58 protein-coding genes (2 of these 58 running past the window's edge) are annotated in these 57,671 nt (G+C 53.4%); 47 read left to right on the top strand and 11 right to left on the bottom strand.

All coding sequences use genetic code 11. The features are described from left to right. The 12 genes from murI to NITSA_RS08260 all read left to right on the top strand — a co-directional run. Window positions 1-523, top strand: partial view of a glutamate racemase gene (murI, locus tag NITSA_RS08315; protein WP_013554580.1) — the 3' portion only. 314 nt of this gene lie to the left of the window's left edge; only the last 523 of its 837 coding nucleotides appear in the window; the start codon falls outside the window, past its left edge; the stop codon is at window positions 521-523. Next, a complete protein-coding gene (tlyA, locus tag NITSA_RS08310) occupies window positions 520-1,239 on the top strand; it encodes a 23S rRNA (cytidine-2'-O)-methyltransferase TlyA (protein ID WP_013554579.1) in 720 nt (239 codons plus the stop codon). Before murI ends, tlyA begins: the two co-directional genes overlap by 4 nt. Window positions 1,240-1,398: 159 nt before the next feature. Next, a complete protein-coding gene (locus tag NITSA_RS08305; protein WP_013554578.1) occupies window positions 1,399-2,082 on the top strand; it encodes a TIGR00703 family protein in 684 nt (227 codons plus the stop codon). After that, on the top strand, window positions 2,082-2,810 hold the full coding sequence (locus NITSA_RS08300) for a hypothetical protein (protein ID WP_013554577.1): 729 nt from the start codon (window positions 2,082-2,084) through the stop codon (window positions 2,808-2,810). The genes NITSA_RS08305 and NITSA_RS08300 overlap by 1 nt, the downstream gene beginning before the upstream one ends. 245 nt (window positions 2,811-3,055) lie before the next feature. After that, window positions 3,056-4,417 (top strand): dicarboxylate/amino acid:cation symporter, encoded by a 1,362-nt coding sequence (locus tag NITSA_RS08295; protein ID WP_013554576.1) that lies wholly within the window; start codon window positions 3,056-3,058, stop codon window positions 4,415-4,417. Between the two features lie 420 nt (window positions 4,418-4,837). Beyond that, window positions 4,838-5,476, top strand: coding sequence for an abortive infection system antitoxin AbiGi family protein (locus NITSA_RS08290; protein ID WP_013554575.1), 639 nt, complete (start codon window positions 4,838-4,840; stop codon window positions 5,474-5,476). 149 nt (window positions 5,477-5,625) lie between these two features. After that, window positions 5,626-7,719, top strand: a complete 2,094-nt coding sequence (locus NITSA_RS08285) for a KAP family P-loop NTPase fold protein (protein ID WP_223162227.1) — start codon at window positions 5,626-5,628, stop codon at window positions 7,717-7,719. A 232-nt stretch (window positions 7,720-7,951) separates the two neighbouring features. Continuing rightward, window positions 7,952-9,262, top strand: a complete 1,311-nt coding sequence (locus tag NITSA_RS08280) for a DUF2130 domain-containing protein (RefSeq protein ID WP_013554573.1) — start codon at window positions 7,952-7,954, stop codon at window positions 9,260-9,262. Between the two features lie 514 nt (window positions 9,263-9,776). Then, a complete protein-coding gene (locus NITSA_RS08275; RefSeq protein WP_013554572.1) occupies window positions 9,777-11,405 on the top strand; it encodes an EAL domain-containing response regulator in 1,629 nt (542 codons plus the stop codon). Next, on the top strand, window positions 11,398-13,278 hold the full coding sequence (locus NITSA_RS10940) for a sensor histidine kinase (protein WP_013554571.1): 1,881 nt from the start codon (window positions 11,398-11,400) through the stop codon (window positions 13,276-13,278). The genes NITSA_RS08275 and NITSA_RS10940 overlap by 8 nt, the downstream gene beginning before the upstream one ends. Window positions 13,279-13,336: 58 nt before the next feature. Next, on the top strand, window positions 13,337-14,092 hold the full coding sequence (locus NITSA_RS08265) for a helix-turn-helix domain-containing protein (protein WP_013554570.1): 756 nt from the start codon (window positions 13,337-13,339) through the stop codon (window positions 14,090-14,092). 61 nt (window positions 14,093-14,153) lie between these two features. Further along, window positions 14,154-14,777 (top strand): LysE family translocator, encoded by a 624-nt coding sequence (locus tag NITSA_RS08260; protein ID WP_013554569.1) that lies wholly within the window; start codon window positions 14,154-14,156, stop codon window positions 14,775-14,777. 105 nt (window positions 14,778-14,882) lie between these two features. Here NITSA_RS08260 and NITSA_RS08255 read toward each other — a convergent pair whose 3' ends face one another. Together NITSA_RS08255 and NITSA_RS08250 are read right to left on the bottom strand one after the other, a co-directional pair. Beyond that, window positions 14,883-15,332: a YaiI/YqxD family protein gene (locus NITSA_RS08255; protein WP_013554568.1), complete on the bottom strand. Its 450-nt coding sequence runs from the start codon at window positions 15,330-15,332 to the stop codon at window positions 14,883-14,885. Continuing rightward, window positions 15,329-16,714, bottom strand: a complete 1,386-nt coding sequence (locus NITSA_RS08250; RefSeq protein ID WP_013554567.1) for a DUF4139 domain-containing protein — start codon at window positions 16,712-16,714, stop codon at window positions 15,329-15,331. Before NITSA_RS08250 ends, NITSA_RS08255 begins: the two co-directional genes overlap by 4 nt. A 66-nt stretch (window positions 16,715-16,780) precedes the next feature. Here NITSA_RS08250 and NITSA_RS08245 point away from each other — a divergent pair, with 66 nt between their 5' ends. Then, window positions 16,781-17,599 carry a bifunctional riboflavin kinase/FAD synthetase gene (locus tag NITSA_RS08245; protein ID WP_013554566.1) on the top strand — a complete coding sequence of 273 codons (819 nt, stop codon included), beginning with the start codon at window positions 16,781-16,783 and terminating at the stop codon, window positions 17,597-17,599. Here the strand turns inward: NITSA_RS08245 and NITSA_RS08240 are convergent. Next, window positions 17,596-19,059: a chloride channel protein gene (locus tag NITSA_RS08240; RefSeq protein ID WP_013554565.1), complete on the bottom strand. Its 1,464-nt coding sequence runs from the start codon at window positions 19,057-19,059 to the stop codon at window positions 17,596-17,598. The genes NITSA_RS08245 and NITSA_RS08240 overlap by 4 nt on opposite strands. A gap of 119 nt (window positions 19,060-19,178) precedes the next feature. Between NITSA_RS08240 and NITSA_RS08235 the strand changes: the two genes are divergently transcribed. The 4 genes from NITSA_RS08235 (at window position 19,179) to NITSA_RS11145 (ending at window position 23,755) form a co-directional block, all read left to right on the top strand. Next, the gene (locus NITSA_RS08235; RefSeq protein WP_013554564.1) at window positions 19,179-20,366 is read left to right on the top strand and encodes an aspartate aminotransferase family protein; all 1,188 of its coding nucleotides are present in this window, start codon (window positions 19,179-19,181) and stop codon (window positions 20,364-20,366) included. Beyond that, a complete protein-coding gene (locus NITSA_RS08230) occupies window positions 20,323-21,531 on the top strand; it encodes a TolC family protein (RefSeq protein WP_083799868.1) in 1,209 nt (402 codons plus the stop codon). Before NITSA_RS08235 ends, NITSA_RS08230 begins: the two co-directional genes overlap by 44 nt. 66 nt (window positions 21,532-21,597) lie before the next feature. Continuing rightward, on the top strand, window positions 21,598-22,728 hold the full coding sequence (locus NITSA_RS08225) for an SAM-dependent methyltransferase (RefSeq protein WP_013554562.1): 1,131 nt from the start codon (window positions 21,598-21,600) through the stop codon (window positions 22,726-22,728). Between the two features lie 106 nt (window positions 22,729-22,834). Then, entirely contained in the window at window positions 22,835-23,755 is a 921-nt protein-coding gene (locus tag NITSA_RS11145) for an IS256 family transposase, variant Zn-binding type (protein ID WP_083799710.1), read from the top strand. Between the two features lie 87 nt (window positions 23,756-23,842). On the opposite strand, the gene NITSA_RS08215 is transcribed toward NITSA_RS11145, so the two are convergent. Continuing rightward, on the bottom strand, window positions 23,843-24,352 hold the full coding sequence (locus NITSA_RS08215) for a hypothetical protein (protein ID WP_013554561.1): 510 nt from the start codon (window positions 24,350-24,352) through the stop codon (window positions 23,843-23,845). Between the two features lie 153 nt (window positions 24,353-24,505). Here NITSA_RS08215 and thiS point away from each other — a divergent pair, with 153 nt between their 5' ends. The 5 genes from thiS to NITSA_RS08190 all read left to right on the top strand — a co-directional run bounded on the left by thiS (window position 24,506) and on the right by NITSA_RS08190 (window position 29,486). Further along, a complete protein-coding gene (gene thiS, locus NITSA_RS08210) occupies window positions 24,506-24,706 on the top strand; it encodes a sulfur carrier protein ThiS (RefSeq protein WP_013554560.1) in 201 nt (66 codons plus the stop codon). Window position 24,707: 1 nt separating this feature from the next. After that, entirely contained in the window at window positions 24,708-25,349 is a 642-nt protein-coding gene (locus NITSA_RS08205; RefSeq protein ID WP_013554559.1) for a phosphoribosyltransferase, read from the top strand. Beyond that, window positions 25,346-25,738 (top strand): Holliday junction resolvase RuvX, encoded by a 393-nt coding sequence (ruvX, locus tag NITSA_RS08200; RefSeq protein ID WP_013554558.1) that lies wholly within the window; start codon window positions 25,346-25,348, stop codon window positions 25,736-25,738. The genes NITSA_RS08205 and ruvX overlap by 4 nt, the downstream gene beginning before the upstream one ends. A gap of 135 nt (window positions 25,739-25,873) precedes the next feature. Next, window positions 25,874-28,201: a transporter substrate-binding domain-containing protein gene (locus tag NITSA_RS08195; RefSeq protein ID WP_169308540.1), complete on the top strand. Its 2,328-nt coding sequence runs from the start codon at window positions 25,874-25,876 to the stop codon at window positions 28,199-28,201. After that, a complete protein-coding gene (locus NITSA_RS08190; RefSeq protein WP_013554556.1) occupies window positions 28,194-29,486 on the top strand; it encodes a GGDEF domain-containing response regulator in 1,293 nt (430 codons plus the stop codon). Before NITSA_RS08195 ends, NITSA_RS08190 begins: the two co-directional genes overlap by 8 nt. Here the strand turns inward: NITSA_RS08190 and NITSA_RS08185 are convergent. The 5 genes from NITSA_RS08185 to NITSA_RS08165 form a co-directional block, all read right to left on the bottom strand. Then, window positions 29,471-30,055 (bottom strand): PqiC family protein, encoded by a 585-nt coding sequence (locus NITSA_RS08185; RefSeq protein WP_013554555.1) that lies wholly within the window; start codon window positions 30,053-30,055, stop codon window positions 29,471-29,473. The two genes, NITSA_RS08190 and NITSA_RS08185, sit on opposite strands and share 16 nt — an antisense overlap. Beyond that, window positions 30,056-31,681: a PqiB family protein gene (locus NITSA_RS08180; protein ID WP_013554554.1), complete on the bottom strand. Its 1,626-nt coding sequence runs from the start codon at window positions 31,679-31,681 to the stop codon at window positions 30,056-30,058. Beyond that, window positions 31,674-32,372 carry a paraquat-inducible protein A gene (locus tag NITSA_RS08175; protein WP_013554553.1) on the bottom strand — a complete coding sequence of 233 codons (699 nt, stop codon included), beginning with the start codon at window positions 32,370-32,372 and terminating at the stop codon, window positions 31,674-31,676. Before NITSA_RS08175 ends, NITSA_RS08180 begins: the two co-directional genes overlap by 8 nt. Next, entirely contained in the window at window positions 32,369-33,010 is a 642-nt protein-coding gene (locus NITSA_RS08170; protein WP_013554552.1) for a paraquat-inducible protein A, read from the bottom strand. Before NITSA_RS08170 ends, NITSA_RS08175 begins: the two co-directional genes overlap by 4 nt. A gap of 63 nt (window positions 33,011-33,073) precedes the next feature. Beyond that, entirely contained in the window at window positions 33,074-34,732 is a 1,659-nt protein-coding gene (locus NITSA_RS08165) for a nitrite/sulfite reductase (protein WP_013554551.1), read from the bottom strand. A 151-nt stretch (window positions 34,733-34,883) separates the two neighbouring features. Between NITSA_RS08165 and NITSA_RS08160 the strand changes: the two genes are divergently transcribed. From NITSA_RS08160 to NITSA_RS08140, 5 genes are all read left to right on the top strand, one after another. Continuing rightward, complete coding sequence (locus NITSA_RS08160; RefSeq protein ID WP_013554550.1) at window positions 34,884-35,207, top strand: c-type cytochrome; 324 nt, start codon at window positions 34,884-34,886, stop codon at window positions 35,205-35,207. Next, window positions 35,204-36,343 (top strand): cytochrome D1 domain-containing protein, encoded by a 1,140-nt coding sequence (locus NITSA_RS08155; protein ID WP_013554549.1) that lies wholly within the window; start codon window positions 35,204-35,206, stop codon window positions 36,341-36,343. Before NITSA_RS08160 ends, NITSA_RS08155 begins: the two co-directional genes overlap by 4 nt. Continuing rightward, complete coding sequence (locus NITSA_RS08150; protein ID WP_013554548.1) at window positions 36,344-37,474, top strand: radical SAM/SPASM domain-containing protein; 1,131 nt, start codon at window positions 36,344-36,346, stop codon at window positions 37,472-37,474. A 116-nt stretch (window positions 37,475-37,590) separates the two neighbouring features. Next, window positions 37,591-38,325: a uroporphyrinogen-III C-methyltransferase gene (gene cobA / locus NITSA_RS08145; protein WP_013554547.1), complete on the top strand. Its 735-nt coding sequence runs from the start codon at window positions 37,591-37,593 to the stop codon at window positions 38,323-38,325. 117 nt (window positions 38,326-38,442) lie between these two features. Continuing rightward, window positions 38,443-39,144 carry a Crp/Fnr family transcriptional regulator gene (locus tag NITSA_RS08140; RefSeq protein WP_013554546.1) on the top strand — a complete coding sequence of 234 codons (702 nt, stop codon included), beginning with the start codon at window positions 38,443-38,445 and terminating at the stop codon, window positions 39,142-39,144. Window positions 39,145-39,278: 134 nt separating this feature from the next. On the opposite strand, the gene ahbA is transcribed toward NITSA_RS08140, so the two are convergent. After that, window positions 39,279-40,301 (bottom strand): siroheme decarboxylase subunit alpha, encoded by a 1,023-nt coding sequence (ahbA, locus tag NITSA_RS08135; protein ID WP_245526294.1) that lies wholly within the window; start codon window positions 40,299-40,301, stop codon window positions 39,279-39,281. 154 nt (window positions 40,302-40,455) lie between these two features. Between ahbA and napA the strand changes: the two genes are divergently transcribed. From napA to NITSA_RS08040, 19 genes are all read left to right on the top strand, one after another. Beyond that, on the top strand, window positions 40,456-43,290 hold the full coding sequence (gene napA, locus NITSA_RS08130) for a nitrate reductase catalytic subunit NapA (protein ID WP_013554544.1): 2,835 nt from the start codon (window positions 40,456-40,458) through the stop codon (window positions 43,288-43,290). 15 nt (window positions 43,291-43,305) lie between these two features. Beyond that, on the top strand, window positions 43,306-44,157 hold the full coding sequence (napG, locus tag NITSA_RS08125) for a ferredoxin-type protein NapG (protein WP_013554543.1): 852 nt from the start codon (window positions 43,306-43,308) through the stop codon (window positions 44,155-44,157). Window position 44,158: 1 nt separating this feature from the next. Then, on the top strand, window positions 44,159-44,998 hold the full coding sequence (gene napH, locus NITSA_RS08120; protein WP_013554542.1) for a quinol dehydrogenase ferredoxin subunit NapH: 840 nt from the start codon (window positions 44,159-44,161) through the stop codon (window positions 44,996-44,998). Between the two features lie 15 nt (window positions 44,999-45,013). After that, window positions 45,014-45,676 (top strand): nitrate reductase cytochrome c-type subunit, encoded by a 663-nt coding sequence (locus tag NITSA_RS08115; protein ID WP_013554541.1) that lies wholly within the window; start codon window positions 45,014-45,016, stop codon window positions 45,674-45,676. Between the two features lie 2 nt (window positions 45,677-45,678). Further along, window positions 45,679-46,179 carry a 4Fe-4S binding protein gene (locus tag NITSA_RS08110; protein WP_013554540.1) on the top strand — a complete coding sequence of 167 codons (501 nt, stop codon included), beginning with the start codon at window positions 45,679-45,681 and terminating at the stop codon, window positions 46,177-46,179. Between the two features lie 87 nt (window positions 46,180-46,266). Further along, window positions 46,267-46,644: a hypothetical protein gene (locus NITSA_RS08105; RefSeq protein ID WP_013554539.1), complete on the top strand. Its 378-nt coding sequence runs from the start codon at window positions 46,267-46,269 to the stop codon at window positions 46,642-46,644. Further along, entirely contained in the window at window positions 46,644-47,609 is a 966-nt protein-coding gene (locus NITSA_RS08100) for a WD40 repeat domain-containing protein (RefSeq protein WP_013554538.1), read from the top strand. The genes NITSA_RS08105 and NITSA_RS08100 overlap by 1 nt, the downstream gene beginning before the upstream one ends. Before the next feature lie 17 nt (window positions 47,610-47,626). Then, window positions 47,627-47,983, top strand: coding sequence for a chaperone NapD (locus NITSA_RS08095; protein WP_013554537.1), 357 nt, complete (start codon window positions 47,627-47,629; stop codon window positions 47,981-47,983). Then, on the top strand, window positions 47,983-48,561 hold the full coding sequence (locus NITSA_RS08090) for a precorrin-2 dehydrogenase/sirohydrochlorin ferrochelatase family protein (protein ID WP_013554536.1): 579 nt from the start codon (window positions 47,983-47,985) through the stop codon (window positions 48,559-48,561). Before NITSA_RS08095 ends, NITSA_RS08090 begins: the two co-directional genes overlap by 1 nt. Before the next feature lie 158 nt (window positions 48,562-48,719). Then, complete coding sequence (locus NITSA_RS08085) at window positions 48,720-49,061, top strand: hypothetical protein (protein ID WP_013554535.1); 342 nt, start codon at window positions 48,720-48,722, stop codon at window positions 49,059-49,061. Between the two features lie 7 nt (window positions 49,062-49,068). Continuing rightward, entirely contained in the window at window positions 49,069-50,310 is a 1,242-nt protein-coding gene (locus tag NITSA_RS08080; RefSeq protein ID WP_013554534.1) for a hypothetical protein, read from the top strand. Between the two features lie 15 nt (window positions 50,311-50,325). Further along, the gene (locus tag NITSA_RS08075; RefSeq protein ID WP_013554533.1) at window positions 50,326-50,637 is read left to right on the top strand and encodes a metal-sulfur cluster assembly factor; all 312 of its coding nucleotides are present in this window, start codon (window positions 50,326-50,328) and stop codon (window positions 50,635-50,637) included. A gap of 70 nt (window positions 50,638-50,707) precedes the next feature. Then, window positions 50,708-53,245, top strand: coding sequence for a hypothetical protein (locus NITSA_RS08070; protein ID WP_013554532.1), 2,538 nt, complete (start codon window positions 50,708-50,710; stop codon window positions 53,243-53,245). A 12-nt stretch (window positions 53,246-53,257) separates the two neighbouring features. Next, window positions 53,258-53,515, top strand: a complete 258-nt coding sequence (locus tag NITSA_RS08065; RefSeq protein WP_013554531.1) for a hypothetical protein — start codon at window positions 53,258-53,260, stop codon at window positions 53,513-53,515. A 221-nt stretch (window positions 53,516-53,736) separates the two neighbouring features. Continuing rightward, on the top strand, window positions 53,737-55,191 hold the full coding sequence (locus NITSA_RS08060) for an aldehyde dehydrogenase family protein (protein WP_013554530.1): 1,455 nt from the start codon (window positions 53,737-53,739) through the stop codon (window positions 55,189-55,191). Between the two features lie 15 nt (window positions 55,192-55,206). After that, complete coding sequence (locus tag NITSA_RS08055; protein WP_013554529.1) at window positions 55,207-55,689, top strand: DUF420 domain-containing protein; 483 nt, start codon at window positions 55,207-55,209, stop codon at window positions 55,687-55,689. Window positions 55,690-55,754: 65 nt separating this feature from the next. Then, entirely contained in the window at window positions 55,755-56,183 is a 429-nt protein-coding gene (gene tnpA / locus NITSA_RS08050; protein ID WP_013553795.1) for an IS200/IS605 family transposase, read from the top strand. A 121-nt stretch (window positions 56,184-56,304) separates the two neighbouring features. After that, on the top strand, window positions 56,305-56,757 hold the full coding sequence (locus NITSA_RS08045) for a YidB family protein (RefSeq protein ID WP_013554528.1): 453 nt from the start codon (window positions 56,305-56,307) through the stop codon (window positions 56,755-56,757). Continuing rightward, a complete protein-coding gene (locus NITSA_RS08040) occupies window positions 56,757-57,230 on the top strand; it encodes a 2-thiouracil desulfurase family protein (protein ID WP_013554527.1) in 474 nt (157 codons plus the stop codon). The genes NITSA_RS08045 and NITSA_RS08040 overlap by 1 nt, the downstream gene beginning before the upstream one ends. Window positions 57,231-57,388: 158 nt before the next feature. On the opposite strand, the gene NITSA_RS08035 is transcribed toward NITSA_RS08040, so the two are convergent. Next, window positions 57,389-57,595, bottom strand: a complete 207-nt coding sequence (locus NITSA_RS08035) for a hypothetical protein (RefSeq protein ID WP_013554526.1) — start codon at window positions 57,593-57,595, stop codon at window positions 57,389-57,391. A 59-nt stretch (window positions 57,596-57,654) separates the two neighbouring features. Between NITSA_RS08035 and bcp the strand changes: the two genes are divergently transcribed. Continuing rightward, on the top strand, window positions 57,655-57,671 hold the beginning of the coding sequence (gene bcp, locus NITSA_RS08030) for a thioredoxin-dependent thiol peroxidase (RefSeq protein ID WP_013554525.1). The gene runs 457 nt beyond the window's last position; the window shows 17 of its 474 coding nt (coding positions 1-17); its start codon is at window positions 57,655-57,657; its stop codon lies off the right edge, out of view.

The raw sequence follows: 57,671 nt of genomic DNA, 5'->3' as shown, positions 1-57,671 counted from the left end.
GACCGAGCCGGGGATCAAGCCGGCGGTTCGGGCGAGCCGCAGCGCCAAAGTAGGGATTCTGGCGACGCCGGCGACTCTGGCGGGAGAGAAATATCAGGCTTTGGCAGAGCGCCTCTGCACAGAGCATGAAGTGCAGCTCTTTGAGCAGGCTTGCCCGGGCCTGGTGGAGCGGATCGAACGGGGAGAGGTAGAGAGCCCGGAGTGCCGCCGGATGCTCGAAGGGTGGCTGGCCCCTATGCGAGAGGCGGGGGTCGATACGATCGTGCTGGGCTGCACCCACTATCCGCTGGCCGCTTCCGCGATCCGGGAAGTGATGGGCACGCCGGTGACTCTCATCGAAACCGGAGAGGCGATCGCACGGCGACTGCTGAGCCTGCTGGGCGAATGCGAAAGTAAAAGTAATGGAGAGCCGGTATTGAAACTCTACGCCACTGGCCCGATCGATACCGAAGCGGTGGAGCATATTCTCGGTCGCTCCTATCCCGTGAACCGGCTGGACCCCGAGAGGCTGGAGGAGCGATGAAACGTCTCGACACGGCCCTGGTGGAGCGGGGGCTTTTTGAGAGCCGCAACAAAGCCGCCGAGGCAATCCGCAAAGGGCGGGTGTTCCTCGATGGGCACGTGCAAAAAAAGCCCGCTTTCAAAGTGGGTGAGGAGACCGAGATCACCCTCCAGGGCGGCCCGGTCTATGTCTCCCGCTCCGCTCAGAAGCTGGCGGGTTATCTGCAGGAACATCCGTTGGAGACAGAAGGGAAGCGCTGCCTTGACATCGGCAGCTCCACCGGAGGCTTCACCCAGGTGCTGTTGGAAAAGGGTGCGGCGGGAGTGGATGCCGTGGATGTGGGAAGGGATCAGCTCCACCCTTCTCTTCGGGCCGATCCCCGGGTCCGCTCCTATGAGCAGACTGACATCCGTGATTTCGATCCCGGGATTCGCTATCCCCTCATCGTTTCGGATGTGAGTTTCATCAGCCTTCACCATATCCTCCCCTCCGTCGCCCGCCTGGCCGCTCCCGGAGCCGAGGTGATTTTGCTCTTCAAACCCCAGTTCGAAGTGGGCAGAGAAGCCAAACGGGACCGTAAAGGGGTGGTGACCGATTCCCGGGCGATCGAGAGAGCGATGGAGCGGTTCGAAGCCGTGACGGAGGCGATGGGTTGGCAGCTCTTGCGCAAAACTCCCAGTTCCCTGGCGGGCAAAGAGGGGAATGTGGAGTGGGTCTATCATTTCCGGATCCCTTGAGGGACTTCTATATGCCTTTTCTCTACTCCATTCAGGAACGTATTTTCCACTTTTAGCCGAACTTCTTGCATTTGATGGACAATTCTCCCCGGATGTGACCCAGGTAGCAAGGGGTCTTCTCTCTTCTCGGTTATGATTTGCAAAAAATCAGGAGTGATTATGACCTTTGAAATCAATGAACCGATGGTGTTGGGTACCCTGGTCTTCGAGACCCTGGGGGCCCCGGAGCGTGAACGGGAGTTCAAGATCAAGAGCCTCAAAAAGTGGGGCTTCGATCTGGTGAGCGGTATCCACAACGGCAAAACCATTTACGCAACCCGGCCCGAAGGCGCGGCCGAAGGAGAGAGCTTCGAGTATGAAGGCAGCGATGTCTCCATCACCGAAGTCCTCAAAGAGTATCCCAAAAACGCCAAAGCCTATGCCCGGATCGAGATGGAGGAGGGGACGGCTCACCTCGTCCTGGACCTGGAGGCTGAGGAGAGTCAGGAGATCCTGCGGGTTCCGGCGGGGGAGATATTGCTGGCCTTTTTGAAAAAACACCGCTTGCCCCACGTGGCCAATGCCCTCCGGACACTGGGCAGTGCCGCCGAGCTGGTGCGTCACGACGGTGAGAGCGGCAAACCGATGAGCTTTGCGGAGCTTCCTCCCGTGCCCCGGCGCTTTTTGCGGGAAGCCAAGAAGATCGAAAAGGATATGGGATTCGGCAGGATAGCTCTGGCCTGGTTCGGTGAGAACAAGGAGGGCAAACCCCGCTACCGTATGAGCTGGATGGTGCCGACGATCGCACTGTTTGACGAGCACATCGCCGAACGCATCGACAAAGCCCTGGCGGAGTTGAAGTGATGCTGATCGCCTGGACGACGCTGATCGCCGATTCTAAAAAGGGCTTTCCCAAAGAGGAGGGACAGGCCTACCTGCCCGGATCGTCGGTGCGTGAAGCGATCGAGAATGCCTGGGTCTTCTACTGGGTCAAAAAGGATAAAAGTCTTCAGAATAAGGCACGGAAGCATCTGGAAAATCTCCAGAACGACGAAGCCTTTTTGCAGGCATCTGAGGCGGTGCGTTCGATGGTCTTTGCCCTCCATCGGCTGGAGGACCTGGTGATCCCCGAAAAGATCTCTCTTCCCGCCGAAGGATTGCGGCGGCGGCATATCGAAGTCTTTGACCTGGAGGAGCAAAAAGTCAGTCGGGAATTCGAAGCCTTGAGTTTTCGAGGAACGATCCCGGATCTGCAGATCAGCACACCCCAATGGGAGAAGATTCGCACGGCTTTGACCTCCTATGCCCGGGCGCTGGCCGAATATGAGCACAAACATCTCGTCGATACCTATCTGGAGGAGAGCTGCGCCGCGATCCAGAACAGCATCGCCAACGAGTGGGAGAGCGCCCTACGCCTGGGAGCCTGGAGCAACGCTCCCCACGGCGGTGGACTCTTTTTCTTCTGGCGGTTTCCCGAGCTACGCCGACAGCTGATCCGGAAACACAAACAGGATCTGCTACCCAAGGAACTCTACATCATCTCCGGCGACCGGGAGTTGCTGGGCTGGTGCGAGTACCGCAGCGAGGGGTAGGATCGCCTCTTCTTTCTTCCTACTTGGCAACACTGATTTTCCCCAAAGCCTTTCGAAATCCTTCTCTTTGCCATACCTCGGCAAGCTACTCTTTATCATTTATAAAAACATATTGTATACAAATATGTAGATTTAATAAGTGATTTTGAAGCGTCGCTCCTCTATCATAGATACGGATCGCGGTTGGAGGAGAGCGGGATTTCGAGGGACTCCGTTCGTCGTGTGTCAGCAAAAGGAGTTATAAAATGGCGGAAAAGAAAAAGATGTCTTTGACGGTCAAAGTCCTGATCGGAATGGCCCTGGGGATTATCGTGGGACTGGCGCTCAATATGCTTGGGCTAAATGCCCATGGGTCCTGGATTAACCTTTATATAACCGATGGGCTGTTTCTCATTATCGGTAAGCTTTTTGTTGCGGCCTTGAAGATGTTGGTCGTTCCCTTGGTGATCTTCTCATTGATCACGGGAGTGGTCGGTATCGGTGACATCCGCGAGCTGGGGAAGGTGGGTGCGAAATCCTTCGTCCTCTACATGCTCACGACCGCCATAGCTATCGCCGTGGCCATCACCATCGCCGCATCTTTGGGCATTGGCTCGGGCGTGCATATGAGCAGCGACGCGGTTTTCACTGCCAAAGAGGCACCGCCATTGAGCCAGGTGCTCATCAATATTGTTCCGACCAATATGATCGATGCTATGGCCAAAGGTAATATGCTCCAGATCATCTTTTTTTCAATTCTTATCGGAATTTCGATCCTTATGGTGGGGAAAAAGGCCAAAGCGATCGTGGAGCTGACCGAGATTGGCAATGAGATTATGATGAAGATGGTAACCATCATTATGGCTCTGGCCCCTTATGCAGTCTTTGCACTCCTGGCACGGGCTATGGCAAATCTGGGACTGGGGCTCCTGGCGGACTTGGCGGGCTATGTGCTGGTCCTCATCGGGACCCTGATGTTCCACCTTTTCATCACGCTGATGCTCTTACTCAAACTCCTTTCGGGCAAGAGCCCCGCAATGTTCCTCAAAAAATTCCGCGAAGTGCAGGTCTTCGCCTTCTCTACCTCCAGCTCCAACGCGACGATTCCCGTTACATTGCGGGCGACGGTGGAGCGTCTCGGTGTACACAACTCCATCGCATCCTTCACCATCCCTTTCGGTGCGACGATCAACATGGACGGGACCGCCATTATGCAGGGGGTGGCGACGGTCTTTATCGCCAATGCCTACGGCGTCGACCTGGGGACGGCCGGCTACTTGACGGTCATTCTGATGTCGGTGTTGGCCTCCATCGGTACAGCCGGCGTCCCCGGGGTGGGGTTGATTATGCTTTCAATGGTCTTTACCCAGGTAGGGCTCCCGGTAGAGGGAATCGGCCTGATCCTCGGCGTGGATCGGTTGCTGGATATGATCCGTACCGCGGTCAATGTATCGGGTGACGGCGTGGTGACTACCATCGTGGCTAAGAGTGAAAAGAAACTGGATGAGCGTATCTATGACGATCCCGAAGCTGGAACGGTCTATGATGAAGAGTTGGAGATCGATGAAAAAGTAGAAGAGGAGCTTGCCAAGGTGATCGAGGAGGTCAAAGAGGAAGAGGAACTCTGAGGCTTCTCGTCTTTCTTTTGTTTACTTCTGTTCTTTCTATGCATTCCCACGCTGAGCGTGGGAATGCATACTCCGAAACCCATTATATTCATTCATACAAATAGGATAGACCATCCTTTGATATCTGCACTTTTTGTCTAGCTATTGGAATATGGCCTGTTATCCGAACAAAAAGTGCGTATAACGGTTGTGGAGCCAATAGCACGATATGGGAGGTAAGAGATTTTTGATGGAAAACTCGGTAGGATTGAAAAAATATGTCGTTTTGGCATATTTGGGGATTTTGAGGATATGGTATAAAATGTTCATACAATGAATCGTATCCTCGGATGCTTCACTTACTGAGGCAGTGGGGCGTGGGTTGAACACCCGCTGTTAGTCGCCCGGCGCAGCGTGCCCCTGTTATAAAAAGGATAAAAGATGGGATATACTGATTCTAGACCAGATTTTTCTAACTATTTGGCTCATTTTACTTCAAACAGAAAAACTTGTAGTCAGAGTCAAGATAATCCTACATTGAAATTTCAAAAAATGGATGCAATGGAAAGACTAATTTCTATTTTGAATAGTAAAAAAATTATAGCTTCTACTATGCCATGGATAAAAGCAAATGCTGTTTGTTTTACTGAATGTCCATGGTCAAGTCTATTGCAGCATACAAAAAACTATTCTGCTTATGGGATAGGCTTTACAAAACCACATATTTATGTTGCTGGTGGAGGTCCTGCTCTATATTTAAAAGAAGATTTGTTAAATGCTCAAAATTGGGATGATAAAGTTAAGCCATTCATGACACCTTTTATACCACCTTATGGTACAAGTAATCATAAAAAAAACAGTAAATTTCCAAAATTTGTCGACTATACACATAAGAGAGAATGGAGAGTTCCACATGATTTTACTTTTAACGTAGATGATATACAATTTATAGTAGTTGCTAAAAACTCTGATATTGAACAAATTGACAGAATAATAAAGTGGAAAATTCCCAAAGAAAAATTTCTCTCTATCGAAATGTATAAAAAAATTGAAAGCCTATGGCCGACACACATTTCATAATAAATCACTGGAGAGAAATATTTGACTATATGGCTCAAATATTTCTCAACTCAAACGTTGAGTAGCACATGCTAAAATGGATAAGAAAACTCCAGCATCGTCCGAAAGGTGGTTCTCAGACCAAAAGCAAGTGGAAACAGGGCGATGCTGTGGATGGAACTGAACGTGACGTCCAGTGTGTCACTGGAGACAATCCGATTCATCGGCGGAAAGATGATGTTCTCGGACGTGCAGACATGGCTCACTCGTTCGCTGAACATGTCCTGTCGCTGGATGTGACCGAAGGTGCCGTCGTTGGCGTTCTCGGTCCTTGGGGCTCTGGTAAGACTTCATTTGTCAACCTTGCTCGAGAGTGCCTGGAATGCAATTCGGTCGCGGTCCTCGACTTCAATCCTTGGATGTATAGCGGAGCAGACCAACTTGTTGAGTCGTTCTTTGTTGAGCTTTCCGCACAGCTAAGGCTTCGCCCTGAGCTTTTTGAAGTTGGCAAGGAGTTGGAGGACTACGGTGAAATCTTTTCTGGCATGAGCTGGCTACCTCTCGTTGGTCCGTGGATTGAACGAGGTCGTGCAGCCACAAAGATCTTCGCTAAAATCCTCCAACGCAGGAAAAAAGAAGGTATATATGGTCGCCGTGCGAAGGTCGTGAAAGCTCTTGGCGCTCTTGACAAACCCCTTACCGTAGTGCTCGATGACATAGATCGTCTTACCACTCCAGAGATCCGTGATATCTTCAAACTTGTTCGGTTGACCGCGAATTTTCCAAACGTAATCTATATCCTAGTGTTTGATCGTATTCGAGTGGAAGAAGCTCTCGCTGAGCACAGAATCCCTGGCCGTGACTATCTTGAGAAGATACTCCAGGTGGGCTTTGATCTTCCGGCGGTGCCGGCTCACGTTCTTAACAAGCAGATCTTGACCGCGATTGACAATGCGCTTTCCACGGTCGTTAACACAGGGCCCTTTGATCAGAACGCTTGGGCCGACATTTTCATGGAGATCATCAGGCCGCTCCTTCAGAACATGCGGGATGTCCGTCGTTATGCGGCTGCTATTCGCGGTACGGTACAGGAACTCGGAGGATCAGTCGCCCTTGCCGATGTGCTCGCATTGGAGGCCATTCGAGTTTTTCTCCCCGACGTGTTCAGAGAGTTGCATGGAGCCGTGGAAGGACTTACTACCCCCTCTGGCCTCTATTATCGCGGTGACGAAGATGCACCACATCTAAAGGAACAGGTCAAGCGATTGATGCAAGCTGCCGAGAGCCGTGCGGATGTCGTCCAGGCACTCATCCAGCGTCTATTTCCAGCGGGGGAACGGCATATTGGCGGCTCAAACTATGGCGAGGATTGGAAGAACGGTTGGCTTCGCGAGCGGCGCGTTGCACATGAAGAAGTTCTTCGCGTGTACCTTGAGCGGGTTATCGGTGAAGGGCTTCAGGCGTTGACCGACGCCGAACAGGCGTTTCCCCGCATGGCTAACCGCGAAGCTTTCGACTCTTACCTCCGTTCACTTGACGCGGAAAGACTGCAAGATGTCATCTCATCTCTAGAGGTATACGAGGAGCAGTTCGCTCCTGAACACGTAGTTCCGGGGAGCGTAGTGCTGCTTAATCTCTTGCCAGAGCTGCCTGAGCGCGACCAAGGAATGTTCAATCTTGATAGCCGAATGGTCGTAGGGCGAGTTGTGTACCGTCTCGTACGCACACTTAAGGAAGACAACGCGATAGAAGAAGCAATTCGACAGATACTTCCTAAACTCACCACCCTGTCTGCGAAGGAGCAACTGATCACTATGGTGGGATACCGCGATGGAGCCGGTCACAAACTCGTATCGGAAGTGGTAGTACGTGAACTTGAAGATTCTTGGCGTGCCGAGGTCCGCGCGACGACCGCAGACCGACTAGCCAAGGAAAAAGAACTTCTTAGAATACTGCTTCTCACAAAGCGAGAAGCAGGCCCAGCGGAACCGGCACTTGATATTCCCGACTCCCCCAGCGTGACTCTTGCGCTTCTGCGATCAGCGCGTAGCGACGTACGAAGCCTGGCGCTTGGAAGCCGGGCGGTTCGTCAATCCCCCCGACTAGCCTGGGACGCGCTTATTGAGTTGTATGGCAGTGAGGATATCCTCAGGGAGAGGATCAACAAACTGAAAGCTACGCAGTCAGAGGACGTCAATGGGGTTCTGGAATTGGCTGACAAGTATCTTGGTGGCTGGCGATCGAGTGAGTTTGGGGACGCATAACATGGCACAGTGGTAGCACTGAAAATTTACTCGTGATTCTTTTCATCAGCTATGAAGGTTTGTTGGCATGTTGCCTGAGAACAGCATGTAACTGACGGTGTGTAGCACCGCTGCTGCTAATGACTGTTCATCATCCATCCAATATATAAAAAGGCTCTAGACTAGCAGCATTCTCCCCACATTTCCGTTAAAATACCCCCAAACCAACTAAACGCAAGAGACAGGAGTCGCCATGTCCACATCGACTACCATCCAATGCCCCAACTGCGGAACCCTTATCGATATCGACGCCATCTTCTACAAGCAGGTGGAGGAGAAGTTCAAGGAGCAGCAGCTCGAAGAGCGCCGGAAGCTTCAGAAGGAGCTGGAGGACAGGCGCAAGGAGTACAAAGCCCATTTCGATGCCCTCAAAGCCAAAGAGGAGCAGCTTCGCGAAGAGAAAGAGCGCTTCGACGAGGAGTTGCGCCGGGCGACGAGGGAGCAGCTGCGCAAAGAGCGCTCCAAGCTGACCGAAGAGCTCAAGGGCGAGCTGGCCAAAGAGCAGGCCGAGGCGATGGCCCTGATGCAAAAGGAGCTGGAGGAGAAATCGAAGCAGATCCGGGAGCTCTCGGCGGCGAAGATCGAGATCGAGCGGCTCAAGCGCGAAAGGGAGGAGCTGGCCCTCAAGGCCAAGGCTGAGGCCGAAGCGGAGCTCAACAAGCGCTTGGCCGAAGAGAAGGCCAAGGCTCAGAAGTATCTGGAGGAGATGGCCCAGAAGAAGCTCAAAGAGATCGAAGAGGCCCAGGCCCTCAAGCTCAAGGAGAAAGATGAGCAGCTCAAGCAGCTCCAGCGCTCTTTGGAGGATGCCAAGCGCAAGGCGGAGCAGGGGAGTATGCAGGTGCAGGGCGAAGCCTTGGAGTTGGCCATCGAAGGCTGGCTCAGAAGCCAGTTTCCTTTCGACAGCATCGAGGAGGTCAAGAAGGGAGCCTTCGGCGCCGACTGTATCCAGACGGTGCACACCCGCGATGCGCAAAACTGCGGGGTGATCTGCTACGAGTCGAAAAACACCAAAGCCTGGAGCGATGCCTGGATCGGCAAGCTCAAGCAGGATATGCTCAAGGTCGGGGCCGATATCGGGGTACTGGTGAGCTCGGTCTATCCTCCGGGGATGGAGCGGATGGGCTGGGTGGACGGTATCTGGGTCTGCTCCCTGGAAGAGTTCAGGGGTTCGGCAGCGCTGCTGCGTGAGAGCTTGATCCGCGTGCATCAGGCGATGCAGCGGGAGGAGAACAAGGCTGATAAGATGACCCTGCTCTACAACTACCTCACCGGCAACGAATTCCAGATGCAGCTGCGCGCCATTGTGGACGGGTTTATGCAGATGCAAAATGAGCTGGACAAGGAGAAACGCTCTCTCATGGCCGCCTGGAAACGTCGCCAGAAGCTCATCGACAGCGTCCTGGCCAATACGACGGAGATGTACGGAGCCCTACAGGGTATCGCCGGGGGGAATGCTCTGCCGAAGATCGATGTGCTGGAGTTACCGGAGGAGCCGGAGGAATGATCTGAATGTGGTGTTTAACCTGTGGTCCGAATAATGTAAAATTTCCTAAAAGTTTTTTATATTAAAAAAGCCCTTTTTGAACTCCATATTACTGAAGGCTTGGAAGATTTTTATCAACCTGACAACCCGGTTGAAGTCTGAAACTACAAAATGAATTGATGAATGTGTAGGCGTCTTTTACTGCCAACAATCTAGGTCTATTGGGATCTCTAAACTCTTCCGGATTTATTTCATCAGATTGTGTAATTGCTGGCGTTGATGACTGAGGCTCCTATTGAGAGCAGTTCGATAATGCGGTGACAAGTCGAGTCGGCGCCCTGTTTGATGAAGATTATTTCGATACCGGAGGATTGCTTATCATAGAAAGAATTGGCGTAGTAGTGCAAGCCTGCTCCGGCAAAAAACTTAGTAATAAGTGCAATTCTGCTAATATCAAGAAGGATGGAAATGGAACATAAATATAGCTGACGATCGGATGCGATCTTTGGGCAACAGAGAGAAAGAATAGGAGAAGATGAAAACAGATTTGGAAAAACTCAAGCAAGTGACCGTGCTGTATTGCGAAGATGAGCCGGAACTGCGTGAAGTGACTTCTTCCCTGCTTGATCGTGTTGTCCTGCGTGTTTTGAGTGCCAAAGACGGAGCGGAAGGATTAAGGCTCTTTCAGGAGTACCGTGACGAGATCGATATGGTAATTACCGACATCAATATGCCGAACCTGAACGGTCTGGAGATGACTAAAGCCATCAAAGAGATGGTACCTTATATGCCGGTAATTGTTACGACAGCCTACTCAAGTACCGATCATCTTTTTGAAGCCATTGATATCCATGTCGACAAATATGTCCTCAAACCCCTGGATGCCAAGAAACTGCTTGAAGCCATGGAACAGTCGATGCTTTATCATGAATTACGCAGTTTATGTCGTGATCCGCTTACAAATCTCAAGACACGCAACGCGCTGATTCGGGATCTCGAAAAAAGTGGGGACAACCGCCTCGTTTTGGTCGGAATCGAAGAGTTTAGTCATATTCAGGATTTGTATGGAGAGGAAATTAGCACCAAAACACTTGTAGCATTGACACAGAAATTTCACAAATTTTTTGATGATCGGTATGAGATCTACCGGGTCGGTTTTGACCGGTTTGTTCTTTGGGATCGGCATCCTGAGCGAGCGGTTGAAACGGTTTATCCTGCATTGGAAGCTTTTGAAAAGGAGTGTAACAAACAGGGTGTATCGGTTGCCGGGATTCCGATCCACCTGATCCTGGTCTTTGCCTTGGCACACTCGAATGACGGGCATACGCTCTATTACACCCAGTATGCCTTGCGCAAAGCTATGAAGTCGCATTTGAAATTTATTGTCTATAATCCCGAAGACGACAAAGACAGCATCCAACATAAAAAAAATATATATTGGACTCTTGAATTGCAACGGGCAGAAGAGAGTGGAAAATTTGTACCGTTTTATCAGCCGATTGTTGATACCAAAACCCAAGAGATTGACAAATATGAAGCTCTTATTCGTTATGTGGATGAAACCGGTAAACATGAGCTTCCTGCCGCCTTCCTGGATATTGCCAAAAAAAGCCATCTCTATTCTATTATAACGCGGGTGGTATTGCGACACGTCATCGAAACCGTACGTACCAAGAAGGTTCGCGTCTCGGTCAATATCTCTTATATCGATTTGGTCAATCAAGATAGCTTAAACGATATCGAGACCCTGTTGGAAGAAAATCCGGATGAGGCAAAGCTGATTGATTTTGAAATACTTGAGAGTGAAAAGATCGATAATTACGACTTGATGGGAAACTTTATTGAGGCAGTACGCCGTTACGGATGTCGGGTCGGAATCGATGATTTCGGTGCCGGATACTCCAATTTCAGTATACTCGAAGGATTACATGTCGATTTTGTCAAGATCGACGGTTTGTTGATTCAGGGGATTCACCGCTCACACCGGCAGGAGTTGATCGTGGAAGCGATTTATGAGTTTTGTAAGAAATTGGGAATCAAAACCGTAGCGGAAATGGTCAGTTGTGAAGAGGAGTATGCCGTTATCAAGCGTATTGGGATCGATCGGGTGCAGGGATGGTATCTTTCGGAAGAGATAAGCAGGGACGATATACCGGATGCTTAAACGCAAAACCTTTCGCAGTGACATTCGTCAAAAAATGATCGCACTCTCTTTGATCCCGATGATCATCATCGGACTTCTGGGGTCTCTCTTGATCTATCGGGCTGAAGTGTCATTACAACGGAGTGAACATACCCGTCTGTTGAATGTGGTTGAGCGCTTGAGCGGTGAATATTATCGTCGGGTACACTTGCTATTTAATGTCATACAGCACAAGATTGTAGAGGAGGATGAAGCCTCTATAAAAAATGCATTTGACTACGCTCCTGAACTGGTGTCAATTATAGAAATAGATAATCAAGGGAAGATACGTCGTATCTATGCCCGAGACCAATTGATTTCGCAACCACACGCCCTCGATCCTCATCTCAAAAGGCTGCTTGAACAGGTTCGTTCAAACCCCGATGCCCAAAATGAGACGGTATATTACTCCAAGACACAAGAGTCTGTCCTCCTTGCTTATGCTTTCCGGTTTCGGGATCACTTCTACATCATTCAGGTCGATCCAAAACATTTCTTTGAGCAGTTAAAATATCTTCTCCAAAAAAAAGAGCTACGCTCTATCGCTATTATTGATGACAAAGGGGACTATATTTATAGTACCCGTGATGAGAATCTCTCACGTAACACTGTCTCTTTTTATAAAGACGGGGCATATGCGGCTGCGGTTAAAAACTCTGATCCGTATACGGTGACGGAATTTCCGGAGCACTACCGGGAGGGGGATTCCTTTTGGAAAGGGTGGTTTGACGAAGATAATTTTCTCTCTTATGCCCATTTGCCTGACTTCAATTGGATGGTTGTAGTGCGGGACCACAGGGATCAGTTGGATAAATATCTGCAGAAAATATTGTTGGTCGGATCGTTTTTGATGGTGTTGATTTTGCTTGTGACGATCATCAGTGCGCGGATGATGAGTAATCGTATCGTCAAGCCGGTGGAACAGATTATTCAGAGGATCAATCTGTTTGCGATGGGATCAAAAGATTTCCCTGCAATGGACAGGGAGAAAACCTATCCCATTTTCGAGAATCTTATCGAGAGTTTTGAAACGATGCGCCGTAAAATCCGTGCGCGGGAGCAGAAACTCAAAGCACAGATCCAATCCAATGATCTCATGCAGAAACGGCTTGTCCAGCAGGAGAAAATGGCAGCGATGGGGGAAATGATCGGCAACATCGCTCATCAGTGGCGTCAGCCGCTTTCGGTGATCTCAACCCTGGCTACCGGGATGAAAACCGAAAAGGAATTGGGCATTCTCAATGATAAGGGCTTGATCAACTCCTGTACCCAGATCAATAACAATGTACAGTATCTTTCGGAAACCATTGAAGATTTTCGACAGTTTATCCGAGGAGATCATGAGAAAGAGACCTTTGATGCCGAAGAATTGATTGAGAGCCTCAAAAGTCTGCTCAATGTCCAATTGAAACGGCATGAGATTACCCTGGAGACCTTTATCGAGCCGGGATTGAAAATCCTTGGGTATCGCAACGACCTTTTGCAAGTTTTGATCAATCTGGTCAACAATGCCAAGGATGCTTTTTTGGAAAAAGGGGAAGAGGATCGTTATATCGCTGTTCGAATGGAGCGTACAGAAAAAGGAGCCGTCTTGATCCGGGTCCTGGATAACGGCGGCGGCATCGATGACGCAATTTTGCATCGGATCTTCGAGCCCTATTTTACGACCAAGGATAAATCCCAGGGAACCGGCCTGGGATTACATATGACCTATCGGCTGATTGTGGAAGGGATGGGCGGAACGATTCAGGCCAGAACCGTTACGTTTACCTATCACGATCGTCAGGTCAAGGGGGCGGAGTTTACGATCATCCTCCCGGAAGATGAGACGAGTGAAGCGCCTAAGAGTGCTTGAAAGAAGAATCACTTCAATCGCGGTTATTTGACGCTATAGGTTCCAAAGAGGAGAGAAGATGCCTTCCGCCGGCGATATTTTGATGGTCCACAGCAGATTCCAACGACGAAGCTTCGCTGCGCATACGCATGAGGGCTATTCGCTCTCGTTGGTGCTAAAGGGGGTGCACCGCTTTGCGATCGAGGGGCAGAGGATGGAGGCCGGCCCCGGGATGGTGCGGGTGGTGCATCCGTTTGAAATACACGAGACGCTGCCGAGCAGTTGGGAACATCTCAACTTTTCCGTCCCCACGAAGAGGATCGAATCACCGGCAAGAGCGATGAGGATGGAGGTGCCGGTTTTGTTGCGTCAGGTGATCGACGATGCGGTACTCTCGGAAAAGATGCTTTCGCTGTGGACAAAAAGGGCGGATGCGGACCGGCGGCACGCCGAGGAGACGCTGCTGATCCATCTGCTGGAAAAGCATCGGGAGGATACGCCGCCTGCTTCGGTGTCGATCCCCGCCGATCGATCCCTGGAGGAAGCCCGGATCTTCATCCACGCCCACGCTTGCGACCCTGATATTTCGCTGGAAGCTATGGCGGCTCGGGCTTCGATGAGCAAATACCATTTCCTCCGGCAATTCAAGCGCCGTTACGGCCGGACACCCCATCATTATCTCCAGAATATCCGCATCGATTGTGTACGTCGCAAATTGGCTCTGGGCGGTTCTCTGGCGCAGATTGCGCTGGAGTGCGGCTTTTATGATCAGTCCCATATGCTCAAAACTTACCGGAAATTCTACGGCCACACACCCGGCAGTATCGAAAAATAGCAATATTTTCCTAGAACTCAAAGACTGCACAGGGGTACAATCCCGGCAAAAAAGGTTTGCCGTGAGCCTCGACAACTATTTCAATTATCTGCTCATCGCTGTGCTGACGATCATCAGCCCCGGTGCGGCGATCCTCCTGGCGATCAACAATGCGATGCGGATGAATCTGCGGGCTGTGCTCTTCTCGACCCTCGGGAATATCCTCGGTCTTTTCTTGCTGGCGACCGTGGCGATGTTCGGCGTGGGGGTGCTCTTTCAGACTTCGCCGCTCTTTTACAAGTGGCTCAAGTGGCTTGGCGGTGCCTACCTCGTCTATCTCGGTATCGGCCAAATGCGCAATCACCATACCCATCTCGTGATGAACCGGGAAACCCTTCATAGGGCCTGCAGCCCCTGGGCCGTCTTTCGCAAGGGCTTCCTCGTTGCCGCGACCAACCCCAAGCCGATCCTTTTTTTCAGCGCCGTCTATCCGCTTTTTATGGAGCCGGGGCGTGATTCCCTGTTGTCATTCGGGATTATGACGGTGACTTTTCTGGCGATATCCTTTACTTCTCTGATGACCTACGGATACCTCTCGACCCGGGCCAAAGCCTGGTTTTTCGATGAAGAGAAGTTGAAAGGGTTTTATCGGATCTCGGGGGCATTGTTTGTGGCGATGGGGGTCGGATTGGCCCTGTGGGGGTGAGATGTCCAGTCAGGAGCGTAACAATTCAGAAGACAATCAGATGAGATTGATTAATTTGAACTTGCCGCATTCAGGGACTTGGTGTGAAAGTAGATTTCTATTTTCTTAAATCACCAGACTTTGCAAAAAAGCATTGAACGCATTGGCAAAGGCGTGGGCGTCTTTGACGGTAAAGGGTTTGGGACCTTTGGTGATCTCTCCGCTTTCACGGATCGATTCCATCAGATTGCGCAGGGCCAGGCGCTCTTTGATGTTTTCGGGGGTATAGCGCTCTCCCCGGTGGTCGATGGCGTGGGCACCGGCGCTGAGGGCGCGGTCGGCGAGGGGGATGTCGGCGGTGATGACCAGATCTCCGGGGGAGAGGAGCTCGACGATGAGGTCGTCGGCCCGGTCGGCGCCCTGTTCGACGAGGATCATTTCGATATGGGGAGAATTGCCGATGTGAATCCGTTTGTTGGCGATCACTTTGGTAGGGATACTCCGCCGCTCGATGCCCCGCAGAAGGATCGGTTTGAGGAGATTGGGCAGGGCGTCGCCGTCGAGGTAGAGGGTCATCGGATCACTTCGAATTCCGAAGTGAATTTGTAACTCTCTTTGGGCTTGAGACGGACGGTGAACTCCCGCACGAAGGCGGTGAGCTTCCTGACGGAGCAGGGGCCGCTGCAACTGCTCTTGAGCCGGATGGTGCCGCCGTAGGTGGGGATTTGCTCCTCGATCTTGAGGACCCTGGGGACGTCGCCCCGGTTGTGGAGGGTGTATTGGCTTACGACGTTTCGGTAATTATCCCGGGCAATGTATTTGAGGGTCTTTTTGGTGCCGGTGACATCGAAGAGGGTGCCGATGCTGAGATTGACCCGCTCGTCGGCGGGGGTGTTGCCCAGGCGGCTCTCCCCGATGAAACGGAAGGTGCCCGAAGCGTCAGGGCTGTACATCCGCACGATCCCCCTGGGCAGAGGCAGGCCCAGGCCGTTGGAGGCGCTGTTGCGGAAGGTCAGGGTATTGAGAAAGCTCAGCCGCAGTTCTCCGCTGCGCTGGAAGCTGTGGACTTTGGCCCGGGCAAATTGGCGGTAGGTGATCCCCGCTTTTTCCAGGAAACGGATCTGCTTTTTTTCTTTGGCACGGATCGTTTCGCGAAAGGGGATCGTGTAAAGATGGTAACCGGCGAAGGACTCCTCTTTGACATTGGGTGCCGCCATCGCCATCGTTTTATAGATCGCGCGGGGCATCGGGCGCTTCTCCTCGGTATGCACCTCTCCGGCGAGGCAGTAGATTTTGGCGTGGGGATAGCTCACTCCGGTTCGGTTGTCCACGGTGATCCACCCTACCAGGTCGAAGGTGTGTTTTTTGGGATGGAGGTTGAGCACATAGTCGCTGCGCCAGCTCAGGCCGCGGCTGAGGTATTTGAGATCCACGTCGAGGGGTCCGGCTTTGGGGGTTTGGATATGCCAGACGAGGCTGGGGCGGGTGATCATCGTCGGTGGGATCGTCGGGAAGACGACCTGGGAGGGGTCTTTGAGAGTGACGATGCGCCCCTTGCTCTCGGTCCGGATCATCACCGAGGGGGCGGCGGAAAGGAGGAGGCCCTCTTTGAGGTCTCTCGATTTTGGATCGGGGCGGTAGAGGACCTTTTGGCCGATACTCTTTTGGAGCATCGAAGTGAGGGAGATTAGGTCATAGACGTAATTTTGGGAGTAGAGGGTCACGGGAATGCCGCTGAATTCGGGGATCACGCTGCTGGGAATGACGGTATTGGGGACATTCTGATAGACCAGCCGCTGATCGCCCGCCGGGACGCTGACTTGGCGCTTTTCGTGGATGAAGGCCCGGTCGTTGGTGTAGATGGTCAGTGAAAGATTGCTGTCGGAGGGGGGAATGACCGTCGAGGCGGCCATTAGCGTACCGAGTGTCAGGGTGAATATGGGAATGAATGCTTTCATCAAATCCTCCTTCTTGCCAAATTGTATCGTATAATAGAGCCACTTTTTTCAAAAGAGGAGATGTCTTTGAGCCGGATCGAGAACAGCATCGAAGCGATCACTCTGGGATCATTCGACGGGATGCATGTGGCCCATCAGGCCCTCATCGAAGCAGCGGAGGCGGTGGCGGTGATCGAGCGCCAGAGCGGGACCCTGACCCCGGGATACAAGCGGAGCTGGTACACCGACAAGCCGATGGATTTCTATCTCTTCGATCGGATCCGTTCCCTCAGTCCCAAAGCCTTCGTTGCAATGCTCCGGGAGCACTATCCCAGGCTCCGTAAGATCGTCGTCGGTTATGATTTTCATTTCGGAGTGGGGCGCGGGGGGAACGCCGAGACTCTCAAAGAGCTTTTTGACGGAGAAGTGCGCATCGTTCCCGAGATCAAGGTAGAAGGGGTGCCGGTCCACGCCCGGACGATCCGTGAACTGTTGCGAAACGGGGATCTGGCCCTGGCCAACCGGCTCTTGGGGCGGTGCTATCTCATCGACGGGGAACCTGTGCGGGGGCAGGGGCGAGGAAGCCGGGAATTCGTCCCGACCATCAATCTCCAGGTCGAGGGGTACGAGCTGCCCGCCGAAGGGGTCTATGCCGGCTATACCCATCTGGGAGAAGCGTGCTATCCCAGCGTTATCTTCCTGGGGTACCGGGACAGTACCGACGGGAGCTTCGCCGTGGAGACCCATCTGCTCGACAAGATAATCGGCCCGGTCGAAGAGCCCAGAGTCGCTTTGGAGTTTGAAGCGCTCCTGCGTCCCAACCGCCGTTTCGACAACCCGGCTGAGCTCAAAGAGCAGATCTATCTCGATATCGAAAAGGCGATGGCGCGGCTGGGGCTGGATTAAGAGCTCTCTTCTTCACTCTTTTCACGGGCATCTGCGCGTTCTTTCCGCCGATCATCACGTCTCTTTCTTCTCTCCTGTCGCGTTCTGTCATGCCGGGCACGTTTGATCTGAATGTTTCGGTAGATGTTGTTGAAGCGTTTGTATTGACGTTCGTTGAGCTTCACCTTGGAGTGCTCGATATCTTCTCCGTATTCGATCTCCAGGAGATCCGACTTGCTCATTTGGATCTTTTGGGAGGGGAAGACGCTGCGGTGCCCCGAGACCAGGAAGCTGATGACGATACTCACTGCCGCATAGTGGGCCACATCCATCCCGAAAAGTTCCATCGCCATTACGGTGGCCGAGATAGGGGCATTGGTGGCGCCGGCGAGGACGCTCACGAAGCCCAGGGCGGCGAAGAGGGCCAGCTGATGTGCACTGCCAAAGAGCCCGCCGAACCAGTGGCCGCTGGTGGCGCCGATGTAGAAGATGGGGGTGATGATCCCGCCGCTTCCCCCCGAGCCGAGGGTGACCGCGGTGTAGAAGATTTTGACCAAAAAGGCGTACCAGGGCAGAGAATCGGTCCCGAGACTGCTGTCGACCTTCATCGCTTCGGAGATAGTATCGAGCCCCAGGCCGAAGTAGTGGGTGCCGAAGACAAAAGAGAGGAGGATCAGCAAAACCCCGGCGCCGAAGGCTTTGAAATAGGGGTTCATCGGGATCTTTTCGACGGCATCTTCGGTCCGCTTGAGGGTGGCGATGATGAGCCAGGCTACCAGGCCGAAAAAGACCCCTCCGAGCATTACTTTGGCGATGAGCACCAGGTCGATGTAGTAGTGCTGGAAGTAGCTGATCTCGTAATAGGTGTAGTGGGCGCCCAGGTATTGGGCGGTGAAAAAGGCGCTGAAGCCGGCGACGAAGGAGGGGAGCAGCACTTCATACATCACTGCACCGACGACCAGCACTTCGATGCCGAAGATCGCCCCGGCAATGGGGGTGCCGAAGACGGTGGCGAAGCCGGCGCTGATGCCGCAGATGACCAGCTTTTTGCGGTCCTGCCTCGAAAAGTGCAGGAGATCGGAGATGGCCGAGGCGGTTCCCGCACCGATCTGCGCTCCGGGGCCCTCTTTTCCCGCCGATCCGCCGGTAACGAGGGTGATGACGGTAGTGAGGAGTTTGACGGGGATGACGGCGACGTCGATCTTGCCGTTACGCTTGTGGACCGCTTCGATCACCTTTTCCGTCCCGTGACCCTGGGCTTCGGGGGCGAATTTGCGGGTGAGCCAAACGCTCAGCACCAGGCCCAGGGGCAGGAGGTAATAGTAGTGAAAAGGCAGAAAGCTCCGGGCCGCTTCGCCATAGGCGAGGATGTTCAAAAAGAGGGTAACAATGGCCCCGATGACGATGCCGATGAGCCCAGAGAGTACGGTCCACTTGGTGACACTCAATAAAATCGATGGATGTTCGGTCGGAAATTTCACGATCGCTCGCCTTTATTGCGGACTTTCATCAATTATATCACTCCCATTTTTAACAGGATTTAACAAGAAGGAAAACTGCTATAATATTTCCAATTTTTCATCAATATCAAGGATCAGGCGTGAGTGAATTGGAACAAGTCGATCGGGATTATGTGCTGGGCTCCTATGCCAGAAACTACACCAACTTCGTCCGGGGTGAAGGGGCGAAGCTCTATGACGACACGGGACGGGAGTTTATCGATTTCGGTAGCGGGATCGGGGTCTGCAGCATCGGCCACGCTCACCCGAAGCTCAGCGAAGCCCTCTGCGATCAGGCTTCCAAACTGATCCACGTCTCCAACCTCCAGGTGATCGAGCCCCAGGCGCGCCTGGCGGAGCGGATCGTGAAGCTCAGCGGCTACGATATGCGCTGCTTCTTCGGCAATTCCGGAGCCGAAGCCAATGAAGCGGCCCTGAAGATCGCCCGCAAATACGGGGAGACCGCCTTCGACACCAAGCGCTACAAGGTCATCACCCTCAAACACTCTTTCCACGGCCGCACTATCACCACCGTCAAGGCGACGGGACAGAAAGAGATGCACAAACCCGACTTCTCCCCCTACCCGGCGGGCTTCGCCTATGTGGAGAGTATCGACGCCATCTACGATGCTATCGATGATGAGACCGTGGCCGTAATGATCGAGCTGGTCCAGGGCGAAGGCGGGGTGCAACCCTTCGACAAAGGCGAAGTTCAGGATTTGGCCAAATTTTTGCGCAGTCGGGATCTGCTGCTGATCGTGGACGAGGTGCAGACCGGAGTCTATCGCACCGGCGAATTCCTGGCGTCCCAGCTCTATGAAATCGAGCCCGACATTATCACCCTGGCCAAAGGTTTGGGCGGGGGTGTGCCCATCGGGGTGGCGATGACCCGGCTCAAGGAGATCTTCAAGCCTGGAGATCACGGCAGCACCTTCGGGGGCAACTATCTGAGTACCCGGGCGGGATTGACCGTGCTGGAGGTTTTGAAAGCGGAGCAGGACCGGGGAGCCCTGGCGGAGCGGATCGAGATTTTCAGCAGTTATCTGAAGGGCTTGGCTGAGCGTCTGCCCGAGTATTTTACCGAAGCAGTGGGGCTGGGGCTGATGCGGGGATTGCGCTGCGTGGATGCCGAAATCCAGGGGGCCATTCTCAAGGCCGCCTTCGACGAGGGGCTGATCGTGCTCAAAGCGGGGCGTAATACCGTGCGCTTCCTCCCGCCGCTGACCATCACCCGCGACGAGATCGATGAAGGGTTCAAACGCTTTGAAAAAGCTCTGGCTACTCTCTAATCTCCTGCTCCTGCCCCTGGCGGCGCAGAGCGATTTGGAGAATTACCTCTCCCGGGAGAAAAACCTCATCCTGGATTACCAGGAGCAGGTCAATCAACTCCAGAGCGATGTGCTGCGCAAGAGCTGGATCAATCCGATCATCTTCAGCTATAGCGACAGCAGCGACGATCAGTCTCTGGCAGGCAAAAGCACACAGCGGACCTGGAGCGTGGGGATCGACCAGCCTATCTTCAAAAGCGGCGGGATCTACTATGCCGTCAAATTCGCCAATGCCCAGGAGGGGGCCACCGCTGCCCAGATCCGGCTCCAACGCCGCCAACTCATCGTTCAGGCGATCGAAACCCTCTTCGAACTGCGCAAAAACCGCCTCCAGCAGCGGCAGCTTCGCCTCAAGATCCGCAACGACAAGATCGATATTCGGCGCAAGCGGGAGCAGTATGACGCCGGGGTGATCGACAGCAGCTTCCTCAATCAGGCGATCCTCCAGCGCAACCGCGACCAGACGACGCTGCTGGCGCTACAACTGGCAGAGAAGAATCTTCGCAACGCCTTTTCTCTGCTGAGTGACCGGAATCCCGATCGGCTCAGACTTCCCAGACTTCACTTGATTCGGGCGAAAGAGTATCGGCAGAACAACCTGGAGCTTCTGGCCCAGCGCCTGCGGGTGAGCCAAAGTGAATATAACAGCAAAATGACTTGGTCGAAATATCTTCCCACTTTCTCGGTCAATGCCAACTACTACGATAATGATTTCGACACTCCGATGCCGGGGATGCGTGACGACTATTACCGTTACGGTTTCCGGGTCTCGATGCCGCTGAACATCAACGCCCCCCACGATATCGAAGCGAGCCGGGTGAAGTTTCTCCAGGAGTCGGTGCAGCTGCAGGATGACCGCCGCAAAGTGGAGAGTGAATACCGCCTGGTCATCGATACCCTCAAGATCATCGACAAAAAGATCGCCCTGGCACACTCCGACGAGCGGCTCTACCGAGATCTGCTCAAGAGCACCAGGGAACAGGCCGCTGCGGGGGAGAAGACCCAACTCGATGTAGAGACGATGCGCAACTCGATGAATATGGCCAAACTCGATGCTCAGATCTATGGGATAGAACGGCAGATCCAATTGCTCAAACTCTATGAAAAAACGGAAAGTAACGAATGAGTAACCGAGCAACCGAGCAACCGAGTAACCGAATGAAACCTTATGGTTTCAAGTGAGGAGTGAGGAGTGAGGAGTGAGGAACTGAATAACGGAGTAACCGATCAGCAAAGCAAGCAACAAATCTCCAACGACCAACGACCAACGACCAACGACTCAAAAAACAATCCAAAATCCAAAATCCAAAATCCAAAATCTCCCTCCGGCCCGGTTCCCTTCAGCACCTATATGAATGAATGGCTCTACGGCGAGGGGGGCTACTACAAGACTTTTCGGGATATCGGAAAGGGTGGGGATTTCTATACCGCGGTAAGTACCAGCGCCTTTTTCGGTGCGGCCATTGCCAATCACTTCTGGAAAGGGATTCAAGAGGGGCGGATCCCTCGGGATGCCTGGCTTATCGAGATCGGGGCCCATCGGGGTTATCTGCTGGCCGATATGATCCAGTGGCTCTACAGCTGTGACCCCTCTTTGCTGGAGACGATGCGCTTTGGGATCGTGGAGCGGCAGGAGGATGTACGCAGGATCCAGCGGGAGTATTTCGCCGAGCGCTTCGGCAGCGGGGTGGCACTGGAGCAGTTTGCTTCCCTGGATGAGGTACGGGTCCCCTACGCTCTCTTTGTCTCCAACGAGATCTTCGACGCCTTTCCCTGCGAACTCTACAAAGAGGGAGAACAGGCTGTGGTGGAAAATCACCACATCAGCTGGGTCGATGCAGAGGATAAGCTCAAAGATTTTGCCGAGCGCCACCGCCTCGTCAAAGGGGAGATCGCCGTCGGCTACGAATCCTTTGCCCGGCGGGTGGCCGAGGCGGCGGAGGCGCTGGAGTTTGTCAGCTTCGACTACGGAGAGAAGTATGTGCGCAATGACTTCTCCATCCGGGTCTATCGAAAGCACGAGACCTTTCCCCTCTTTGACGAAGAGTTGAACCTGGCCCAAGCGTACCAGGAGAGCGACATCACATACGATGTGAACTTCGGCCACGTGATCGAAGCTTTCGAGGGGGCGGGGATGCGATGCGACGCCTACGAGACCCAGGCCAGGGCTCTGGTGCGTTACGGCCTTGTCGACATCCTGGAAGAGTATGCCAAGATCGCCGCTCAGGCCGACTATCTGCGCCAGGCCGACCGGATCAAAACGCTGATCGCTCCAACGGTGATGGGGGATCGATTCAAAGTCGTGGAATTTTCCAAGAGGTAAAGATTGAGCTAAAGCGGTTTTTCGGGTTGCTAAAAATCCTTTAAACCTTCGGTAATATGGTGCCTAAAAAGGACTTTTTTACAGATGGCTTGTAAAAAAGTGCCCTATCTGTGGTTCAAAAGCGACGAAAAAGAATGGTAAAAGAGCAGGAATTCAGCGCTATTTTTGCCAAAGTTGCCGGCAGAGCTTCTCTTCTCGTAGACGTCCCTCCCGCCTCAGAAAACGACTCTTTACTGCCTACTTCTATGAGCACCAAACCCTCAAAGCCTTATCCCGGACCTATCATAAGGATCGGGAGTGGATTCAACGTCAGATTCATAGCTATGAACCGCCAAAGACTTCACCACATCCCAGACCGGTCACTTTGGTTATCGATGCGACATTCTTCGGAAAACGGGGAGAGGGCTTTGGTGTTCTTGTAGCTAAAGATATCCTGAGTGGCCAACTGGTAGCGTATCGTTTCATTCAGACTGAGACGCTCAATGAATATGCGATGCTTCGGCAAAGCCTTCTGGATCAGGGCTTTATCATCCAGGCCGTCACCGTCGATGGCCGACGGGGATTGTTTGGGCTCTTTGCCGACCTTCCGGTTCAAATGTGCCATTTCCATCAACAAGCCATTCTCACTCGTTATCTGACGCGCAGACCTACCTATCAAGCCTCTAGGGATCTCAAGCGTATCGCTTCCTATCTTGGACAGACAACCCCCTGCCGTTTCCGCTATATGCTGGAAGCCTGGCTCCAACGGCACAAAGATTTCTATGAAGAGAAAACCCCTGACGATTCTCCACGTGGATGGCATTACACCCATGATCGACTCCGCTCGGCCTATCGAAGTCTTGAACGCAATCTTCCTTATCTCTTCACGTATAAAACCCATCCTCATCTTGGCATAGCCAATACAACCAATACTTTGGATGGTGGACTCTTCTCTCCTATGAAAGCTTTATTGAAAATCCATCGGGGTATTGGAGACTCTATGAAGAAGAAACTCATCACTGATTTCCTAGAAAAAGCAATGAAATAGCAACCCGAAAACCCGCTTTAAGTCTAAAGATTTTAAAAAGGGGCTATGCCCATTGAGAGGGGAAGCGAGTGGATCAGCCGACGGAGCCTATCTCTTCTGAACCCTCTCGAGGATGATGCATTTGCGCAGCGCGGCCTCTTCGCTGCCGAATTGACGGGTATATTTGTCAAAGTCGCTTTGACCGATGAGTTCGATGCAGCGGCTGCGGGTCATAGCAGGCCGGGAAGTTGCAGGTGTTTTTTGCTCATCCCTGGCGAGGAAAGTCTCTTCCTCGGCGGAAGCGCTTTGCGGAGTCGTTGCCTGAGTGGTTTCGACCATCTCACTGCCGGCAAGGCTCTCTTCGTCGCCGGGAAGTCTCTTTTTGAGAGTGCTTTGGGGCCCGAGGAGCTCCGGGTCCTTCTGGCCCGAGTCGATGGAGTAGGGCTCGGGTTTGAGTGAATAGTTCTTCTCTACGCCGGAAGTATCTTCCCACATTACGCGATGGACACTTCGGTTTTGATCGGTCAGAGCCGGAGGAGCGGGGAGCCTCGGCGCGCATCCGCTAAAGAGTAGAATCCCTCCGATGCCCAAGATGGCGATCTTCACTTTTTTTCTCATAAGCCTACCCACTCCTGTATGATAAATCTGTGCTATTCTACCCAGAGTATGCTTGATCTTTGAAATGAAAACGGAGGGATCGAAAGCATTGCAAAAAGTCGAAAAAAAACGTAAACTTTATGGATAAAAAAACGTGGGAAGAGAGGCGGATCAATGACAGTGACCGTGAACGGTGAACGACGGGAGATCGAATCGGGAACAACGCTCGAAGCGTTGATAAAGGAATTGGGGATCGGCAAAAAAGTGATGGCGGCGGCGGTCAATATGGAGATCGTCAAAAAGGACCGGTGGCCCCGGCATCGGCTCCAAGAGGATGACCGGGTGGAACTGCTGCATTTTGTCGGAGGAGGATGAGATGATTTTCAAAACGAGGGAAGAGGCGGGACGCTTGCTGGCGGAGCGCCTGGAGGCTTACCGGGAAGCTCCCGATACGGTAGTGGTGGCCCTGCCCAGAGGCGGGGTGGCAGTAGCGGAGCCCATCGCCGAGGCTTTGCATCTGCCGTTGGATATCTTTTTCGTCAAGAAGATCCCCAGCCCCTACAATGAGGAGGCGGGGATCGGAGCCGTGAGCGAAACCGGGCTGATGCAGGTCAACAGCGAAGCGGTCAAAGCCCTGGGAGTCAGCGAAGAGTATCTACGGCGCCGGGCGAAGGAGAAGCTGAGTCAAATGGCGGAAAAACGCGCCCTCTATGGACGTAAAGTCCCGGATTTTTCCGGCAAGCGGGTGATCCTGGTCGATGACGGGATCGCGACGGGATCGTCGATGTTTTTGGCGGTGCAGGCGCTTAAACAGGCGGGAGCTGCCGAAGTGATCGTCGCTGTGCCGGTGGCCCCTTCGGAGATCCTGCCTCTGCTGGAGCAGACGGCCGACCGGGTGGTCGTGCTGCACGCATCGGACAATCTCATCGCCGTAGGCCGTTTCTACGAGGATTTCCACCAGCTCGACGACGAAGAGGTGATTGCAACATTGAGACGCCATCCGGAGGCCGGGGAGTGATTGCGGCAGTCGATGTGGGGCTCAAGCGTATCGGCGTGGCCATCAGCCCCGATGGGCGGATCGTACTGCCCCAACGGGCCATCGAGCGCCGAGGGCGGAAACAGGCGGCGAAGGAGTTGAGCGATTTTCTGAGGGAGTGGAAAGTCGATCTGCTAGTGGTCGGTTTACCAAGGGGAGGAAGCAGCGAAGAGGAGATGGAGCGGCGGATCCGCCATTTCGTCAGTTTACTCGAACTTCCTCCGCAGATGGAGGTTCATTATCAGGATGAAGCCGGAAGCTCCGAAGAGGCCAAAGAACGGATGCAAGGGGCGATTCGCCAGAAACGCGATGGCCGGATCGATTCCCTGGCGGCTCAGATTATCCTCGAGCGATGGCTAGAACGAAGTTAAGCGAGCCGAAAAAAAATCGAAGAGCAAATGAACGGAAGATCCGATAAAAGAGCTCAGTAATAGAGCCATTCATCGATATATCAATAATGTAAGCAAAGGGGTTGTGTGTTTCTCAATAAAATATGGTTCTTTTTTTTGGCCCTGATTCTTCCGCTTTTGGCGGAAAACAGTTTGCACTTGAGTAATCAGGAGAAAGCATTTCTCAAAAAACATCCTGTCATTACCGTTCATAACGAAATGGATTATCCTCCCTACAATTTTTACAAGGACGGTAAAGCCCAGGGGCTCTCCATCGATTATATGAACCTCCTGGCCAAGAGACTCGGTGTGAAAGTCCGATACATCCACGGGCCAACTTGGAGTGAATTTATAAAGATGATCAAGGAGGGGAAGCTCGATGTGATGCTCAATGTCATTTATACTCCCCAACGAGGAGAATCCCTCCATTTTACTGAACCCTATGCCTCTACCCGCAAAGCGATTTTTACGGAAGATCTATCGATCAATACGATGAACGATTTAATGGGTAAGAAGGTGTGCGTTCCTAAAGATTTTTTTATCCACCATTTTCTTGAAACCTATTACCCCGAAATACTTCTCAAAACGAAACCTTCTCTTCTCGATTGCTTACACTCGGTGGAGAACAATGAGAGTGACGCTACGATTGCCAGTTATAGTGTCGCCAAAGCGCTGATTCAAAGAGAAAAGATCCTAATTCGCCATATTTCGGTTCTGACGGATAAGCGTATGGAGCGAGGATTAAGCATCGCCACAGGGCCCAAACTCAAAATGCTCAGGGATATTATCCAGAAGGCGATGTATACGATTGATAATCGGGAGCTGGAGGCTTTGTCAAAGAAATGGTTGGATAAATCTCCTCAGAATCCGGATCGGCTCAAAGCGGTGGGGACACAGATAAAACCTTATCGACATAAACGAGTGGTTTTGATGTGCAACAATCCCAATTGGGAACCGATCGAGTTTGCCAAGGACGGAAATATGAGCCGTATGACCGGAATCGCCATCGATACATTACGTCTAGTCGAAAATAAACTCAATGTGGAGTTTCGTAATGTTCCGACGCGAAGTTGGGTCGAGTCCCAACAATATCTAAAAGAGGGTAAATGCGAAATCCTGCCGGCGGCTATAGCTACCAAGGAGCGTAAAGAATATGCTCGTTTTACCCGGCCTTATCTCTCTTACCGTTTGGTGATCATCACGCGCAAGGATAAACCGCTCGTCAATAATCTCTCCGAATTGGCTGATAAGACAATTGCCCGGAAAAGGGGTTCGGGGCTCATCAGCCGGCTCAAGCAGCTCTATCCTACTATGAAAATCATCGAGACTAAAAATTATCTGGAGTCCTTGCAAAAAGTTGCCGAAGGGGAAGCTTACGCCACCATCGCCACGATACCTGTTGCTGCTTATTACATCAACCGATTCAATCTAAAGAATTTGAGAGTCGCCGGTTATACCGAGATGAAATACCGGCTCTCCGTAGCCGTCACAAAAAAGGAGCCCGAGCTTTTACACAAGTTGGATGGGGCACTGGCCACCATCAATCCGGTAGAAAAAAATGCTCTTTATAATTACTGGATCGGTCAAAAGAAATTGATTGAACCCTTTGATTATAAAAAACTCTATCTTGCTCTGAGTGTCGTTTTGATCCTGGTAATCCTTCTGCTCTATCGACATTGGTTGCTAAAGGGCCACAACAAGTTATTGACGAAGGAGGTTCAAAAGGCCACGGAGGAAGTCGTAGCTCAGCGTACAATGATCCGGGAAAGAGAGAAACTTGCGGTTCTTGGGGAGATGATCGGAGTGATCGCCCATCAGTGGCGTCAGCCGCTCAACTCCCTGGCGCTTAGCCTTCAAAACCTGAAATACCGTTACCGGGATGGGGAAGTTGATGAGGAATTTATTGATCGTTTTGTCGGGAAAAACCTGGATCGAATCAATTTCCTTAATCAGACAATCGAAGATTTCAGAAATTTTTTCCATAACAGGGAAGGGAAAAAACAATTTAGTGTCCGGGAAGCAATCAAAGCCATATTTGCTATTTATTCTCTGGATCTGAGGAATAACGGGATAGAGTTTAGGGGGATTGAAGGTGACGATTTCGAGCTCGAGGGCATCAAAAGTGAATTCCAGCAGATATTCCTCAGTTTGATTACCAATTCCAAAGAGGCGCTTGAACATAAAAAAGGCGGAGCACGATGGATTCGGGTAATATTGAAGAATCGGCAAATCGTTTTCGAAGATAGTGCCGGCGGCGTAGCAGATGAAGGGTTACTCAATCGGCTCTTTGAAGCTGATTTTACCACCAAACCGGGAGGAACGGGAATCGGACTTTATATTTCTAAAGAAATTATAGAGAAAAAATTCGGCGGGAAGATCCGAGTTGAGAATGGAGAGGAAGGGTTGCGCGTGATACTTGATTTTGAGGATAGAAACAATGAATAGTGAGCTAAAGATTCTTTTTGTAGAAGATGAGGAAGGGATACGGGAAGAATTGGGCTATTATCTGCGTCACGTAGCTTCCGGAGGAGTTTTGACCGCAGAAAACGGTGAAGAGGGATTGAAACTCTATCGGGAGCATCAACCCGATATCGTCATAACCGATTTGGAGATGCCGGGAATGCACGGCTCACAGATGATCCGCCAGATCAAAGAGATCAACCCCTCCCAAGCCATTATTGTTACGACAGCTCACAGTGACACTCGTTTTCTTATGAAGGCGATTGAACTCAAGGTAGATCATTACCTCCTAAAACCGATCAATCTTGAACTTTTGGAAGATAAGATTCGGCAAATTGAGCATCAAATAGAGTTGGAAAGGCGCGTCGAGCAGCAACGAATCATTATGGAAGAGATTTCTGCTATCAAAGGCAATATGCTTGTTGTCCTCGATCGGCAAATGAAAGCAATTTTTCTCAACAGAGGGTATTTGGAATACATAGGGTGTGATTCATTGGAAATGTGCCGCCAAAAGCTTCCATCTCTTGCCCAATATATGGTTGATTGGGAAGAAGGGTTCGCTCCGGAAAGTAGAGAAGAGTTTGAATGGGTACGAGAGATTGAAGCGCTTCCCTCATCCCGTCGAATTGTGGCATTGAAAAAACCCTTTGAAGACTCTGAGACTTTCTACAACGTCTCTCTCTCATCAAATCCGGAGACCGGTCATCGGATTGTGGCGCTCTCTGAAATTACTGAGTTGATCTCTTCGAGGGATTTTTATCGTAAACAGGCCAAAAGAGATGAATTGACCGGGCTAAACAATCGCTTTGCTTTCAACCGTAAATTCGAGAGTTTGATCCCAAAAGCGCTCAGCGAGAATGGGCAACTGAGTATGATTTTAATCGACCTGGATCATTTCAAAGCCATTAATGATCGGTATGGGCACGATTTTGGAGATAAGGTTTTGACGGATGTTGCCAGGGTTTTGGAACAGTGTATCGGTCCCAAAGATTTTCTGGCGCGTTGGGGAGGAGAAGAGTTTGTCGTTTTGAGTCAGAGAAGCTTGGATGAGGCAATAGAGTTGGCCGAAGAGATCCGTCGAAAGATTATGGAAATAAAGTACGAAAACGGAGTGCAACTCCACTGCAGTTGCGGTGTATCGACCCTCAATCCGGAAGAGGATGCCCGGGATGCTCACAAAATGTTTCGTCGTGCGGATAAAGCACTCTATCAGGCCAAGAATTTGGGGCGGAATAGGGTTTTTTATGAACGGCGTCAACGGGTTCGCTGACGAATCCTCGATGCGATCCGACGGCTGAGCCGCTCCAGGAGGCGATTTTGCGTGGCGACGATGCCGGGGAGGTTCGCCGCTCCTCTCTGCATATAATGAAAATCTTCACCTAAAACCATTCGGTCTTTTTCCCGGTCGACGAGACTCCAATGCCCCTCCAGCACCACGGTGCCGTTGCTGTCACCGTCGAAACGGTCAACAGTCACATAAATCCGGGTCCGGTCCGAGAGAGGCTCTTCCCAGGGGTAGGAGAGAAAGGTATAGTCAGGGACCAGTTGGGCCAGATTGTGCTGGAGGACTTTTTGGATATTTTTGTCCAAAGACCCAGCCCAGAGAGCGTTTTCTTTGACTTTCAATCGGCTGGGGCCTAGGCGCAGGGTGAGGGCCTTTTGCTGAAGATAGTCGGTTACCTGCACTTCCCCGATTCCTACAATGTGCCGAGTGGAAAGGGGAGTGACATCCCGATGAGGTTGCAGACGGGGCTGGAGGCGGTAGTATTCGGATCGGCTGCTGCACCCTGCCAAAAAGAGGGTGAGCAGAGCAAAAGATAACAGAGTCAGTTTCTTCATTTAGCGTCCTCTTATCAGAGATTCCGGATGCCGGTTCAGATAGTTGCTGAGTTCACGTATGGACCGGCTGGTCTCTTCGATTTCATTCATCAGTTTCAGCATTTGGCGGTGGATCTGCGCATTGGTGTCGAGATAATTTTTGCGGATCTCTTCCAGGGTTTGATTGCTTTGATCGATCAGCTTGACAAAGGAGGGCAGCAGCTCCCGGTTGACCCCCTGAAGCGTCGCGTCGAAACCGGGGAGCGTCTTCTGTCTGACATCGCCAAGGATCTGACGGGTCTCTTCCCCGATCTCTTTGAAGGGGATGGCGGCCAGATTGTTCAGAATCGATTGGACATTGTTTTTGAGTGTCTCGATCGTAGCGGGGACACTGGGAAAGACATAGAGACCATTCTCTTTGATAAGGTTTGCCTTGGGAGCGTCGGGATGGAAATCTAGGTTGATCAGCAAAGAACCGGTGAGGAGGTTGGCACTCTGAAGCTGCGCCCGGAGGCCTTTGTCCACCAGGGCCTTGAAGACCTTTGGATCCATCCCCTTACTGGCATTGCGCTCCCGTCCGGTGATCGTGAAGCGTTCCGGCTCAATCTTGATTAGGATGGGGATTTTGAAATTGGCGGTTTTGACATCGCCGACGAGGAAGAGATTGACCACTTCACCCACTTTGACCCCTCTAAACTCCACCGGGGCACCGGCTTTGAGTCCGCGAACTGACTCGTTGAAGTAGACCCAGAAGTAAAGTTCCCGGGTGTACGTGACCTTCCTGGCCTCTTTGATCGTATTGTAGAGGACGAAATGATGCCCGTCCTGTACCCTACTGCCGGGTCCGAAGACTTCGAAATTGTCGAAGGCGATTCCCCCCGAAAGAATGGCGGTGAGGGATTCGGTACGGATTTCGACTCCGTCAGCACCGATGTGGGCATCGATACCACTGGCGTTCCAAAACCGGGTCGTGTCGGTAATGAGATCACTGAAAGGTTTTTGGATAAAGACATCGATCAGGACGGTTCTGCCGTTGGGTGCCAAGTGGTAGGAGACGACAGTTCCCGCTTTGAGCTGTTTGTAGTAAACCGGGGAACCGATTTGGAGGGAGCCTTTGCTTTGGGCTTCGAGGATGAACCGTTTTCCGGGAGTCCGGTCGGTAATCACGGGGGGATTGACCAGACCTTTGAAGCGTCGGACCGACTCTTTGCCTTTATGCGGGTCCATACTGATATAGGCCCCGGAGAGGAGGGTATCCAAGCCCTCGACGGAATCAGCGCTCAGACGGGCGTGGACGATCCAGAAAAGGGTTTTTTCGCTGAGGTAGGGACGCATCTCTTTGGTCAATCTGGCGGTAACAATGACCGAGCCCAGGTCGTCGCTGAAACGGACGTCCTCGACTTTCCCGACGATGACATCTTTGTATTTGACGACCGATTTTCCCGGGGTGATCCCCGCCGCCGATTTGAAAAGGATCTGAACAGCCGGCCCGCGCTGGCTCAGATTTTGCCAAACGAGGACCGCTCCAATAATCAGCGCGACAATCGGGACGATCCAAACGGGAGAAAAATGATGCCTTTTGCGACTCCAGATCGCTTCGCGGACATACTCTTCTCCCGGAGGACGTTGAAGGGGGGACTCAGCCATGAAGATCCTTTTTTGATGGTGCATCATACTGAATGGATGCCGAATCCCGCTTTAAAAGATCCCTTGAGGAAGCCTTGAATTCGATTTGATCCCAGATCAGCCTGGGGTCAAAGGTCATAGCGGCGAGCATGGTACTGATGACGACCAGAAGGAAGAAAAGTGCTCCCAGTCCCGTTCGGATTTCGCTCAAGCCTCTAAAATGGACTAGGGCGATCATAATGGAGACGACGAAGACATCGACCATAGACCAGCGGCCGATGATTTCGGTGAAGAGATAGAGCTTTTGCCGGCGTATCGGATCATGATGCCAACCCCGTTGTATCGAAAGCAGTAGATAGATCAGAATGAAGATTTTGACGGTGGGAACGAAGATACTGGCGATGAAAATGACGATCCCGATGAGGTAAGAACCGCTCTCGAGGAAGTAGATGATCCCGCTCATAATGGTATCGGATGACGAGCCCGCGAAGGTGTGGACATGCATCATCGGCAGGAGGTTGGCCGGAATATAAAAGACAATGCTGGCGAGTACCAGCGCCCAGGTGTTCTGGATCGAAGCGGGCCGCCGGAGATGGACCGTACTTCCGCACCGGGGGCAAAGTGCCGTGCGGGCACCCCGAAAAGGCGGAGGAAAACGAAGGAGCTGCCCGCAGCTTTCACAGCGTCCATAGCCTGCATCGATCCCTCTCATCGTTCACTCTTCCTGGGAAGGTCGGGTTCCCGGCCGCGGGCTCTGTCGATCAGGTCCCAGAGGGGATGGGGATCGAAGATCATCTGCATATAGGCCAGGACAAAGACCATTGCGCCAAAGGCCCAAAGGGAAGTTCCCGGGATGATCGTCCCCATCTTGACGAGTTTGACGATGGAGACCAGGATGGCGACCAGAAAGACATCCAGCATCCCCCACGGGGTGATGGCTTCGAAAATCTTGAGCATCGTCGATGCGTAGCGTGGAACGATGCGATGATAGATGGGGCCGGTCAGAAAGAGCAGCAGCAGGATCCGCATCGCCGGGACCACCAGCGTCGTCATCAGCAGCGCCAGGGCAATGAGGTAATCCCCCTCTTTGTAGAGATAAATGAATGCGGTGGTAAAGGTGGCTTCCGCTTTGTTCCCCATCACTTCGAAGCTCAAAAAAGGAAAGAGATTGGTGATCATAAAGAGGATCAAAGCGGCGAAACTCAAAGCGTAGAGTTTCTCGACCATCCCCGGAGAGTATCGGAAAAGTGTATGACGGCAATTGGGGCAGCGATAGACTCCGGGGCGATGGGGATAGGGAAGGCGACTGATCTCATCACACTCTTCGCAACAGACATAATGTGATTTCATTCCACTTCCGTTCTTTATTTTGAAGTATTTTATCCAAAAATGTTCCGTTGCATTCAGAAGGGCTCAAACGAGATCCCAGAGGCGGTGGCTGAGTTGTTTGATTTTTTCGTAGAGTTCGGGGTTTTGCGGCATATCCGGGAGTTCATCGATCTTTGACAGGAGCACGAATTCGTCGCCTGCGTAGAATAACTCAACGAGATTATTGGGGAGCTCATGGAGTTGGCGGACGAGATACCACAACTGCAAAGTCTCGATGGAGTAGCGTGCGAGAACTTCTCGGCTGAAGGTTTCGAAATCCGCCCTGTCCGAGGCTTCATAATCATCGAGGATCGTATGGAGCAATTCACCGAGTCTGCGCAGGGGCACAGAGTAGTAGAGCATCCGCGCCGGCATAGGCTCGGGTGCCTGGAGCGCTCCCAGGAAGATCCGTGCCGCCCGTTCGGTTTCGGCATAGAGGTTGGTGCGCAGGCCGATGAGCCCCAGATCGCTGTGGTAGTGTCGTCCGCACCCTTTGAGGCAGCCGCTGAATCCGAGGCTCACCCCCAGCTTTTCCAGACGTCCCAGGGGGAGGAGCGCCAGGTCTTCTTTGATGTCCCAGAGGGAGAGGGGGCAGTAGCGGGAGCCGGCACACGCGGTTACGCTTCCGGTAGAAGCGTGATTTGGGATTTTGGATTTGGGATTTTGAATTTCTTGATGGACCAGGTCCGGATCGAAAGCCCAGAGTTCCTGGTGGGGAGTCAGACGGAGGGTGTGTTCGTGGCTTTGGGCCTCTTGGACGGCTTTTTCGAGTTCCTCGGGGCTGATCTCTCCGTGGCGGCCGTAGCGGCGGATAGGGAGGAGATGGTCTCGGTTGCGGTGGCTGCTTTGCATCCTGAGCTCTCCCGCCCGGGGCAGGGGAGTGCCCGACTCCTCTTCGATCCACACACGGATTTGAGGCATTCCCACCTCTTCGATGAGGTGAAAGAGGCGGGTTTTGGAGCGGCTGCCTCTCGGGCCGTGTTCCCGATAGACTTTGGCGACCGCTTCAAAAAGGTCCGCCGCACTTTCGGGAGGGCAGAAGATATCGGCCTCCCGGGCGGTCTCACTGTTTTTACCCCCCAGATAGAGGTTAAACCCCCATCGATCTCCATCGCGGGCCAGGGCCAGGAGGAGGTCGTTCCCCCAAGGGTTGAACGAGGGAGCCTCTCTGCCGATGAGGGCCGTGTTGAATTTGCGGGGGAGGGTGCCGATCCACTCACGCTTGCCCACGACCCGCTCTCTGATCTCCTGTAGGATGGATAGACATTCGATGCGGTTGTCGGAGGCGAGGCCGTCGAGAGGATCGATAACGATGCCCCGAAAATTGTCGGAAATGACTTGGCACGTTTGCAGCCCGGCAGCTTTGAGCTCCCGCCAGAGGGGCAGGACCCGGCCGGCCCTGAGGTCGTGAAGCTCCATCTGCCCCCGAGCGGTCAGGAGGAGGCGGGCTGTTTCCTGTCGTGCGATCCGGGCAAGTAGTTTGAGGGCCTCGGGCGTGATGAGGCCTCCGTCGAAGCGAAGACGGATCATCCAGAGATCGGGACGAAGCTTGTTGTTGTAAAGGCCGAAATTTTTCAGATAGAACCGGCACCGTTCGTCCACGTTTTGCCAATCTTTGACACGCTCAGGTGAAAAGTCGGCGGGAGGAAGCTCTCTTTTGTAGCGTTCGATCTTGTTCAGCTTTGGCTCATTTGCTTGTTTCACAGGAGGTTCTCTACTTTGATAATTATCTTAAAGTGAATTCTACTCTCTACTTTTATAGAGAAGCTTTGATATCTGTCAACAGGTCCTCAATGAAGAGCTGTTATCATACCGTCGAAACAGTTTGAAGGTTATCGAAAAGGAGAGATCCGAGATGAAAAGAGTCGTTTTGGCAGCTTTGTGTCTGTCCTGGATGCTCCAGGCCGCCAATGTGGGAGAGGGAACTCCGGGGTATCGCCTCTTCAAGGAGTATTGCTGGGGCTGCCACCATCAGACGGCGGAAGCCTTCGGACCCTCTTTTCATTCGATAGCCAACAAACGGAGCCGGGAAGAGATCATGGCTCAGATCGTCGATCCCGAGCGGGTCTCCAAAACCCTGGGCTATGCCCGAAACTCCATGCCGGCTTTCAATGATCTCAATGCCACCCAGATTCAGGCTCTGACCGACTTTATTATGCTTTTCAAGGATAAAAAATGAGAAAACCCCTACTGCTCGTCATTTTGCTGGCCGCACTCTTCGGTACTTTGAGTGCCCGGGAGAAGATCTTCGTCGTGGAGCGGGAAAACTCCGCCTTGGCGGTGATCGATCACAATCTCCTCTATGACGAAATCAAGAATATGCACAATTTCAACCACGCGGTGGTGAAATTCAAAGGCAACGACGGTTACGTCATCACCCGCGATGGCTATGTGATCAAGTTCGACCCTATACACAACAAAAAGCTCAAAGAGTACAAGACTTCCAAGAGCGCCATCGGATTCATCATCGGGGACAACTACCTGGCCGTGGCCAACTATGACAACAAGACCGTCGAAGTGCTCGACCGCGATCTCAACCCCATCGAGAGCATCAAGACCGGCAGCCGGAACGTCGGGATCAAGAATTACAAAAATTATCTCATCTTCGAATTGATGGACAAGGATCAGATCTGGGTGATGAAAGATGCGAATGAGGGCAAGGGCAAACCCCACTTCGTGCTCTACAAAAAGTTCGAGAATATCGGTAAAGTCCCCTTCGACGCGATGATCCACAAAAACCTCTATGTCGCCGGGCTTTTCAACTCTCCGGCGGTGGGGCTGCTCAATCTCGATACGATGACCTACAAAAAGATTCCCCTGGACCTGGGCCGGAAAGATCGGATTCTCAAAGTCCCCCATTTCGGATTCTGGAGCATTTCGGACCGCTACTTCTTCGTCCCGGCGGTCGGGGCCAAAAAGGTCTTTGTCTTCGATCACGATTTCAAGCCGGTGAGAGCCATCGACGTCAAGGGAAATCCCGTCTTTACCGCCCTCAGCCCCGACAAAAAGTGGCTGGCGGTCTCCTTCAGCGGCAAAGATTTCCCCTATGTGCAGATCATCGATGCCAAAACGTTCAAGATCGCCCGGACTTTCCACTTCCCGGGCTGGATCCTTCATCTGCGCTGGTCCAAGGATGAACCGGAGATCTACTTCAGCGTCAATACCAAAAACGAGGTCCTGGCATACCATACGACTGACCCCGATCCCAAAAAGTGGTGGAAGCACTTCATGTGGCCGGTGCCCAAACCTTCGGGGATCTTCCTCTTCGAAGCGCCCGACGAGCCCGCCCCCAAAATCCGCAAAGTGAGTCATTAAGTGTTCCGGCTCTCGAACCTGATCGATTCGGTGACGGCAGGTAAGCCGGAGCGTTCGCTGGACGGCTCCATCGCCATCTGGAATTTCACCAACCGCTGCAACCTCGCCTGCCGTCACTGCTACAGCTATGCCGATCCCAACAGCGAAGATTTTCTCTCGACGGAGTTCATCCTCGGGGCGATCCCCGAGCTACTCAAAGCGGGAGTGCGCTTTGTGATCTTCAGCGGGGGAGAGCCCCTGATCCGCAAAGATATCTTCACCATCGCCGATGCGATGCGCCGGGCGGGGATCATCACTTACCTCTCCACCAACGGCCTCTATGTGAGTGAAAAGAATGTCGACCGGATCATCGAGACCTTCAACTACATCGGGATCAGCATCGACGGTATCGAAGAGGTCCACGATGCTTTCAGGGGTCTGGAAGGGGCTTATCGCCGCAGCCTGGATGCCATCGCCCTGATTCAGCAGCACGGCGGCAATGCGGGGATCCGTTTCACCCTGACCAAAGAGACCCAGGGGAGCTTCTACGAGATCTTTGATTTGGCCGAACGGATCGGCGTGGACAAGATCTACATCTCCCATCTGGTATACAGCGGACGGGGCTTGGAGAATCTCAAGATCGACATCACGCCCGAAGAACGCCGCACGTATGTGGAGTTCATCATCGACAAAGCCTTCCAATACCACGACGAGGGACGCAAAATCGATATCGTCACCGGCAATATGGAGATGGATGCGATCCTCTTTCTCGAAAAGTTCGCCGAGCGCTACCCCGAGCTGGGAGGGGAGATGGCCCGGCGCCTGCGAAACTGGGGCGGCAACAGCGCCGGTCGCAAACTGGTCAATATCGATTGGAAAGGCAATGTCAAACCCGACCCATTCTTTCCCTATATCATCGGCAATATGACCGAGCGGCCCTTCAGCGAGATTTGGCTGGATCAGGAGAATGAGTTGCTCACACGTCTGCGGGAGCATTCCCGTAAGCTCTCGGGAAAATGCGCCGATTGCGGCGTGATCGACATTTGCAACGGAGGCAGCCGCAGCCGGGCATGGGCGATCCACGGAGATCTCTGGGCTGAAGACCCCTCCTGTTATCTCAGCATGGCTGAGATAACAGGGATGGAAGATTGAAGATTGAGGATGGAGAATTTTTTTTTGGCTCCATCGGATCGATGATAAAATGGAAAAAATTTCTAGTTACTAGTTACTAGTTACTAGTTACTAGTTACTCATTACTTGGAGGAATGATGGTTTATCTTACAGGTGCGGGTCCCGGCGATATCGATCTTTTGACGGTCAAGGCCCTTCGCGTCGTTCGGCAGGCGGATGTGATCATTTACGATCGCCTGGCCAATCCGAAGATTCTCGACGAAGCCAAGGATGGCTGTAAATTTGTCTATGTGGGCAAAGAGGATGGCCGCCATACGCTGCCTCAGGATCAGATCAACGAAGTGATTTACCAAAATGCCCTCGAGCACGAAACCGTTGTCCGGCTCAAAGGCGGGGACCCGCTGGTCTTTGGCCGGGGAGGGGAAGAGGCGGCCTATCTCAAAGAGCGGGGAATCGCCTACGAATTCATCCCCGGAGTTACCTCGGCTATCTCCGTACCCGCCTATGCCGGCATCCCGGTGACCCATCGTGGTGTGGCGGTCTCTTTCAAGGTCGTCACCGGGCATGAAGCTCCCAACAAAGAGCAGTCCCAGGTAGACTGGGAGAGTATGAAGAGCGATGAGACGATCATTTTTCTCATGGGGCTGCACAATCTGAGCAAAATCGCCGAAAACCTCATTCGCATCGGGCGGGACCCTGCCACACCGGCCGCCGTGATCTCCCGGGGAACGACACCGGAGCAGCAATGTGTCGTCGGAACCCTGGAAAACATATATGCCCGAGTGAAGGAAGCCGGGATCCCGACCCCGGCTCTGATTGTCGTCGGCAAGGTGGTCGAGCTTCGCGAGACGCTCCGGTGGTTTGCCGAGTAGCTTCGGGTCCTTGGGGATGCTGTCACCAAGAGCTTCAATTGAAATACTATGAATTTTTTTATAGCCGGCTCAGGAATCTCTGCTACAATTCTTCTTCATTGAGAAGGATAATTGCCTATGTATGACCTGCGCGAGATACAACTCTTTTCCAATCTATCCGATCAGAACGTGACCGAGCTCAAAGAGCATACTATTGTCCGTAGCTATGGGAAGGATGGGATTGTCTTCTACGAGGGGGATCGGGGAGAGTATCTCTATGTGGTGATCGAAGGGACCGTCAAACTCTACAAGACCTCTCCCAAAGGGACCCAGGTTCAGATCAACCGCTTTGAAGCTCCGGCGGTCGTGGGAGAGTATGCCTGTTTCGAGAAGATGCCTTTTCCCGCCACCTGTGAATTCGTCACCGAGGGGAAAATGGCCCTGATCCCCTATGAGATCATTTACAAAAACCTTTCCAACAGCGATTTCTCCCTGGAGATCATCAAATCCCTCACTTCCAAGATCATGGTCCTCTCCTCGTTGATTCACAAAGAGACGATCTACTCTTCCGAGGCGAAAGTGGCCAAGATGCTCCTGGAAAACAGTGAAATCTTCAGTAAACTCAAATACAACGAAGTCGCCTCCATTCTCAACCTGACTCCCGAGACCCTCTCCCGGATCTTCAAGAAGATGAAAAAAGAGGGCCTGATCGAAATCGGCAAAACCCACGAAGTCAAAGTGCTCGATCCTGTAGCGCTGGACCGGGTCATCGAAAGCAATAAGATCAAGACTTGCACCAACTGTATTGCCGATTTCAAGCAGCAGATGGGACTTGAATAACGAGTAACCGAGTAACGGAGTAATGAGTAACCGAATTGTGGTGAGCGTTGATATTTACGTAACACGTAACACGTAGCACCTAACACAAATTATGAAGTGAGGGCCGAAGGCCCGTGCTTGCGGCGTGCGACTTCTTATCCTTCATATTTCCGTTCCCATTCTTCGAAGGCGGGATCGAAATAGACCAGTCTCTTTTTCTTGAATTCACGGGTGGAGTAGAGTTTGCCGTACTCTTTGAGCCCGGTCTCCCGGGCGATCTCGTCGATGAGCTCGTCACAGGCTTCCTGGCTCTGGGCGTGGACCATCGCGAAGAGGTTGTAGGGCCAGTTGGGGTATTTGGGGCGTAGGTAGCAGTGGCTGACCGCCCGAAACTCCGCGATTTTCTTTCCCAACTCTTCTGCCTGATCTTCGGGGACGTTCCAGACGCTCATGGCGTTGGCGGTGAAGCCGGCTTTGCGGTGGTTGAGGATGGTGGCGAAGCGGCGCATCACCCCGGCTTCCTGGAGCTCCTTCGCCAGAGCGAAGAGTTCGTCGTAACTCATATTGAGCCGTTCTATGGCCGGGGCGAAGGGTTCTGCGATGACGGGGATGTCCTTTTGCAATTCCCGGATCGCCGCGAAGTGCCTGGCTCTCATCCTGATCGGCTTGAGCTCCTTCTTATGGACCCGCTCCTTTTTGCTCTGTTTCCCTGTCGTATCGAGTTTGACGGAGATTTTGAACATCTTCAGAGTCGGGAGGATGATCGATTCGTCCGCCTGGGTGAGTTCTTTGAGTTTCTGGACCGTCCCGAGGAGCCCCATACGGGAGTCGGGAAGGACGGCCAGGGTAAACCAGATGTTGAAATCGTGGTTGCGCAGATAGTTATGGCTGACACCGGGGTGGGAATTGATGATCTCGGCAGCCGTTTCGATCCGCTCTTCCGGGACTTTGAACGCCACCAGCGACGAATGGTATCCCAGTTTTTTGGTATCGAAGATGGCGGAGGTTTGACGGATGATCCCCTCCTCCTTGAGGCGCCGGACTTCACTCAGGACCTCCTCTTCGCTGGCCCCCAGCTCTTCCCCCAGCACCTGGAAGGGACGTGCGGTGAGGGGAAAGGCGTTTTGCATTCGGTAAAGCAGCTCCTCCCGCATCTTCGACTCCTTTTGGTTAATCATAAAATAAATTGTACTCAAGGAAAGTCTCTACGCTCTTGATACCTGTCAATGTATAAAGACAATTCTCCTCATTCTTCAAATTGATTTATGTCAACTTTTCATCAAATGCATCGGAGTAAAATGTGAGCATCCCGTAAATTCACAGGAGGTTACAATGGGAATGAATCGACGAGATTTTTTGAAGAGTTCGGCAGCAGCAGCTGCCGCCAGTGCCGTAGGCATCACGGTCCCTTCCGAGGTCCAGGCTGCCGCGGCAAAAGGAGAAGAGGGCTGGCGCTGGGATAAGGCTGTCTGCCGCTTCTGTGGAACCGGATGCGGGATTATGGTCGCTACCAAGGGCGGTAAGATCGTTGCCGTCAAGGGAGACCCCGCCGCACCGGTCAACCGCGGTCTGAACTGTATCAAAGGATACTTCACCGCCAAGATCATGTACGGAGCCGACCGCCTCAAGGTGCCTCTGCTCCGGATGAATGACAAGGGCGAATTCGACAAGAAGGGTAAATTCCGCCCCGTCAGCTGGAAGCGTGCTTTCGACGAGATGGAGAAGCACATCCGTAGAGCCCTCAAAGAGAGCGGTCCCGAGGGGGTCGCCGTCTTCGGTTCCGGTCAGTACACCATTATGGAGGGATACGCCGCACAGAAGATGATGAAGGCGGGCTTCCGCTCCAACGCCATCGACCCCAACGCCCGCCACTGTATGGCGTCGGCGGTCGTCGGCTTCTATCAGACCTTCGGAATCGACGAACCCTCCGGATGTTACGATGACATCGAGCTGACGGATACCATTATCAGCTGGGGATCGAACATGGCCGAGATGCACCCCATCCTCTGGTCCCGTGTTTCCGATCGCAAGCTCTCTGACCCCGAGCGGGTCAAAGTCGTTAATATCCAGACCTATACCCACCGGAGCTGCGACCTGAGCGATTTCAATATTATCTTCCGTCCTCAGACCGACGTGGCACTCTGGAACTATGTCGCCCGGGAGATCGTCTACAACCATCCCGAAGCGATCGATTGGGACTTTGTCAAGCAACACATTGTCTTTGCCGTCGGTCCCGTCAACATCGGTTACGGCATGCGTCGCAAGGGTGAAAAGTCTCTGACGCCTGTCCGCCCCGACGGTTCGGCAGGTAAATACAGCGCCAAAGAGATGGAGATCGTTCGTAAAGAGATGGCCAAAAAAGTCTCCGAGTTCGAAGGCCCTGCCCTGGAGCCCTACGGATACAAAGCCGGCGACGAGATGAAGAACACTCCGGGTACCCTCAAGCACTGGATGATCAGCTTCGAAGAGTACAAGAAGTCTCTGGAGCCCTTTACGCTTGACTATGTTGCCAAACTCGCCAAAGGAGATCCGGACGAGGATCTCGAATCCTTCAAGAAAAAGCTGAAAATGCTGGCCGATCTCTACATCGAAAAGGATCGCAAAGTCGTCTCCTTCTGGACCATGGGAATGAACCAGCACACCCGGGGAAGCTGGGACAACACCCTCAGCTACAACGTCCACTTCCTGCTCAACAAGCAGGCCAAGCCCGGAAACGGTGCTTACTCCCTGACCGGTCAGCCTTCGGCGTGCGGTACCGCCCGTGAGGTCGGAACCTTCGCCCACCGCCTGCCGGCGGACCTGATGGTCAAGAACCCCAAGCACCGCAAGATCGCCGAGAAGATTTGGCATATCCCCGAGGGAACCCTCAACCCGGTGGGCAATCAGCATATTATGAAGATCCACCGCGACATCGAAGACGGTGTGGTCAAGTTCGCCTGGGCCAACGTCTGTAACCCCTATCAGGACAGCGCCAACGCCCGCCACTGGATCAAAGCCGCCCGGGAGATGGACAACTTCATCGTAACCTCCGACGGTTATCCCGGAATCTCAGCGATGGTCTCCGACCTGGTTCTGCCCAGCGCGATGATCTACGAGAAGTGGGGTGCCTATGGTAACGCCGAGCGCCGGACACAGCACTGGCGCCAGCAGGTACTGCCGGTCGGCCATGCCATGAGCGACACCTGGCAGTGGGTCGAGCTCTCCAAGCGCTTTACCGTCAACGACCTCTGGGGTCCCTATACCCTGCGCAACGGCAAGAAGCTTCCCGATGTCCGCAAAGCGGCCGAGAAGATGGGATACAAGCCTGATACGACGATGTATGAGATCCTCTATGCCAACGAGCGGGCCAAGAAGCAATATCCCATCGATCTGAACAAGTTCCCGCAAAAGGGCTTCGACAACAGTGAGTGTCTGGGCGACAAGCGTAACGTTGTCGGCAGCGACGGTAAAGTCTTCAAGGGCTATGGCTTCATGCTCCATCAGTATCTCTGGGAAGAGTACGCCAGCTTCGGCCGTGGTCATGGACACGACCTGGCCGACTTCGTGACCTATCATAAGGTTCGCGGTCTCAAATGGCCGGTCGTCAACGGCAAGGAGACCTTCTGGCGCTTCAACGTCAAATACGACCCCTATGCCGCCAAGCACGCCAAAGAGGCAGGGCTCAAAGACTTCGCCTTCTACGGTCCTCTGGCCAAGAAACTGCCCAGCGGAGATCTCCGGGGCGTCAAAGACAAGAAGAAGAAGTCCCTGGCCAACAAAGCCAAGATCTTTGCTCGGCCCTACATGGATCCCCCGGAAATGCCGGACAAAGAGTACGATACCTGGCTCTGTACCGGACGGGTTCTGGAGCATTGGCACAGCGGTACGATGACCATGCGGGTTCCCGAGCTCTTCCGGGCCGTGCCCGAGGCACTCTGCTACATGAACCCCAAAGATGCCAAGAAACGCGGCTTGAAAAACGGTGACCTGGTCTGGGTCGAGTCCCGCCGCGGCAAGGTCAAGGTCCGTGTCGAAACCCGCGGACGGAACCGGCCTCCTCGCGGTCTGGTCTTCGTGCCCTGGTTCGATGAGCGGGTTCTCATCAACAAGGTCACCCTGGATGCGACCTGTCCGATGTCCAAGCAGACCGACTACAAGAAGTGTGCGGTTAAGATCTATAAAGCCTGATTGAAAGGATAAAGCGTGGGCGAAAAGGCCAAAAAAGTGACGATCAGCTCCCGGCGGAGGTTCCTGACGGATTTCGCCTATGCCACGGGATTGGGGATCATGGGGGGATTGCTCTGGGCCGGCTATGCCGAAAAAGCCAAGAGCTCCCCACTGACACTCCGACCTCCCGCGGCGCTGGATGAGCCTGATTTTCTCAAGACCTGCATCAAGTGCGGTCTTTGTGCCGAGGCCTGTTTCAATCGCCCCAGCAATATCGACCGGGATACGGGCGAGCCCCGTCCCGGAACGATCAAGATGGCCAGAGCCCAGGACGATGTGACCATCGGGACTCCCTTTTTCATTCCCAGGGATGTCCCCTGTTATATGTGTGACGATATCCCCTGTGTCGTGGCGTGCCCGACGGGCGCGCTGGATCTGACCAAAGTCACCAACCCCAAAACGGGGGAGCTGGACTATACGATGATGGATATGGGGCTGGCGGTCGTCGATCAAAACTCCTGCATCGCCTTCTGGGGCCTGCAGTGTGACGCCTGCTACCGCGCCTGTCCTCTGATGGACAAAGCTTTGCGCCTGGAATACGACAAAAACGAGCGCACCGGCAAACACGCCTTTCTCAAACCGGTGGTGGATATGCACGCCTGCACCGGCTGCGGATTGTGCGAAAAGGCTTGTGTGACCGAAAAACCGGCCATTCGCGTCCTGCCCCGTGAGATTGCCCTGGGTAAACCGGGGGCCCACTATGTCAAAGGGTGGGACAAAAAAGATCAGCAGCGTGTCAAGGAACGCGTCGGCAAGGATGTCACCACCCATGACAAGCGCAGTGCCAAGAATCCCATGGATTACCTGAACAAGGGAGTGGAGTACTGAGATGAAGTGGAGTAATATCAAATACCTCATTCTTCGCCGGATTGTCCAGATCGGACTGCTCGTGCTCTATTTCATGGGAAGCTGGTACGGCTGGAAAGTGCTTCAGGGGGATCTCTCCACCTCGTTGGTGCTGGGCAAAATCCCTCTGAGCGATCCCTTCGCCGTGTTGCAAATTTTTGCGACCGGTGCGGTCGTGGGGGTCAATGTCCTCATCGGAGCGGCGATCATCACGCTCTTCTATGCCATCATCGGCGGACGGGCTTTCTGCAGTTGGGTCTGCCCGGTCAATATGATCACCGATCTGGCGGCGTGGCTGCGTCGGAAGCTCCTAATCGACCGAATCGAACGGAAGATTTGGATCTCCCGCAATGTGCGCTATTACATGATCGTTCTGGCGCTTATCGTTTCGGCGGTCACAGGTCTGGCGGCCTTCGAGATCGTCAGTCCCATCACGATCTTCAACCGGAACGTTGTCTTCGGGATCCAGGTCGTCGAAGGGTCCGTGGGCTTCGCTCTGGGGGCCGGGATCGGTCTGCTGGTGGCGATCTTTCTTTTTGACCTTTTTGCGGTCAAGAACGGATGGTGCGGTCACATCTGCCCCCTGGGCGGTGTCTACTCCGTGATTGGGAAGTACAGTCTGATCCGGGTCAAGCACAACAGTGACAACTGCACCCTCTGTATGAAATGTAAAAATGTCTGTCCCGAGGTGGAAGTCCTGGGAATGATCGGAAAACGGAGCGAATTTGTCTCCAAGGGTGAATGCACCAACTGCGGCCGCTGTGTCGACGTCTGCGATGACGAGGCGCTGGGCTTTGAGTTGAGGAATTTCTTAGCAAAATAAAACGGGAGGAAAAGAATGAAACGAACCATGAAAATCACCCTAATCAGCGTTGTCGCCGCCGGTGCGGTGCTCTTCGCCGGGGATTATGTCAACATCAACAAAGGGGTCAACGATGCCAAGATGCTCAAAAAGCAGGATCTTGGAAACAAAAAGGTCGTGACCGAGGAGCAGCTGAGTTATGGAGCGACAAACCTGACAGGCAATGGATCGTTGCCGACAGTGACCTATAAGCGTCCCGCGCCTGGGGCTGCGCCCAAATTCGAGCGCTCCTATGTCAACGCACCGCCGCTGATTCCCCACAGCATCGAAGGTCTGGTACCCATTACCATCAAGAACAACCAGTGCCTGGGCTGCCACATGCCCAACGTCGCAAAGAGTGTCGGAGCGACTCCTATACCCGAGAGCCACTTCGTCGACTTCCGCCCCAGCACTAAGCTGGATAAGAACGGCAATATTGTCAAAGACGGCAAAGTGGTCGCCAATGCGACCGATGTTAAAGTGGCGAAGTTCAAAAAGCTCAAGAAGCTCAATCCGGCTCGCTACAATTGTACTCAGTGTCACGTGCCTCAGGCAAATGTGAAGCCTCTGGTGGGCAATACCTTCAAGCCCGACTTCAAAAACGCCGAGCAGAAGAAGCGCTCCAACCTGATCAAAGTAATCGACGAAGGGGTCAAATAGGAATGGCGGACCGGAGGGAGTTTTTCCGCTCGCTGGCATGTCCTGTCCGGGAGGAAGCCCCGAAGGAAACTGCAATTCTACGCCCCCCCTATGCGGGGGATCTTTCTCTTTTTCAGAGCCGGTGCCCTACATGCGAAACGCACGCCTGTGCCACCGCCTGTGAAGAGGAGATCATCGTCATCCGCGCCGACCGGACTCCGACGCTCAATCTGACGGAGAAGGGGTGCATCTTTTGTGAAGCGTGTGCCGAAGCCTGTGAAGCGGGGGTTTTGAACCTGTCGGATGGGCCGGAGCGGGTCAATGCCTTTTTCCGCATCGATCCGAAAGCCTGCCTGGCCCATCACGACACCATCTGCTTTGCCTGCAAAGAGCCCTGCATCGACGACGCGATTCTTTTTAACGGCCTTTACAATCCGGTCATCGACGAGGAACGTTGCACGGGCTGCGGGTTTTGTATGAGCCGCTGCCCGACTCAGGCCATCGACTATCGTGTTCTGGGCTGACTTAGGTCAAGAGGCTTTCCTCTTCCTTTGCTACAATATCCCAACTCGTTGTTTCCGAGGAAAAGGGATGCGATGAAAGGAGCACTGATGCGTGAACGTGAAACACTGTTGCAAAACTATCCGACCTTGATGTCGCTTTTCGACGATGAGGATTTGGATGAACGGCGCTATTTTGTCGTGGTCGACCCCAATGTGGAGGAAGAGGCCGACGAGGCGGATGTGATTGATCCGACCGAATACAATTGGATGATCTATCTGCCGGAGCGGATCGCCGAGGCTTTCGGAGAAGAGCTCTTCGCAAAGATCCCTCAGGAGTTGGCCAAGGTCGAAGCCTTCGAAGACTTTTTCGATGCCGAGGAGGATCTCTATGGCGTGCAGTGCGATCTGGATGAAGAGCGCATCGCTGCGCATGTGCTGGAAGTGCTGGAGACTCTGGCCCGTGAAAAAAAAGAAGGAGAGGCATAATGCGGTATCTCTTTTCTCTGATCGCCCTTTTGGGCCTGGTCATGGCGGGATCTTTGCCCACAGTCGCTCCCCAACGTCAGATCGAAGCCGACGGAGCGGTTAACGATATCGTCCTGAGCGACGACGGTGCCCTGATCGCCGGGACCGACCACGGCAGTCTGCAGCGCATCGATCTACAGAGTTTCAAAGTCGAAACCCTGCTCCATCTCCCCCAGGTGAAAGATTTCATGGGGGACAAGATCGACGATAAAGTCTTCAGCGTCGATGAGCTCGGCGGCCGCTATCTGATCCTCAGCGACAGCGGGCAGGGGGGATTCAGCGATCTTCGGATCCTCGAAAATGGCAAAGTCACCAAGCTATTCGGGGCGGAAGAACGCCATAGCATTGTCAAAGCCCGTTTTGTCGATAAGAATCATATTCTCTATGCCACTTTGGGCAATGAAGCGGTCCTCTACGAGATCGGGACGGGCAAGGAGCTCTACCGCGAGCAACTCAGCGAATCGAAATTCTCCGATTTTTCGATGGACAGTCGGCGCAAGCGGGCGGTTTTCGGTTGCGAGAGTGGTGAATTGACCGTGATAGAGACAGCGACGGGAAAAATCCTCAAGCGGATCGAAAAACTCCATGTGGATAATGTTTTCAGCGTAGATATCCGTCAGGATTGGGTCATTGCCGGGGCGCAGGATCGACGAGCTTCCTACTATAATCTGAGCTCCGGTGAGCATGGATATTTCAAAAGCGATTTCCTCATCTATGCCGTCGCCCTCAGCCCTGCTGCCAAGACAGCGGCCTATGCGATGCACGATGACAACTCCATAACCCTTTATCATTTGGATACCAAAACTCCTTTTGCCCTGCTCAAAGGGCAGAAAAGCATCCTGACCCGGATCGTGTTCAAAGATGAGACGACGCTGTTCAGTGCCAGCCACGACCCGAGCATTATGCTCTGGAAAATCAAACCATAAAAGAGAGGGAGAAAAAAATGAATATATCGAGTATCGTTATCCGTTGCACACCGGAACACTATGACGAGATCAAAAAATGGTGTGAAGAGAGTGGTGTGTGTGAATACCACTTTGGCGACAAGCCGACCGGCAAGATCATCGTGACCATCGAAGCGGAAGATGTCAATGGGGAGATCGCCAAATTGATGGAGATCCAGCGTGTCGACCACGTGATCTCCGCCGAGATGATGATGACTTATCAGGAGGATTTGGACGCGGCGATGAAAGAGCTCGACGAGGCGGAAGAGGTGCCCGAGCTGCTCCAGCGTTGTACCGAAGAGGAGATTGACCCCGCGACGGTGGTTTACCACGGAGACTTGAAGAAAAAGCTCTGATGAGTTACTTTCCCGCCTTTTTTCAACTGGAGGGCAAGCGCATCCTCCTGGTCGGTGGAGGGCATATCGCCGCCGAAAAGCTCGAAAAGCTCCTCGATTTCTGCAAAGAGATCACCATTGTCGCTGCTGAAGTCTCCGAGCCGGTAGCGACGATGGCCCGGGAGCATTGCCTCACGCTCCTGGTCCGGCCCTACCGCAGTGGTGAAGCCCTGGAGTACGATCTGGTGATCGTGGCCACCGATACGGTGGAGCTTCACCGTCAAATCTTCGAGGAGACGCGAAAGGCGCGGGTACTGGTCAACAGTGTCGATGATACCCGCTACTGCGACTTTATCTTTCCCTCCTATGTCAAACGGGGGGATTTGACTGTGGCCTTCTCCACCTCCGGGGCCTCTCCGGCCTTTGCCCGGCAGATCCGCCGATGGTTCGAACAGGTACTCCCCGAAGGAGTGGAGGGATTTTTGGCACAGATGCGCAAACTTCGTTCGGAACTTCCCAAAGGCAAAGAACGCATGGAGCGTTTCGAGCGGATGGCCAAAGAGTATGTCAAGGAGAATTTCCCCTCCCTTCGGAACTGAAATTCGGCCATAAACCGCACGGAGCGACCGAGCGACATCTCAACGCTCAGTACTCAACGCCCAACTCTCCCAATGAATACACTAAATTTCTTGACCTTGATCAACTCTTTTATAGCTTGACCGCTCTATAATACCCCATCTTTCAAATAGGAGTAAATATGTCAGAAATAAAAAAAGAACCCATTGAAGTCCCCGGAGCGACTGTTCCCTTCTTCACCTACAAGATCGGTGAGACTCAGTATTACGAATTCGATACGTCCAAATGCGGTCCCCCGGAGCCGATGGTCAACGCCATGGCGGGGCTCAAGCTCATCGACGGTCCCGACAAGAAACTGGTGATGATCAACCACAAAAAACCCATGGGGCTTTTGGCCAAGATCGAAGAGAATTATCAAATCGAAGAGGAAGCCCTTCCCGACGGACGGGTGAAGCTGGTCTTTGGCTACAAGCCGGGTGCCAGCGAGCAGGCCAAGCTCGACGACAGCCACTGCGAGGGTTGATCGGCTTATGTTCTCCATTTCCAAGGATTATGCGCCTCCTTTCAGTATGATCGCCCCTTTTTTCATCATCGGGACGATCTTCTTTTTTCTGGGCAGTGTGGCTCTGCTCTTCCTCGATCCGAAGATGGGCCATTTCGATCCCAATATCGCCGGCTGGGTCCATTGGTATCTGTTGGGCTTCGTGATGATGATCATCTTCGGAGCCATGGCACAGCTCATTCCGGTCGTCGTGGAAGTGGGGCACCATTCGGTGGATCTCTATTATGTGATCTGGCCTCTGCTGCTGATCGGGACCCTGCTGATGGTGCTGGGGTTCTGGTGGGCGTCGGCGGTACTCCCCTACGGGGGCTTGCTGGTGCTCACGGCGATGCTGATCTACCTCTACGACACCCTGATGACCCTGAAAAAGGTCACCAATGTCACTCTGACGGTCAAGACCGCCGTAGCCGCCAACCTTTTTCTCACGACGGGGATCGTCGTGGGATTTTTGATGACCCTGGCCATCGGAGCGGGGGTCAAGATCGATGTGGCCTGGTGGCTGAGCACCCACGCCGTGCTGGTGCTGGGCGGTTATGTGGTCTTGACCATCATGGGGCTTTCGTTGATCCTACTGCCCATGTTCGGCCTGGCCCACGGCTTTGACGAAACGCCGATCAACCGGGCTTTCAATCTGATGCTTGCGGGAGTGCTCTTGCACCTCTTCTCCACACTGGTCGGCCTGAGTGTCGGTCGTGTTTTGGCGATGGCGTTGATGCTGGTTGCGGTGGGGCTCTACCTCTATCAGGTCTGGCTGATCTATAAACTTCGTGCCCGCAAAGAGAACGATATCTGGGCCCGCTCGATGTTCTTCGGATACGGGGCGCTTGTCGTGGCGGCGTTTTTGGGCTTTCTGACCTTTTTCGTCGATTCGGAACGTCTGGTTCTCTCGGCCGCCTGGTTTTTGATTATGGGCTTCGTGACCTTTCTGATCACGGGGCACCTCTACAAGATCATTCCCTTTCTGGTCTGGTTCGAGCGTTTCAGCCCCCTGGTGGGCAAAGAACGGGTTCCGATGCTGCAGGAGATGTATCCCAAACATATGGCCGATTGGGAATTCGCATTGACAGCTTCGGGCGTGGTGATCGCCGGATTGGGTATCCTCCTGGGGGTAAACGATCTCTACCGTGGAGGCGTGGCGCTTTTGATCGTGGGCGCGGGCTTTATGCTCGCCAGTGTGAAGTGGATGCTCTCATTCGGCGTCAAGAAGTAATAAAAAGGATTTTTGATGTGTGACATTACCAAAGAACAGGTTTACGATGCGATCCGCAATGTCGTCGACCCGGAGGTAGGCTTCAATCTGGTGGAGATGGGACTTATCTACGATGCCATTATCGATGACGACTGCAATGTCAAAGTCGTGATGACCCTCTCGACACGGGGCTGTCCATTGCATCAGATGCTGACCCAATGGGTCAAGGATGCGGTGGAGATGCGGGTTCCCGGCGTCAAGAATGTCGAAGTCGAGGTGGTCTGGGAGCCCGAGTGGAATATCTCTATGGCCGATGACAACGTCAAAAAGGCTCTGGGCGCACTCTGATTCTTCTGCCCGGATCTCTTCGCTATAATCTTTCCCATACACTATTATCGAGACGAGATTCGGGGGTCTGATGAAAAAAACACTCGCTATTTTATTCGGCACACTCGCCGTAATCGCTGCAATCCTCTTCACTCCGCCGGGGCGTTCCCTGGTGCTGATTCCCCTGGCCAACGCCTATCTGCATCATACGCTGCCCAATCATCGGGTGGAGCTTGACAGCCTCAAACCGAGGTTGAACACTCTGCAACTCTCCGGGACTGTGGACAAAACGATCCGTTTCGAAGCTGCCGGCCCGGTACGCTGGATTCCCCTCAGCTTCGATCTTGGCTATCGGGTGAACGCGAAGGAAGTGTCGATCGGGACGGAGCGCTATCCCGTCAAACTCGATCTGCAAGGGCGGCTCAAAGGCAAGCCGGCCGATATGACGGTTACGGGAGCGGGACGGGGCTTCGATGCAAGCCTCCATTATGCCCTCGAAATGCGTGAGGGAAAAGTCCTCGGCCTCAAAGCGGATGCCAAAGGAGCCCGGGTGGATCAGCTGCTGGCCTTCGCCGGGAAGCCGCCCTATGCGACGGGCATGCTGGATCTGAAAGCCGAAATTCCCAGCATCGATGCCACGGTGCAGAAGGGGGGGATCGATTTCAAAGTCAATGAAGGTCGAATCGATGCCCGACTCCTCAAAAAGGATTTCGGCATCCAACTTCCCCCGGTCCGGAAATATACTCTCCAGGGCCGGCTTCGCCTCGCGGGTAAACTTCTCAAAGGGGAAGCAGCCCTGCATAGCGGGCTGATCGATCTAAGCCTGAAAAATTTCCGCAGCGACCGCAAGCTCAAAATCTTCAAAAGCGACTATCGTCTGGAGATCCCCGAACTCTCCCGCCTGAAGCCCCTGACGCATACCGCCCTCTACGGGCCTTGGAAAATGGCCGGAACCCTCTATCTCGATCGGGGAAAAGAACTTCTGCAGTTGACGGGTGTGAGCCCGAGCCTGGAGGGCAAGACCCGCTTTTTCTACGATAACGGCGCCTTGGAGCTGAGCCTGAAACAGGTGGGGATCCCGTCGCTGTTGGCTCTGGCGGGAGAGCCTCCTCTGGCACGTTCGGGGAAAATCGATGCCACCGCCCGTTTTCAGGACCTCAAAAAGCTCGAGGGCCGCTATACCCTCCTGGCCAAAGGCCGTTGGAACCGAGAGGAGCTGCTCAAGCTCGTTGGGACCGATCCGGGCAAGGCGCTTGATTTTACCCTCCAAAGCCAAGGCCGTCTGCATAAAAGCCTCTTGCAAGCCTCGGCGGATTACCGAAGCCCCCTTTTGGATCTGGTGCTGAGTGATTTGAAATATGAATGGATCAGCGGGGCGATGGAGGGGAAATACCGGCTGATATTCCCCGATCTGCGCCGGTTGAAGCTCTTCGCCAAAGCCCGAGGATCCTACCGGGCCGATCTGAAAGGGGAGATGAGTTATCTTCCCGTCAAAAAGCTTTTGCGGGTAGAAGGGGAGACCGTCTCCTTCGGCGGCAGGATCCATTGGCGCTACAGCGGCGCAAGCCTGGAGCTGACGCTGAAGAATACCGACGGCCGGAAGCTCTCCAGCCTGGCAGGACTGCCGCCGCTGTGGAAGAAGGCCACGCTCAACGGTAAGCTGAATCTCAAAGACATCGCCAGAAAGAGCGGAGATTATACGCTAAATCTCAAGGCTCTGGCCGATCCGAAGGCTCTGAAAAAACTCTGCGGCATCCGCCTTGGCCGGCCGCTTTCCCTGAAGGTCCGGAGCGATGGACATTTCTTGGGTTCAGAACTCACCCTGCAGTCGGATCTGGAAAGCGGATGGGGGGTGCTGAAGCTTCGCAAGGGACGCTATCTTTTCGACTCGGGACGCTTTAGGTCGCTTTATGCGCTGAACATTCCCGATCTCTCACGTCTCCAGCCTTTGACCGGACGGCGCTATCGGGGGCCTCTGGTGGTGACGGGACGTCTCGACTGGGCGGGGAAACTGCATGTGACCGGGAGTGGGAAAGAGTGGGGCGGCCGGCTTGATTATGTTTTGGATGGGGATCTGTTGCGTATCCGGACCCAGGGGATGGAGATCGCCCGGGTGATGAAAGCTTTGGATATCTCTCCGCTTTTGACCGGGAAAGCCCAAAGCGACCTGCGCTACAATCTCCAGAGTGAGCGGGGAAATCTCAAGGTGGAATCACAGGGGATCCGCCTGGTCCAAAGCCCTTTGACCCAGGTGGCCTCTCTGCTGCTCAAACGGGACCTGAGTCGTGAGCTCTTCAGCCGGGTAATTTTGACGGCGCAGATCGAAAAACGACCGATCCTCTTCGATTTCCACGCCACCTCTTCGCGTACCCGACTCGAGATCAAAGGTGGAAAAATCGATCGGATACAGCAAAGTATCGATGCGGTGCTGAAAATCGATGACCACGGACACCAATATATGATCCGGATCCACGGGCCGCTCAAACATCCGGCGATGACCCCCATTATGACCCAGGCCCTGGAACACAAGATCGAAAAGGTGATCAAAAACAAAAAGATCCGTAAGAAGATCGACAAGGTGATCAAGGGGGGAAGCCCCGTGGGAAAATTCCTGCAGAAACTATTCTAAAGAGGAGTGAAATTGAAAAAAGTGCTACGTGAAATCTATGGGGCGGGGATCCTCTTTTTCTACTATTTCAAATGGATCATGATCCTGGGCTATCCTGCCCTGGTCTACGGGCTCGACTATCCCCGCTGGTGGGTGACGGATCTGCTCTGGCTCTACTGTGTCGCCCTGGCGATCAAGGATTTCATCTGGAAGTTCATCCTCAAAAGAAGCTACTGCGAGGAGGGGAGCTGTTCCCACTCCACACTGCGGGAAGAAGAGACTTCGCAGTAAATGAGAATTGAGAATTGAGAATTTGTTGATAATGATTCTTTTAAATTTCCGATGCCTCAATGCCCATAAACAAGCGGGCGACAAGATTTCTCAACGCTCAGCACTCAACGCTCAACTCTTCCAATGATTTATGACCAATGACTAATCGACATAGAACTCCCCCTTTAAACCCCTTTTGGCTACAATAGAACCTATCACGATGTTCGAAAGGAGGAGGTTTTATGGCCCTGTTCAAACTCTTTGGGAGCGATGAAGAGGATCGCACCGCCAAAATTCTCTTCGGATCCGCCGAGGAGAGTCGCGAAGCGTTGATCGAACGCAAAAATCCCTATACCGGTAAAGTGGTCAGCCGCTATCCCGTCTGCTCTCCCGAAGATGCCAAACGGGCGCTGGAAGTGGCCAAAGTCGCCGCCAAGGCAGCGGCCAAGGCTCCCCTGCATCAGCGGATCGCCTGGCTGGAGGATGTGGCGGCGAAGATTCGGGAGAATCAGGAAGATTTTGCCCGGCTGATCGTCGACGAGATCGCCAAGCCGATACACTTCGCCCGGATCGAAGTGCAGCGTTGTGCCGAGACTATTGAGCTCACCGCCAAAGAGCTGGTGCACTTCGTCGGAGAGACCATCCCCACCGATGTCGCCCCGAGCGGCCGGGAAGCGACGGCTTATTGGCGCCGCATCCCTGCGGGAGTGGCGGTCTGCATCACCCCCTTCAACTTTCCCCTCAATCTGATCGCTCACAAGATCGCTCCTGCCCTGGGGGCGGGCAACGCTGTGGTTCTCAAGCCGACCCCGGAAGCGCCGCTCACCGCCTACAAACTGGCCAAGCTTTTCATCGAATCAGAACATGCCGTTCCCGATGCCCTCAGCCTGGTCTACGGGGATGCCGAAGTGGGCTCGGCCCTGGTCAAGAGCCCCATTCCCCGGGTGATCAGCTTTACCGGTTCCGTTCCGGTAGGCAAGATCATCAGCTCCGAGGCGGGGATCAAAAAAGTGAGCCTGGAGCTGGGGGGCAATGCCGCCACCTACATCGATAAGGAGGCCAACCTGGCCGATGCGGCGGCCAAGTGCGCTTTCGGTTCCTTTTACAACAGCGGGCAGGTCTGTATCTCTTTGCAGCGGATCTACGTGCACGAAGCGGTCTACGAAGAGTTCGCCGAATTGATGGCCAAGGAGACTAAGCTGCTTAAAGTGGGATCTCCCTACGAAGAGGAGACCTTTATGGGGCCCCTGATTGACGAGGATGCCAGACACCGGGCCAAGAGCTGGGTCGCCAGCGCCCGGGATGAAGGTGCCACGATCCTCGTCGGTGGCGAAGAGGTCGACGGGATCTTCCCTCCGACGGTGGTGACTGATGTGACCGACGAGATGAAGATTGTCTGTGAAGAGGTCTTCGCCCCGGTGGTCTCTCTGGTGAGCGTGCCCGATATGGAGACAGCGCTGGAGAAGATCAACAGCTCTCCCTACGGCCTGCAGTATTCGATCTTCACCGATTCGATCCGTGCGGCCAAGGCCTTCATCGACGCAGCCGAGGCGGGGGGTGTCGTCGTCAACGACATCCCCACGGTCCGTTTTGACGTCCAACCCTACGGCGGGGTCAAACTCTCGGGAGTGGGGCGTGAAGGCCCGCGTTTCGCTCTGGAAGAGTTTACGGAGATCCAATCCGTGGTCATCTTCTAACTGGGAGGGAAATCGATGATGCGATATATGTTCAAACCAGGTTTTTTCGGGACGGAGGCCCCCTTTTTTATGGATCTGATGACGACGGTCGTGGCGCTTCTTCCCCTGGCACTCTATGTGGGGATCCTCTTTGCGCGGCAGGGGCACTACAGCCTGCACCGCTGCTATCAGTGGCTGCTCTTTTTCTTCTCGGCGGCGGTCGTCGGTTGGTTCGAGTACGGGGTGCGCACCGGCGGCGGCTTCACCCGCTTCGCCCAGCAGAGTTCTCTGCCCCATTGGCTGCTGGTGAGCTTTCTGGTCCTGCACGTCGCGATCGCGGTCGCGACGCTGCTCTGGTGGCTGAGGACCCTGGTCCTGGCGGAGCGGAACTGGCGATGCCGGAACCTCCCGGGCGGCTACACCCTGCGCCACATCCGTAGCGGCTGGTGGAGTGCCTGGGGGATCTTTCTCACCGCGTTGACAGGCATCTGGGTCTATCTGATGCTTTTTGTCTTTTAGAGTCCCCCATCGGGGATCCGTAAACCCCACGCCTTTAGGCGGCCGGGATATGGTATGCTTGAAAGATGCAAGAGTATAGAAATGGTGGGCATACAGTATGGGACTGTAAATACCATCTCGTGTGGACGACAAAATACCGTTATCCCGTCTTAAAAGGGGATGTGGGGTACCGATGCCGAGATTTGTTACGTGAGATTGCGATGAGTCGGGAGATGGTGATTTATGCAGGATCCATCAATCGGGATCATGTACATTTGTTGATAGGGATACCGCCAAATATGTCCGTATCAAAGGCAGTGCAATATTTGAAAGGGAAGAGTTCGCATAAATTGATGAGTGAATTTCGGATGCTGAAGAAGCGGTATTGGGGGCAGCATTTGTGGGCGAGAGGATACTGGGTTGCAACGAGTGGAAATGTGACCGATGAAGTCTGGATGGAATATATCAAGAACCAACAACCACCAGAGCTTGATGATGAGTTCCGAGTTGTCTGATCAACCGACGGCCTTCAGGCTGAATGACCGGCTTTCAGCCGTAATCTGAAGCCACCGGCTATTAGCCGGTGGAGACATTCACAATTGAAATCGGGATCACCGATCCCAAAAGGAGTTAATTATGGATCTCAATCAACTGCTGCAACTGGGTGCTTCGATGATCAAAAACAACAGTGACGAGGCGACGAGCGGCCTGGATACCGATGCGATCAGCGGAGCGCTCTCCAAGGTGTTCGGAGGAGAGGGCGGCGATCTCGATCTGGGCGCCCTGGTTCAACAGTTCGCCAAAGGCGGTCTGGGGGACCTGGTCCAGAGCTGGCTGGGAGAGGGGCAGAACGCTCCGGTCGATCCGGAGCAGCTCGAATCGGCTCTGGGCAGCGAAAAGGTCGAAGCCTTTGCTCAGGAGCTGGGGATCAGCGTTGAAAGCGCCCGCAAGGCTCTGGCCGATGCCGTGCCCGAAGTGGTGGACAAAGCGACGCCCGCCGGCAGCGATATGCTCTCCAATCTTCTCGATCAGGTCGGAGGGATCGAGGGGGCCCTCGGTATGCTGGGCAAGATGTTCGGACGCGGCTGATGGCGAAACCCAAAGTCGCCATCAGCGCCTGCCTGCTGGGTGAGCGCTGCCGCTACGACGGCACCGACAACCGGGACCCCAAACTCCTGGGCAAACTGGAGGGGTGTGAACTGATCCCCTTCTGCCCCGAGGACCACGCCTTCGGCACACCCCGTCCCACGATGGACCTGGTGGAGACGGAGGAGGGGGTCAAGGCGATCTCCAACCTCACCGGGGCCGATCTCTCTCCTCCGGTTGAGCAATACGCCCGAAACTTTTTCGATACCCATCCCGATATCGATCTTTTTATCGGCAAGGATCGCAGCCCCAGTTGCGGCGTGTGCAGTGCCCGGCTTTACGACCGTGACAAAAAGCTCATCGACAACCGTGCCTCCGGCCTGATGGCTGCCGAAGCCAAAAGACGGGGGATCGATGCCTGGGATGCGGAGGACTTCCTGGCGGCGAATCCGGCACCGCCGATCGTTGGAGATTGAGGATTCTGGATTTTGAATTTTGGATTGCTGGGTGATGAGTAAATAATTTCTGGGTGAATAGAAGATTTTTTTCTTTTCTCGTAGCACGTAGCACGTAACACGGATTTCCAAATCTTGTGACTTGAGGGCCGAAGGCCCGTGCCTGCGACGTGCGACTTTTAATCCTCTTTCCTAAACTGCTGTAACCACTCTTTGTCCTCCTCCTTGAGGGTGGCGCTGCGCTCTTTGAGCTTGTCCCGGATCTCGGTGAGGGCGTTGAGGTCCAGATATTTTAGGAGTGAAGGGTTGATCGTCGGCTCTTCTTTCCCGTAGGCCATCAGCTTTTCGATCTCCGTCAGGAGCTCCTCTTTGGTATTCTCGCTCATTCTCTTTCCTCTTCTGTTATACTTTGCCCATAAATTTTTCGATCTTTCAAGGAGACATTATGCCAAATATCGGAGA

The sequence above is a fragment of the Nitratifractor salsuginis DSM 16511 genome (assembly GCF_000186245.1).
In the GTDB taxonomy this organism is placed as follows: Bacteria; Campylobacterota; Campylobacteria; order Campylobacterales; family Sulfurovaceae; genus Nitratifractor; species Nitratifractor salsuginis.
The sequence above is the reverse complement of the archived record's forward strand: the minus strand, read 5'-3'. Positions and strand labels throughout refer to the sequence as shown.

Coding starts and splice junctions, on each gene's coding strand:
- tlyA (WP_013554579.1), top strand. CDS start 520: ATGAAACGTCTCGACACGGCCCTGGTGGAGCGGGGGCTTTTTGAGAGC.
- NITSA_RS08305 (WP_013554578.1), top strand. CDS start 1,399: ATGACCTTTGAAATCAATGAACCGATGGTGTTGGGTACCCTGGTCTTC.
- NITSA_RS08300 (WP_013554577.1), top strand. CDS start 2,082: ATGCTGATCGCCTGGACGACGCTGATCGCCGATTCTAAAAAGGGCTTT.
- NITSA_RS08295 (WP_013554576.1), top strand. CDS start 3,056: ATGGCGGAAAAGAAAAAGATGTCTTTGACGGTCAAAGTCCTGATCGGA.
- NITSA_RS08290 (WP_013554575.1), top strand. CDS start 4,838: ATGGGATATACTGATTCTAGACCAGATTTTTCTAACTATTTGGCTCAT.
- NITSA_RS08280 (WP_013554573.1), top strand. CDS start 7,952: ATGTCCACATCGACTACCATCCAATGCCCCAACTGCGGAACCCTTATC.
- NITSA_RS08275 (WP_013554572.1), top strand. CDS start 9,777: ATGAAAACAGATTTGGAAAAACTCAAGCAAGTGACCGTGCTGTATTGC.
- NITSA_RS10940 (WP_013554571.1), top strand. CDS start 11,398: ATGCTTAAACGCAAAACCTTTCGCAGTGACATTCGTCAAAAAATGATC.
- NITSA_RS08265 (WP_013554570.1), top strand. CDS start 13,337: ATGCCTTCCGCCGGCGATATTTTGATGGTCCACAGCAGATTCCAACGA.
- NITSA_RS08255 (WP_013554568.1), bottom strand. CDS start 15,332: ATGACCCTCTACCTCGACGGCGACGCCCTGCCCAATCTCCTCAAACCG.
- NITSA_RS08250 (WP_013554567.1), bottom strand. CDS start 16,714: ATGAAAGCATTCATTCCCATATTCACCCTGACACTCGGTACGCTAATG.
- NITSA_RS08230 (WP_083799868.1), top strand. CDS start 20,323: ATGAAGGGTTCAAACGCTTTGAAAAAGCTCTGGCTACTCTCTAATCTC.
- NITSA_RS08215 (WP_013554561.1), bottom strand. CDS start 24,352: ATGAGAAAAAAAGTGAAGATCGCCATCTTGGGCATCGGAGGGATTCTA.
- thiS (WP_013554560.1), top strand. CDS start 24,506: ATGACAGTGACCGTGAACGGTGAACGACGGGAGATCGAATCGGGAACA.
- NITSA_RS08205 (WP_013554559.1), top strand. CDS start 24,708: ATGATTTTCAAAACGAGGGAAGAGGCGGGACGCTTGCTGGCGGAGCGC.
- NITSA_RS08190 (WP_013554556.1), top strand. CDS start 28,194: ATGAATAGTGAGCTAAAGATTCTTTTTGTAGAAGATGAGGAAGGGATA.
- NITSA_RS08185 (WP_013554555.1), bottom strand. CDS start 30,055: ATGAAGAAACTGACTCTGTTATCTTTTGCTCTGCTCACCCTCTTTTTG.
- NITSA_RS08180 (WP_013554554.1), bottom strand. CDS start 31,681: ATGGCTGAGTCCCCCCTTCAACGTCCTCCGGGAGAAGAGTATGTCCGC.
- NITSA_RS08175 (WP_013554553.1), bottom strand. CDS start 32,372: ATGAGAGGGATCGATGCAGGCTATGGACGCTGTGAAAGCTGCGGGCAG.
- NITSA_RS08170 (WP_013554552.1), bottom strand. CDS start 33,010: ATGAAATCACATTATGTCTGTTGCGAAGAGTGTGATGAGATCAGTCGC.
- NITSA_RS08160 (WP_013554550.1), top strand. CDS start 34,884: ATGAAAAGAGTCGTTTTGGCAGCTTTGTGTCTGTCCTGGATGCTCCAG.
- NITSA_RS08155 (WP_013554549.1), top strand. CDS start 35,204: ATGAGAAAACCCCTACTGCTCGTCATTTTGCTGGCCGCACTCTTCGGT.
- cobA (WP_013554547.1), top strand. CDS start 37,591: ATGGTTTATCTTACAGGTGCGGGTCCCGGCGATATCGATCTTTTGACG.
- NITSA_RS08140 (WP_013554546.1), top strand. CDS start 38,443: ATGTATGACCTGCGCGAGATACAACTCTTTTCCAATCTATCCGATCAG.
- ahbA (WP_245526294.1), bottom strand. CDS start 40,301: ATGATTAACCAAAAGGAGTCGAAGATGCGGGAGGAGCTGCTTTACCGA.
- napA (WP_013554544.1), top strand. CDS start 40,456: ATGGGAATGAATCGACGAGATTTTTTGAAGAGTTCGGCAGCAGCAGCT.
- napH (WP_013554542.1), top strand. CDS start 44,159: ATGAAGTGGAGTAATATCAAATACCTCATTCTTCGCCGGATTGTCCAG.
- NITSA_RS08115 (WP_013554541.1), top strand. CDS start 45,014: ATGAAACGAACCATGAAAATCACCCTAATCAGCGTTGTCGCCGCCGGT.
- NITSA_RS08110 (WP_013554540.1), top strand. CDS start 45,679: ATGGCGGACCGGAGGGAGTTTTTCCGCTCGCTGGCATGTCCTGTCCGG.
- NITSA_RS08105 (WP_013554539.1), top strand. CDS start 46,267: ATGCGTGAACGTGAAACACTGTTGCAAAACTATCCGACCTTGATGTCG.
- NITSA_RS08100 (WP_013554538.1), top strand. CDS start 46,644: ATGCGGTATCTCTTTTCTCTGATCGCCCTTTTGGGCCTGGTCATGGCG.
- NITSA_RS08095 (WP_013554537.1), top strand. CDS start 47,627: ATGAATATATCGAGTATCGTTATCCGTTGCACACCGGAACACTATGAC.
- NITSA_RS08090 (WP_013554536.1), top strand. CDS start 47,983: ATGAGTTACTTTCCCGCCTTTTTTCAACTGGAGGGCAAGCGCATCCTC.
- NITSA_RS08085 (WP_013554535.1), top strand. CDS start 48,720: ATGTCAGAAATAAAAAAAGAACCCATTGAAGTCCCCGGAGCGACTGTT.
- NITSA_RS08080 (WP_013554534.1), top strand. CDS start 49,069: ATGTTCTCCATTTCCAAGGATTATGCGCCTCCTTTCAGTATGATCGCC.
- NITSA_RS08075 (WP_013554533.1), top strand. CDS start 50,326: ATGTGTGACATTACCAAAGAACAGGTTTACGATGCGATCCGCAATGTC.
- NITSA_RS08070 (WP_013554532.1), top strand. CDS start 50,708: ATGAAAAAAACACTCGCTATTTTATTCGGCACACTCGCCGTAATCGCT.
- NITSA_RS08060 (WP_013554530.1), top strand. CDS start 53,737: ATGGCCCTGTTCAAACTCTTTGGGAGCGATGAAGAGGATCGCACCGCC.
- NITSA_RS08055 (WP_013554529.1), top strand. CDS start 55,207: ATGATGCGATATATGTTCAAACCAGGTTTTTTCGGGACGGAGGCCCCC.
- tnpA (WP_013553795.1), top strand. CDS start 55,755: ATGCAAGAGTATAGAAATGGTGGGCATACAGTATGGGACTGTAAATAC.
- NITSA_RS08045 (WP_013554528.1), top strand. CDS start 56,305: ATGGATCTCAATCAACTGCTGCAACTGGGTGCTTCGATGATCAAAAAC.
- NITSA_RS08040 (WP_013554527.1), top strand. CDS start 56,757: ATGGCGAAACCCAAAGTCGCCATCAGCGCCTGCCTGCTGGGTGAGCGC.
- NITSA_RS08035 (WP_013554526.1), bottom strand. CDS start 57,595: ATGAGCGAGAATACCAAAGAGGAGCTCCTGACGGAGATCGAAAAGCTG.